Here is a 57,671-nt window from a genome sequence, read left to right as displayed (position 1 = left end):
CCAGGGGCATAATGGTATTTCAGTGTTCACCGGTGTTGGTGAACGGACCCGTGAAGGTAATGATATGTACTTTGAAATGAAAGGTTCAGGAGTTCTTGCAAAGACTGCTATGGTTTATGGTCAGATGAATGAACCACCTGGTGCCCGAATGCGAGTTGCATTAACCGGTTTAACAATTGCGGAGTATTTCCGTGATCGTGAAGGTCAAGATGTGCTATTATTTATTGATAACATCTTCCGATTCACTCAAGCTGGTTCAGAAGTTTCTGCCTTGCTTGGCCGAATTCCATCGGCCGTTGGTTATCAGCCAACTTTAGCTACTGAAATGGGTCAATTACAGGAACGAATTACTTCCACTAAGAAGGGTGCGATCACATCGATTCAGGCCGTTTATGTGCCTGCCGATGATTATACCGACCCTGCTCCAGCAACGACATTCGCCCATTTGGATGCAACAACTAACTTGGAGCGTTCATTAACACAACAAGGGATTTATCCAGCCGTTGATCCACTTGCGTCAACATCATCTGCTTTGGATCCAGCGATTGTTGGTCAAGAACATTATGATGTTGCTACGGAAGTTCAACATGTCCTTCAAAGGTATCGTGAACTTCAAGATATTATTTCTATTTTGGGAATGGATGAATTATCCGATGAGGAGAAGACGATTGTTAATCGTGCTCGTCGAATTCAATTCTTCCTATCACAAAGTTTCTCAGTTGCTGAACAATTTACTGGTTTGCCCGGTAAATATGTGTCAGTTGAGGACACTGTCAAAGGTTTCAAGGAGATTCTTGAAGGTAAATATGACGATATTCCAGAAGATGCTTTCCGTAACTGTGGTCCTATCGAGGATGTTGTTGAGAACGCCAAAAAGATGAATCAAGAAACAAATGGCACCGATGATGAAAAGCAGAGTGCCGCAAACTAAGGAGGGATTCTAATTGGCTGATAATTCAGTTATTACCGTTAGTATCGTTACTCCCGATGGAAAAGTTTACGATCATACTGCTGACATGATAGTTGTTTCAACCCAGTCGGGGCAACTTGGAATCATGGCAAATCATGTGCCGGTTATTGCAACGCTTGCTGTTGACGAAACGCGAGTTAAGTATGATGACAACGAGGATGAAATCGCCGTTAATGGCGGGTTCATTGAATTCTCAAATAACGTTGCGACGATTGTTGCCGATAGTGCCGAGAATCAAAGCGATATTGATGTTGCAAGAGCACAAAATGCACGTCAACGTGCGGAAAAGCTAATTGCCCAAGCTAGGCAAAAACATGATCAAGCTAGTCTTGACCGTGCACAAATTGCCTTGCGTCGCGCAATTAATCGAATTAATACCGCAAAAAAAATGTAATTTTAAATTTTTAAGACTGATGCAAAGCGTATGTTTTGCATCAGTCTTTTTTTGTGTGTAGAATAAGAAAATAGTCAACCTTGTTAATTAGTATTGGATCCATGCTCAGCTTCAAGAACAATTTGTTCGGTTTGGTTTGCACATTTACGCTGGATATCGCGAAAACCTGCGAAAAACTTGGGACAAGTTCGCGTCTTTATGATATAGTTGTCAATGAATTGGGGGAAAAGATAAATGAAAATATTTGGCCTTCAGGCAATCGCAACGTTGGGTACATATTTTTTATTTATTGCAATGGCGTTTTGGAGTGTGCAAGAAATCCACATCGAGCGATATGTTCCTTTAAGGGCTTTACAAGGAAAAATGCTGATCGTGTTACTATCCATAACGATTGGTTACACCTGTAGCTCATTTTTCCTCTCAGTCATTACTAATATTCAGCAATTAATCTATTTGGTTAAATAATAAATTGGAGGCGTTCTTGTGGAAAAAATAATTGTACATGGTGGAGAACCACTTAAGGGAAGCGTACATATTGACGGGGCAAAGAATGCTGTGTTGCCGATCCAGGCTGCAACTATTCTTGCAAGTGAAGGAAAGACAACCATTTCAAATGTACCATTATTGTCAGACGTTTATACAATGAATGAAGTATTACACTTTTTGAATGTCAAAGTTGATTTCAACGAATTAAAAAATGAAATTACGTTTGACGCGTCATCAAAACTTTCAAGTGAAGCACCTTTTGAGTATGTGTCAAAAATGCGAGCTTCGATTGTTGTAATGGGACCCTTGTTGGCTCGGCTAGGGAAAGCTAAAGTTGCACTACCAGGTGGGTGTGCGATTGGTTCGCGACCAATTGATTTACATTTGAAAGGATTTGAAGCTCTCGGAGCCCAAATTGAACAGCACGATGGTTATGTTGAGGCTTCAGCACCGAATGGACTTGTAGGGGCAGATATTTATCTTGATTTCCCAAGTGTTGGCGCTACTCAAAATATCATGATGGCGGCAACCCTAGCGAAAGGTCGAACTGTTATTCAAAATGCAGCTCGTGAACCTGAAATTGTTGATCTTGCGAATGTTTTGAATAAGATGGGTGCCAATGTCATTGGCGCAGGAACAGAGCAGATCCGGATTCAAGGTGTTGAAATGCTCCACGGAACTGATCACGCTGTTGTTCAGGATCGGATCGAAGCGGGCACATTTATGATTGCTGCGGCGGTTACCAATGGTGATGTTTTAATTGAAGATGCGATTGCAGAGCATAATAAACCATTGATTTTAAAAATGCGTGAAATGGGTGTGACGGTTGTCGAAAGTGATGCGGGCATTCGGGTAATTGGGACCGATCACTTAAAGCCAGCTAATGTTAAAACAATGCCTCATCCAGGTTTTCCAACCGACATGCAGCCACAAATGACGATTCTTCAGTTAGCTGCTAATGGTAGTAGTTCCATGACTGAGACGGTTTTTGAAAACCGATTCATGCATATGGAAGAATTACGTCGTATGAATGCTAAATACACAATTTCAGGGCGAACGGTTGTTATGGATGGACCGACAGACTTTAATGGTGCTGAAGTTGCTGCGACTGATTTACGGGCTGCAGCTGCACTTGTGATTGCCGGTCTAGTTGCGAAGGGGTATACTCAGGTCCGAAATTTGCAGTATTTAGATCGGGGTTATCATGACTTTCACAAAAAACTAGCTAGTCTGGGAGCCCAAATTAAACGAGTTGATGTTGATGAGGATGACTCGATTGTATTGAATCAATCACTTAAAAATCATTAATAAGTTTACGTTGAGGCTGGGACAAAGATTCATTTTGTTACAGCCTCTTCTTTTCGATAATTATAAATATCTGACAATTGGATTTGTCCAATTATCTTATGGTAGCCGGTCTATGGATATTAAGAATTATTAAATTATGTATGCTGTTATATGAGACGAAGTTGTTCAGGATCCCTTATTTCGACAAGGATTATCGCTTGTTAGAAACATCAATTTTATGTGGTATAATAAATTTTTGAGATTAAAGTTTTTTCAGGAGGAAGTTCACAGATGGCAAAAGACATTGGAATCGATTTAGGAACTGCCAACGTATTAATTTACGTTGCTGGAAAGGGAATAGTATTAAATGAACCATCAGTTGTCGCTGTTGATACTCGAACAGGTAAAGTATTGGCTGTTGGTTCAGAAGCTTACCGGATGGTGGGTCGAACGCCAAGTAACATTCGTGCAATTCGACCATTAAAGGATGGTGTTATTTCAGACTTCGATATTACCGAAGAAATGTTAACTTATTTTATTAATAAGCTAGATGTTAAAGGGTTCATGTCCAAGCCAAAGATCATGATCTGTGCACCGACTAATGTAACTGAAATTGAAAGAAATGCAATTATCCAAGCTGCTGAGAAGGCTGGTGGCGGCCAAGTTTACTTGGAAGAAGAACCCAAAGTTGCCGCTGTTGGTGCTGGAATGGATATTTTTCAACCACGCGGTAATATGGTGATCGATATGGGTGGTGGTACCAGTGATATTGCAGTTATTTCATTAGGCGATATCGTTGCCAGCAAGTCAATTCGAATTGCCGGGGATAAGATGAACACTGAGATTGTCAATTACATTAAACAAAAGCATGGTTTGATCATAGGTGAACATACTGCTGAAAAAATTAAGATTGAGATTGGGACTGCCAAAGCTGACAAAGATGATGTTAAACAAATGGAAGTCCGTGGTCGGGATGCCGTTTCTGGGATGCCACGTGCGATCACAATTGATAGTAATGGGATTGCTGAAGCTATCAGTGATACGGTTCAATTGATCATTGACGGTGCCAAGGAGGTCTTAGAAGTTATTCCGCCTGAACTTGCTTCTGACATCGTTGATCGTGGTATTATGCTGACTGGTGGCGGTGCACTATTAAAAAATATTGATCAAGTGATTGCAGATGCATTAACGGTACCAGTAATTATTTCAGAGAGCCCCTTGGATAATGTTGCTAAAGGTGCTGGTATTTTATTGGAACACTATATCAAAAATCCCAAGCTAAAGAGTCGCGAAAAATAGTCTGATTTATAGGTGAAACATTGAAAAAAATTCTAATTAGTATTGTTCATGGCTATCAACGCTTTATTTCGCCTTTATTTCCGTCTAGATGCCGTTATTATCCAACTTGTAGTAGTTATATGGTAACGGCACTTAAAAAGCATGGCGCCATTAAGGGTTCGATTATGGGGATTGCTCGCATATTGAGGTGCCATCCATTTGTAAAGGGTGGCTATGATCCAGTTCCAGATCATTTTACGATTTTTAGAAATAAGGCTGCTCGTGATGAGTACCGTAAATCAATGCACCTGAAGAGTTTGGACAAGAAGGGTAGAATGAATGAGTAAGGCTAATAAGAGTATTAATGTTGAAATAAAGGATAATACCGATGCAAATGGTGAGGCAATTTCCGAGCTGTTTATTGGTAAGAAGCTGATTGGGACAATTAAACAAGTTGAGACCAATAAGTTTCAAGCAACCAATACCCACCAAGAAGAATTTCATGTCAAGACTTTTGATGAAGGAGTTACACTGTTAATTAAAGATTTCCACCTTCATCATTAATCACAGACTCATCATGAGGAGGTTTATTTTTGGATACCAGTCGAAAGAACACAAAGGATAGTGATTCTCGAATTGACTGGGGAATCATTTTCTGCGTTCTGATGCTTGCATTAATTGGGTTGGCTTCAATTTACGTTGCGGCCAGTCATGATTCAAGTGCCACAAGCGTCCTTAAACAAGTGGTTTCTCAGTTGGTTTGGTATGTCATCGGAATTATTGCGGTGGTCATTATCATGCAATTTGACTCAGAACAATTATGGAAAGTTGCACCAATCGTCTACTGGGCTGGCATATTATTACTGGCAAGTGTCTTGGTATTATACAGTCGAGTTTATTTTTTGAATACTGGTGCAAAAAGTTGGTTTTCACTATTTGGTTTAACATTTCAGCCGTCCGAGGTTATGAAACCGGCGTACATTTTAATGATGGCAAGAGTGATTGTTCAGCATAACGACGATCATCCGATTCGCAGCGCCCAAAGTGATTGGCTGTTATTAGGTAAGATGTTGCTTTGGACAATTCCAATTGCCGTTTTACTTAAATTGCAAAATGATTTTGGAACGATGCTGGTTTTCTTTGCCATTTTAGGTGGCATGATTATTGTTTCCGGGATTACTTGGAAGATCATTTTGCCATCGGTCACAATTATTTTCGGAGTTGCAGGAACGGCTTTAGCATTAGTTATCCCGGAATCTGGTAGACGGATTTTGGAAAAAGTCGGTTTCCAAGCTTATCAATTTGCCCGAGTTGATACTTGGCTTCATCCGGCATCTGATACTAGTAACCAAGGTTATCAACTTTGGCAAAGTATGAAGGCAATTGGGTCTGGTGGTATTTTTGGAACTGGATTTAATCAGTCTCACGTGTATGTGCCTGTTCGAGAATCTGATATGATTTTTTCAGTCATTGGAGAAAATTTTGGCTTTTTTGGAAGTTGTATTTTGATTCTCTTGTATTTCTTATTGATTTATCAAATGATAAAGGTTACATTTGATACTAGGAATGTGTTTTACGCTTATATCTCGTCCGGAGTTATTATGATGATCTTATTTCACGTCTTTGAAAATGTCGGGATGAGTATTGGATTGTTACCATTAACCGGAATCCCACTTCCATTTGTCAGTGCCGGAGGTTCAGCACTGATTGGAAATATGATTGGAATTGGGCTGATTATGTCAATGCAGTACCATAATAAGAGTTATATGTTCGGAGAAGATAAAGAATTCTCATAAAAGGGTGGATTATAATGGACAAAAAGTATTATTGGACAGATGAAGATAATGGTGTTGTAACAGTTGGATTAACTGAGGACGGTCGAAATGAATTAGGAAATATTACGTTTGTTTCGATCCCTAAAGTTGGGACACAATTATCAACAACTGATTCATTACTTAATGTTGAAGCAGATAAGGCCGTTTCAGATATTCCAAGTCCAGTCGCTGGTAAGATTATTGACGTGAACAAAAAGGCTGAGGATGATCCTTCAGTTTTAAACGGGGCCGATAAAACAACATCATGGATTGCTAAAATTCAAAAGTAGTTTTTGAACTAACTAAAAAAGATCATGGGGCAAGCGAGTTGTTGTCCATGATCTTTTTTAATTTGGAGCTATTTTCAGAGATTAACAGCGAGTTGAATGAAATGTGGATACTTAATGTTCCGGAGTAAACAGTTTCAATTAATCAATGTGCGCTATATACTTGGTTTGTAAGTAATTGCAATCTAATAAATATGGGGGGCGTTATTTTGAAAGAAAAAAGTGTATTTCATGTTAACGGCTACGCTGGTTTAATTGGTGTTTTAATCATTATTATTGGTGGTGCCTACTTGCTATGGCAAGGGAGTCAAGAAAATGCGATGGGAATGATTATCCTCGGTGCAGTCATCGTGATTTTAGATCTATTGTTTGCCAGTTCTCTGACAATTATTCAACCAAATGAGGCGAAGGTGTTAACATTTTTCGGTCGATACATCGGAACCATTCGAACCTCTGGTTTATTTATGACAGTTCCATTAACAAGCAAACAAACGATTTCATTGCGGGTTCGCAACTTTAACAGCTCGATTATCAAGGTTAATGATTCGAAAGGGAACCCTGTTGAAATTGCTGCCGTTATCGTCTATAAAGTTGTTGATTCTGCTAAAGCAATTTTTAGTGTTGAGGATTATGAACAATTTGTCGAAATTCAAAGTGAATCGGCGATTCGGCATATTGCCAGTCAATATCCTTATGATAGTTTTGATGAGGCGACAGATATTTTAACGCTGCGAGGAAATTCAACTGAGGTTTCAGAGGCATTAAAAAAGGAGTTGCAGGAACGGCTTGATGTTGCTGGCTTGGACATTATGGAAACAAGATTGACTCACTTGGCATATGCTACTGAAATTGCTAGTGCTATGTTACAAAGACAGCAAGCAACCGCAATTTTATCCGCACGACAGATCATTGTTCAAGGTGCTGTTGAAATTTCCGAAGAAGCTGTTAAAAAACTTCAAAAGGAGATCAGCATTGAAATTCCGGATCAGCAAAAGATTCAGATGATCAATAACGTTCTAGTCTCCATTATTACAGAACGTGGGACACAAAACGTGATCAATACCGACAAGATAGAGTCGTGACGAACGATTGCTGGATCAGCATACCCACTGTGCATTTAAGCTGATAATTGGTTGGTCTCACTAACTCATTTTTAACAATACCTTAGGGAACTCAAATGAAATGGTTTTGAATTAACGATTCTGATTGTTAATTCAAAACCATTTTTTATTGACATTTTTATTTGTTACATATATAGTTACTTACATAAGTAATTAACCAATGGAGGAAATTATGACAAACGAAATTGTTAAAACAACCAATTTGCACAAAATTTATGACAAAAACGGGGCTAAACCTTATGAAGCCTTAAAAGGGATCAGTTTTACAGTTAAGCAAGGAGAATTTGTCGGCATTATGGGTGCCTCAGGCTCTGGTAAGACAACTCTGTTAAACATTATGGCAACACTTGACCAGCCAACTAGTGGCACGGTCCAGATTAGCGGTGAAGATGTCACCCATTTAACATCTAATCAAATGGCGGATTTTCGATCTCGTCATTTAGGCTTTATTTTTCAAGATTTTAATTTACTTGAAACCCTGACGACCAGTGAAAACATTGCACTGCCATTATCTTTGCAAAACGTTAAGACTTCTCAAATTCAACCAGCTGTTGATAAAGTTGCCAAACAGCTTGGGATAGACGAATTATTGTCTAAATATCCGAATCAGCTTTCGGGTGGTCAAAAGCAACGGGTTGCTGCTGCGCGGGCTCTGGTTTCAAATCCATCAATTATTTTTGGCGATGAACCGACCGGGGCCCTTGATTCCAAGAATGCTCGTGAATTACTGGATACGATGACTTCGATTAACAAAAAAGGGGTGTCGATTTTATTAGTTACTCATGATCCGTTTTCTGCCAGTTTTTGCCAAAGAATCATGTTCATTAAAGATGGCAAAATTGGTGACGAACTTTCGGCTCAGGGCAAAAGTCGAAATGAATTTTACCAAGAAATTTTAAATAAATTGGGCACATTTGAGCAATAAGAAAGGAGAGATAAAATGAAGTTTAAAATTTCACTTGCTGGTCTTAAGGCGCGTTGGAAAGATTATTTGGTTCTATTTTCCGGTATGCTAATGACCACGGCAATTTTTTACATGTTTGAAGCTGTCTCAACAAATAATGCGTTTACCACTGCGAGTCGAGTTGGTCAAAATGCAAAATTTGTGTTCATCTTTGGATCTGTGCTGTTGTCACTCATCACAATTGTCTATATTTTTTATGCCAACAATTTTTTGATGAGTATGCGGAAACATGATTATGGCTTATTTATGATGTTAGGTGCTAAGCCTTCGGTGATTAGCCGTTTAATTATGACAGAAACACTAATAATTGGGGTCGGTTCAACCGTCATTGGGATTATTTTAGGCTGGGGATTGACAAAGGGAATCAGCGGTTTGCTTGTCAGCCAGTTGGATATTACACTAACGCATTTTCACGCCCTTTATGTTCCTGCCATTCGGGCAACCTTTATCCTTTTCATCATTCTGTTTTTGATTGCCGGTTCGTTGAATGCAATTACTTTTTTCCGGACGTCGGCACTTCAATTGCTAAAATCGCAACAGCAAAGTGATTGGAAGCCCGCTAAAAAGTCAATTTTGGCGATCGAAGCACTTCTTGGGGTGGCATTATTAGCCGGTGGTTACTACGCGATGTATGATATTGAAGAGCTAAAAATTATGTCAATTCCAATTGGGCTGGTGACAATTGTACTGGGAACCTATTTTGTATTCAACTCATTTTTTATTATGTTACTAACAATACTTCAACGGTCATCAATTGGTAAAAAAGGACTTAACAGTTTTACAATTGCGCAGTTGAAATTTCGAATTAAGGATTATACCAAAATCCTTTCGGTAGTATCATTATTGTTTGCACTTGCATTGGGTGCAATCACGGTGGGGATTGGATTCCAACAAATGGCTCCTAAATTAGCGGCTGGGAATAGCCCATATGCGTTAGCTTTGACAAATCCAACTCATAAAATGAGGTCAATGATCAACAATTTGGATCACGCAACCCAAACCACTTATCAACAAAAGGTTGTCGGGAAAACCGTTTATTACCGGCAACAGCAACTTAAAGCACAGCCGTTAAAATATGCCTATTTTAAAAGCAATGACGTTGCAAAAGCTGCGGTTAAGTCAATTGGCCTTAATGAACTGAGAGACCCACAATCTGAAGAATATCTAAGCGCTCAAAGATTGCAGGCACCTCAGTTTCAGTCTTTTCAGTTAAAAGCCGTTTCTGATGACAACTTTAATCATATACAGGCACAGCCTAAACAATTGCTGGTTGTTGCTGTAACGGATATGAATTCGCAGAGTAAACAATTAACGAAAATTTTTAATCTCGAGAGTCAAAGAACCAGCTCTAAATATATTGAGATGTTACCTGGTTCGTTCAGCATCTATCAACAGGTTAAGGGAATCTTTGCCAGTGTTCAATTTATGGGGATTTTTCTTGGAATTGCATTCTTGGCGATGCTGGCGAGTTGCCTGATGTTTAAGATTCTGAGTGGCACGACAACTGATAAGCGGCGTTTTGAAATGTTGAATAAAATTGGGACTAAAAAATCAGCTTTGAGGCACTCGATTATGATTCAAGTCTTTGGCCTATTTGGACTTCCGGCAATTCTTGGCTTGATTGATGTTGCTTTCGGTCTCCAAATGTTTGAACAATCAAATATGTTATATGGTTCTTATCAAATATTTAGTTGGTCTGCAATTGCCTTTGTTGTGTTATATTTAATTTATTATGGTTTAACAGTCCTGATTTATTCAAGAATTGTTGTGCCACGGACGAAAGTCGAAAAGTAAAAAAATAAAGTGGTGGGATGGTGTCGAATGCAATTTGAATTTAATAGTGCTGAGCCGATTTACCGCCAAGTCGCTGAACAAATTGAGGACGCAATTGCTTCTGGCGGGTTTGAGGAAGGCCAACAAATCCCTTCAACAACTGAGGTTTCCAAGGAGTTTCATATCAACCCGGCAACCGTTTTGAAGGGAATGAATATTGCGGTATCTAAACAATTAATCGAGAAGCGTCGTGGATTGGGAATGTTTGTGACTAGTGGTGCTCAAGGCAGAATTTTAGCCGCTAAGCGAGACAGCTTTTATGAAGAATTTGTGGTTAACTTAGTTAAGGAAGCACGGAACTTAAATATTTCAGAAGATGACTTATTAGCGTTAGTAAAGCGAGGTTACGATCAATGAGTGTGTTGGAAGTCAATCATGTATCAAAGTCATTTGGTTCAAATACGATTCTTCAAGATATTAATTTAGCATTTGAGGAAAATAAAATATATGGACTACTAGGAAGAAATGGTGCTGGCAAAAGTACATTACTGAATATTATGACTAATCGAATCTTTCCAGACGCTGGTGATGTAAAACTTGATTCGGAAAACATCAACGATAACGATACAAAATTAGGCCTAATGTATTTAATGAGCGAGGTTAATTTATATTCAAATGGTACGACACTAAAACAGATTATTAGTGATACCGAATTAATGTACGGTGATTTTGATCATTCGTTTGCAGCCCGCCTGATTGATGAATTCGGGATTGATATTAATCAGAAATTTGGTAAATTATCGACTGGTTATAATTCAATTTTTAAGCTCATTTTAGCGCTCTGCGTCCCAGTTAAATTTGTGTTACTTGACGAACCTGTCTTAGGCTTGGATGCCAATCATCGTGAGCTCTTTTATTCTGAGCTTATTCAGTCATATTCTGACAATCCACGAACGTTTATTATTTCAACACATTTGATTGAGGAAGTAGCTAATATTATTAGTGACGTCATTGTTCTTGACCAAGGCAGGATCATGTTGGATCAACCCGTTGAAGATGTGCTTGCGAAGACTCACTCCGTTGTCGGCCCGGCCAAAGATGTTGAACGATACACCAAGGGATTGAATGTCATTGGTCATGATACAATGGGAACCATTAAAGCTAATTATGTTTATGGTGATTTAGATGATCGACCTTTACCAGATACCGTTCAACTATCTAATTTCGACTTACAGAAGTTATTCATTTTCCTGACAAATAAGTATGAAGGGAGCATGCATAGTGAAAACTAATCAAGTGACGAAGTACTTATTTAAGAAGCAAATCGTGTTACTGGGAGAATTATATTTGTTCGCTTTTGCAATAATATTTCTCCTGCCATTGCTTTTGTCGGTTATTTCTGGAACATTAAGTGACTATTCATTTGTTGGCCTGTTAAAGGGCGCTCATATTGCAGCGTTATTCGGTATTTTTATGATCGCAATTTCAACGCTATCCTATGAGAATTTTAAGTTTCTTATTCAAAATGGTATTTCTAGGAAAACTTTTTTCGAAGCACAATTAACGGTATACGGCATTCTTATTTTAATTGGAAATACGATTAACTTGTTTTATGATTATCTAATCGTAGTGCCGCTCACACACGCAAGTACTTTTAACACGTTCATGTCACTTTATGCAGATTTTTTTGATAATCCGTTTGTTAGTGTGACGTTTAACTTTATCTTTAGCGCGTTACTATTAGTTTTTGGCGCGTTGGCAGGAATGACTGTCGGGAGTTTTATGACACTCTTTTCGAAGCTGACCCAAAGAATTATTTTAATTGCGACGCCTGTCGTTGGTGTTGTCACGATGGCTTATGTTGCCAATGCAACCAACAACGCTCATTATCAAATGAGTTGGGTCGTCAACTTTGCTAAATTTATTATTGGCGAAAATGGCAATGATGTCCTCAATCCATTTCCAATGATGGGATTTCTACTGGTTCTTAGTGCCATCATGATTGTCATTATTCGGTATTTATTTGCCAAAAAGCAGTTGAAAAAAGCGTAATACAACAGATTATCTTTACAAGGAGTGTGTCCCCAATATTATTAGTGGGATGCACTTTTTTGTTGTTAAAAGTTGCTTTTTATTCGGTGTAAATGAATGTTTTCTAAGAGCACCATTAAAACATGCTGTATTTATTCCGTAGGATACGTTTACATGGTATAATGAGGTTTCTGAAATCTATACGAATAGGATGAGAAATCATGGAAAATAACAAAAAGCTCCACGTCGGCCTAATCTTCGGTGGTAATTCTTCCGAACATGATGTTTCCAAACGTTCTGCACATAATATTTATGATGCAATGGATAAGAGCAAATATGACGTTAGCTTGTTTTTGGTTACCAAAGGTGGGTACTTCCTGGGTCATGATGCTTCTTCTCGAGTTTTTGATGGTGAGCCCGAAGACGAAGTAGCTAAACAGGAACTATCCAAATTGGACAAGCGTAATCCGTTGGCGCCAATTTTGAATTTAGGTGAAGTTTCTGACATTGACGTTTTCTTTCCGATCATTCATGGTAATTTAGGAGAAGATGGGACAATCCAAGGGTTATTACGGTTGTTGCAAAAGCCTTACGTTGGTTCCGGCGTTTTGGGTTCCGCAATGTCCTTTGATAAAGACATTACTAAGAAGATTTTGAAGATTGCCGGTGTTCCAACAACCCGATACAAATTATTAACACCACTTACAGCGGAAAGATATACGTATGAGCGTTTGAGTAAAGAACTAGGAAGTATTTTATTTGTTAAACCTGCTAATCAAGGTTCATCCGTTGGAATCCATAAGGTAGAGAGTCAAGAGGCGTATTCTGAAGCAATCCGGGATGCATTCCGATATGATAGTAAAGTATTAGTTGAGGAAGCCATCGAGGGACCTGAGGAACTCGAAATTTCAATTTTGGGTAATCATCATCCAATCGCTTCTAAAGTTGGGGCCATTAAAGTACCTGCCAGTGATGCCTTTTACACGTATGATAATAAATTTGTGGATGCCAGCAAGGTTGAATTTGATGTGCCGGTTTCAATTCCAGTGGCGTTGGCCCAGCAACTCACCAAGATGGGCTTAGATTCTTATCGTGCACTTGGACTTAAAGGAATGGCACGAATTGACTTTTTAGTATCACAAGATGGTAAGCCTTATGTCAGTGAAGTTAATACACTTCCCGGGTTTACTAACATCAGTTTGTACCCGCAGTTATTTGCTGCTTCAGGGATTTCATACTCAGAGTTGATTGATCGGTTAATTCAACTTGCAAACGAGGAGTTTGAACGGCAGTCAAAGATTCTTTATGATTTCAAACCATTGCCACCAAAGGATCAAGATGTTGACAATAAGTAGCCGATAATCATTGCTGTGATCTGATGTTTTTCGATTGTTGGCCTTTCATTGAAACACAGTTTGAGATGGGGGTTATACACGGAAAATGATGCTGAGTGGGACAAAGGGCGGTTTAACTTCCAAAGTGCAATTAAATATTGGGAGAATTCGGTTGCACGGCGGGAAATGGCCTTTGAGGTCACGCTTTTGCATGGTAATAATCATGATTACACAAAACGGGGCTGGACAAAATCATTTTTGTCTCAGCTCCGTTTTTGATTACCAAAAAAGTGAGCTAAACGATTGATTGTTTTGGAGGAAACGATGGATAAAGTAACGTCACAACGATTTATTTACGTATTAGTGGTGATAATTTGCATAACAGCTGGGTTACAGAAAGCTATTTCGTTCACTTCACGGTCTGAACCAGTAGTTTTTTGTTTCACTATTTTTGCGATCTTATTTATGGGGTTGTTGTATTTTGGCCTTTTTCAAACGACTCGGCGTTCTCTTAGTGGGATGATCAAATCGAAGCTGGCTTTTTTATTGACTTATATCTTATACCTTGGTTTGGGATTACCGTTTGGCTTATTGGGATTTAGCAGCATCATTGAAGATTCATTGCCTTTGTCTGGCTCCCAGTTTACATGGCTTACAATTAATCGACGGCCACTAGTATTTATTCTGGGTGGATTAGAATTAATTGGAATTGGAGTTGCGATTTATTTGCGGGGTTATTTAAAAGCCTTGTTTACCCAAAATAGTGATCATCCAATAAAAGTCTTAAAGTTGACCTTTCGCAAGGGATCAGCGAAAGATTTGTTAAAATGGTCATTATTTGGTTTGCTATTAATGATCGTGGTAACGGGAATGATCATTGCGGTTGCTTGGCTAAATTCAATGATTAACAACCACATCGTGTTTTTTGTTTCGGCAGGAATCCTTACTTTTAGCTTGGCTTTAATTGAAATTTTGTTTATTTGCCGATTATTAGAAATTAGAGTGATCAATTTCAAACCCTCTTTTACATTGTTTGTGTTGGCGTTTATTTCGCTTGTCTTGATGTGTTTCTTTAATGGTCAAGTTTCTAGCTACCAAGCAACCAAACCGATGAATCAAACCATTATTATTCATCGTGGTGTGATTAACCATAACAGTCAAGCCAATACTATTAGCGCGTTAAAGAAAAATAGTCGCTATCATTTCCCATATGTAGAAATGGATATTCAAGAAACCATGGATCATCACTTTATTTGTGCCCACGATGATGCCGTTAAAATTCCCGGCAAGGGGCTTAGGGATATTAATGACCTAAGATTGGCAACAATCGAGAAATATCATCACGTCGAGGTGTTTGGCAATTATTTGCGCGTTGCCAATCGTTTACGACAGCCGTTAATTATTGAACTAAAAGTGACCAACAATTCTGATCCCAAGATGGGGGATCAATTTATTAATCAGTTTAGGTCAGAATTGATTAAACAGCATCATCAGGTTCATTCCATTGGATACAGATATCTTCAACAAATTAAACGGCGGGAGCCTCAAATTCGAGTTGGGTTGGTAACCATGCTGAATTTTAGTGATCTCAATCGGTACCAAGTAAATTTTTATACATTACAACATATTACTTTAAATGCGCGGGTAATAAACGCGATTCATAAAACCAATCGGCCTATATATGCATGGACAGACGATCACCAACTTTCCATGAAGCGGATGTGGTTAATGGGGGTAAATGGTCAAGTAACTGATCAAGCTGTCAAATTAAAGCAACTTTCACTTAAACCACAGCGGGATGAATGGGTGCTGATTTTAAACTTATTAGTGGATTATCTGTAAACTTCCGTAGTTAGTATACAGGAGGTGTCAACAATGACCAACAGATGTTCATGGGCCGAGAAAAGTCCCGAGCTACTCATTTATCACGATACAATTTGGGGCAAGCCAGTCAAAAGTGCTGCCGGTCTATTCCGCGGATTGAGCTTGGAAATTATGCAAGCGGGTTTGACGTTTCAAACGATACTTAAATATGAGGAAGGATTAAATGAAGTCCTTCACCATTTCTCGATTAACTACCTGGCACAGCTAAGTCCAGATGACGTTGACTTGATTTGTGAAAATTCAAAGGTCATTCGGAATCATCAAAAAATTGCTGCAATTGTTCACAATGCTAAGATGCTACAAGAAAATCCAAGCCAATTGGTTGAGATGACTTGGGATCCTGTTCATTTCACCCAACTTGACCATTATTTAGTAACACCGCTTCATCCTGACGACTATCGGTATTTTATTCAACCGTACGTGAAAGCATTTAAACAGCTTGGATTACAGCGGATTGGTCCCGTTACGACTTATAGTTTTCTGCAAGCTATTGGGGTAGTAAATGATCATTTGTTAGCTTGTCAGTTTAGAAATTGATAAGATGAGCATTAATGAGATTTTGAAAATAATTCTTGCAGATTTTCTTTAATTATCATATGATAATAAAGCTGTATAGTTAACGAATTAGGGAAAGGAATAAGGTATTAGACATGACTACGATGATTAATGGGTCAGCGATCCGAAAAGCGCGTAAGGCGAAAAAAATGTCACAAGCTGAACTAGCCGCTGATATCTGTACCCAAGCAACCATCAGCTCAATTGAAAACCAAAATTCTTACAAAAATCTAGATATTCTTTGCAAGGTCTGCCATCGCTTGGATCTCAAAATTACGGATGTGACTCATAATTCTCGTTATGGTGACCGATTATTTTCATATATTGAAGATGATATGCGTCGCCACTGTTATCTGCAGGCGAATGAGAGAATTGGTCGGGTTTCCTTTGAAAAATTAGAAACACAACTATCAAAAGGGAAGTACTATTGTTATCAGGGATATGCCAGCTTGTATATTGATGATGATATCGAAGAAGCCGTTTATAATTTTAACTTAATGTTATCTCAATATTCGCAGTCGGAATTAGCTTTTTATCGGGCATGGTCTAATTTAGGTTTGGGATTAGCTTATCAAAAGAGTGGTAAGGAGGATCGAACGGAGCGATTTATTGAGGAAAGTATTAAAATTTTAAATCAAATTAAAAATGATGATAAAGTTGACTTTTTTGCAATTGTTGATTTATACATTGATATTATTGCGGTCCAAGTTGAGCTTGAACATTATGAGCGGGCGTTGGATCTTTGTAAGAATATATTAAATCGTTTAACTAAATCAAATTCAATTTATAAAATTGACATCTTGGAAGAATTAGAATCCAAGTGTTTGTACGCACAGGGTCAAATTGTGCAAGGGACAATGAAACAGTTTGCTGCAATGTTTGTTGCCGAGTTACGTGGAAACACCGCCTTGTCAGATAAAATTCTTAAACAAAATCAGGCTCACATTGTTGAGCTGGTAAAAAAAGAACTTGCAAAAAATCTTGGTGATTCAGTGATGGTCAAGTGAAAGCGTGATTATGGGCTATTATTGTTCTGTTTCGTTGGATGATGGCATTAATAACATTACTAATAACTGTTTTTGGAATTTATCTTGAAAAAAATGGTTCATGACGTCTTGTCATGAACCATTTTTTAGTTGCGTTATTTTTATTAATCAACACGTTTGCTTGGATTAACAGCTGGTTTGTTATTCAAGTCAGTTCTGACAACCAAGACGTCACAAATTGCGGTTCGGGTAACGTACTCAGTCACTGATCCAATCAGCAATCGCTCCACAGCATTCAAGCCCGTTGCGCCAATCATAATTAAATCAATGTTAAGATTTTGAGGAATATCACGTGCAATGACCGTTTTCGGTGCACCGTATTCGATCGAGTAGTCCACATCGGTGAGACCTGACTGTTTAGCTTCATCAACGTACTTATCAAGCGTCTGTTTAGCAGTATCAGTGACTTGTTCCACCATTGACGTGTCAAAGCTGGAAATGTTTTGGAATGCTCTAGTATCAACAACGTGAACTAAGTGAAGTGATGCATTATTACGCAGTGCAACTGCTACACCTTTTTTAAAAGCTAATTCTGCCTCATACGAGCCGTCCACTGGGACTAGAATTTGTTTGTATTGTTGTAACATTGTGCCCACCCCTTTATTCATCTATTAACTTAATTGTACGTTATTTTCACTTAAATACAAAGAAATAAATTCACTTATCGATTCTGCCGACTTATAATTCCCATGATAATAATTTCTATAAGTGTTCCGGTAACCGTTGTACATAGCAGAACAATTAATATTAAGATATCGTTTTGGAGAAATAAAGCAATCAATCCAAGAATAGCCAAAATGATAAAAGTGAATCCACCAAATTTGGTTGTTTTTTCAAGTTGCGGATTATCCCGCACGGGGATGTTGAATAATTGCTTGTTGAGATGGGAAAGCAGGTAATAGCCAATAAATAGGGCAATTAGAATTGCAATCCCAACCAGAATAGTAATGATCATAGTGTTTGTCACTCCAATGCTTGATTAGTGTCTTGATGACTGTCTGAGTTTAAAGTATTGAACCTTGAAGGCTGATTCGAATTTACCATTATCTTTAGGATAGTAATATTCAGCGTCTTTAATCTTGTCCGGCAGGTATTGTTGTTTTACCCAATCGTTTGGAAAGTCGTGAGGATACTGGTACGTAACCCCCCGGCCAAGTTTTTTAGCTCCCTTATAGTGAGCATCTTTGAGGTGGAGGGGAATTTCCCCATAATTGCCGGCCCGAACGTCCTTCAACGCATTATCAATAGCTGTCATCGCTGAATTGGATTTAGGACTCAAACAGAGTTCGATAATGACGTTGGCTAACGGAATTCTTGCTTCAGGAAGTCCAAGTTGTTTGGCAGCATTGACTGCCTGCACTGTTCGTTCACAAGCGCTGGGGTTGGCTAAGCCAATATCCTCATAAGCAATCACCAGTAGTCGCCTGATAAGTGAAATTAAGTCGCCCGACTCAATTAATCTTCCGGCATAGTGTAAGGCGGCGTCTACGTCTGACCCTCGGATTGATTTTTGAAAGGCGGAAATGACATCATAATGGGCATCACCGTTTTTGTCAGCACTTAGCGCTTTTTTCTGGAGACATTCTTCAATGATGGTCTGAGTGATGTGAATGTCTCCGCTCTTTTTATCTGGCTCGGTTGACTTCACTGCCAGTTCTAATCCATTTAGTGAACTCCGTAAGTCTCCGTTGGTTGCGCGGGCAAGGAAGTCAAGAGCAGTGGCCGATAATTGAACAGGGTAGTTGCCAAGCCCGTTAGCCTTGTCTTTTAAGGCTCGTTTAACTGCCAGTTTGATATCGTCAGGGGTCAGTGGGTGGACTTCGAAAATCTGGGCTCGACTACGAATGGCCGGATTAATGTTAATATAGGGATTTTCGGTAGTTGCTCCGATCAAAATGATTGAGCCACTTTCAAGCAGTGGGAGAAGGAAATCCTGCTTGGTTTTATCTAGTCTATGAATTTCATCAAGTAATAACACGACTGTCCCGCTCATTTTGGCTTCCTCAGCCACAATTTGGAGGTCCTTTTTAGTATCGGTAGCAGCATTCAAAACTCGAAAAGCATATTTAGTTGAACCGGCAATCGCACTTGCAATGCTGGTTTTTCCGGTACCAGGGGGGCCGTAAAGGATCATGGATGATAACATTTTTGCTTTCACCATGCGACTAATAATTTTTCCAGGGCCGACCAAGTCTTGTTGGCCAACAATGTCTTCAATTTTTGTTGGTCTCATCCGATAAGCCAAAGGTTGTTGCATCAGGAAGCTCCTTTCTAAACTTTTATAGAATTGATCAGGTTTGATTCGCGTAAAATAAATTATAACATCTGTCAATCATGATTGAGTGCTATTGTGAATAATGATTGAAAATTAATCCAACCAAATTAATGATTAGAATAAAAAAAGTGTTCCACATTTCTGTGGAACACCTTTGCCAATAAATTAACCAAGTTTGTTGTAGTATTCAACAATAAGTGATTCATCAATATCAGCGTCAAGTTCCTCACGTTGTGGAAGACGAACCAATGATCCTTCAAGCTTATCAGCGTCGAAATTAACATATTGTGGACGACCCACAACAGCTTCAACGGCATCCTTAATTATTTGAAGATCCTTGGACTTCTCACGAACAGAAACAACTTGACCAACTTCAACTTCGTATGATGGAATGTCAACGCGTTTGCCATCAACTGTGATGTGACCATGGTTTACCAATTGGCGAGCCTGACGACGAGTTGTTGCCAAACCTAAGCGGTAAACGATGTTGTCCAAACGACGTTCAAGTAAAATCATAAAGTTAACACCATGTTTACCTTCACGAATTTTACCAGCACGGACAAACAAATTAGAAAATTGACGCTCAGTTAACCCATAGGTATAACGAAGCTTTTGCTTTTCCTTTAATTGCAAACCATATTCAGAAAGTTTTTGACGACGGCCTTGGCCATGATCGCCAGGAGCATATGGACGACGTGAAAGTTCCTTTCCAGTACCTGAAAGTGAAACTCCCAAACGACGAGAAACTCTCCAACTTGGACCTGTATATCTAGACATAAGTAAATCCTCCAATATTTTTTTGGAGTAAAATAACCCATTGCAGACTTAGTATTCGTGCATGTTGCTTTGCTCGTTCGCTCAAGCAGCCGATTGAGTTACTTGCAGAACCAAATGAATGGCAACAACATGTTGACGAGCTTACCGCCTACCGCTGCATTATTTTACACAAAGGACATTGTATAAGTTTTTTGACATTAAGTCAACTTAAGGCCACATGTTTTAAGAAGACGCTTCCGAACTCACTGAGCATACGTTCATCGTCTTCAGAAAATCGGTTAAGAACGGGCGAGTCGATGTCTAAAACACCAATCGGAATTTCTTGCTTGTAGAGAGGAATAACAATTTCTGATTTTGAATTTGCATCACAAGCAATGTGTCCGGCAAATTGATGGACGTCAGGAACTCGGAGTGGGTGACGATCAGTAAACGCCGTACCACAGACCCCATCACCATTTTTAATATGCATACAGGCAACGTTTCCCTGGAATGGGCCGAGAATAAGTTCATTATGATTTTTAACGTATCGATAAAAGCCCACCCAGTTGATTTGCTCAAGTGATTGATTTAGTAAAGCAGAGGCATTGGCCATATTTGAAACAATGTCGGTTTCATTTTCGAGCAATGCATCCAATTGCTGATTTAGCAAATTTGTCATTTTTTGCATAATGTTTTCCTCACTTTAAAAATTATCTGGTGAAACCTAGCTACTATGATATAATTCAAATTAGAGTACTTTTCACTAATTATTAATACATAATAAATGCTTTTGCATCATTTTACTATAATAACGTACAATTAAAATCTTTATTATTGAAGGATGGGATCAAATGCTTGCTTTGCTGATAGGAATTATCGTGGTAGTTGGGGCCTGCTACCTAGGATTTGTGTTTTATCAAAGAAGAACGATTAAAATGGCAACTGATGTGTATGAAAACAAACGGGATTTAAATAAGATTCCGCTTGATGATGAATTTACATTGGCTAAGAAATTAAACTTGACGGGTGAATCGCAGAAAAAATATGATGAATTATTAAAAAAATACCAACATTATACAGATCAATTATTGCCAGGCATTGAGCAAAAAATTGCAACTGTCAAGCAGGATGGTAAGGGGATTAACTTTATTAAAACTAAGAATGACTGGCAAAGTGCTAACCAGGCCATTCAAGATGCCGATAGCACAATTAAGGGAATTCAGGCTGCTCTGGCTCAGCTTTATGATTTAAACAAACAGCATCATTTGGCTGTTGATGAACTTGAAAAAAAGTATAAGCGTTTAAGAGAGGACATGCTTAACCAAAATGAATCTTTTGGTCCGAGTATCGATGCTCTTGAGAAGCTGTTGGCTGATATCGAAGGGACATTCGATGAATTTACCGAGCTTACCAAGAGTGGGGATCCTAATAGTGCTGAGGAAGTATTGACCGACTTAAACCGGTCAACATCTGAATTGGAGTCGGATATGGCAAGTATCCCAAAGCTTTATCACGTGCTTTCAAAAGAGTTTATTGATCAGCTGGACGAAATCAAGACTGGTTATCAGGAGATGATGGCGAAACATTACAATTTTCCAAATGATTCATTTATGGAAACAATCGAGACGTTACGTGAAGAAATCAAAAATAATGTGGATAAACTTGCAGCCTTAAATGTTGAAAGTGTTCAGAAAACCAATGATCAAATTGCTGGTGCGATTGATCACTTATATGATGCATTAGAAGATGAATTAAAAGCGCGGCCGGATGTTGAAGCAAACACAAAGATGGTTGATGAATATATTGATCATGTTCGTCGGCAGAATAGTGATTTGGCACTTCGACTTGAAAACCTGAATAAGGGTTATGTGTTAAATCACAAGGAAATTGAAAATAATCATCAATATGATCAGCAAATCTCAACAATTGAGAAACAATTCGATAATCAAACCCAGGAGATCAAGACAGGCAAGGCTGTTTATTCGGTTATTGACGATGAGCAGCAGGCAATGGTTAAAAACTTGGGACAAATTGAGACGTTACAAAAACAACTATTCCAGACTATTATTCAATTGCCACAAAAAGAGCAGGAAGCACGCCAATCATTGGCTAAATTTGACCTCGAAATGCGTAATAAAAAGCGTCGAATTGATAACCACAATTTGCCAGGGCTTCCAGACGATTACCAGGATGATTTTGCCTCTGTTGTTCGCGAAATCAATCATCTGAATGATGCGATGAGTAAACCACAGATTGATATTGATGATATTTCTAAGCAAGTGATTATTATTCAATCTGATATGGATACATTGAACGATCGCACGGAGAAACTCATTGATAATGCGGCTTTGGCTGAAGAAACGATGCAATATGCCAATCGATTTATTAATTTAGATCCTGAAATTGCCGAAGCAAGTGAAAAGGCACGGATTTACTTTGATCATCAATACGATTATCAAAAGAGCTTGGACACAATTTCGATTGCGTTGGAAAAGCAATCATCTGGTGTGATTGATAAAATAAGGGAAGATTACTTTAATGCTAAAAAAGTGACGCGGCCCAGGCAAGATGATCAAAAATCATCAACTAAGTAGCCCCCATGGCTGATAAATAAGAGAGTTAATCATAGGCAATCATTAATTGCTTTAGGTTGACTCTTTTTGTTTTGTGAAAGTGTCACCGTAGTTGTCACCCGTTGATTTTGGGTGTATTATCGTGTGAGTTATATTTATTCGAATTAGACACTATTTTTTAGAGAAGAAGGTTTCAAATGATTTATTTTGATAACAGTGCCACGACGCAAGCACTACCAGAAATAGTTGATACGTACGATAAAGTTAGTCAACGAATTTGGGGAAATCCCTCAAGTTTGCATAATTTTGGCGAGCAAGCATTTAGTTTGTTGGAACAATCTCGAAAACAAATTGCTGACTTGGTTCACGTTCATCCTGATGAAATATACTTTACAAGTGGCGGAACGGAAGGCGACAATTGGGTGACCAAAGGAACAGCAATTCAAAAGCGGGAATTTGGAAAGCACCTGATTACAACAGCAGTTGAACATCCGGCCATTCACAATTCAATGGAACAGCTTCGACAGCTGGGTTACGATATTACTTATTTGCCAGTTGACCAAGAAGGCCGAATTTCAGTTAATGATTTAAAGGCAGCTATTCGGCCAGACACAACGTTGGTATCAATTATGGCAGTTAACAATGAAATTGGAACGATTCAGCCAATTAAAGAAGCGGCTGAATTACTAAAAAGTTATCCTAAAATTCATTTTCATATTGATGCGGTTCAGGGAATTGGTAAGGGAATTGAGAATCAAATTTTCAATGATCGCGTTGATTTTATTACTTTTTCCGGTCACAAATTTCATGCACCACGCGGGATTGGTTTTCTATATGGCCGCCGAGGTCGACAAATTGCACCGTTGATGAGTGGTGGCGGGCAAGAGAAAAATCAACGCTCTGGAACTGAAAACTTACCGGCAATTGCTGCAATGGCAAAAGCATTACGTTTGTTACTTGCTAAAGAGCCACAGGCAAACCAAACCGAGCGGGCAATTAAAACCTTAATAACCGATCATATTAGCAAATTTGATAAGGTTACTATTTTCTCAAAAAATAGCGATGGTTTTGCCCCACATATTTTATGTTTTGCAATTAAAGGGGTTCGTGGCGAAACGATTGTTCATGCATTTGAAAAATATCAGATTTATATTTCAACAACCAGTGCCTGCTCATCCAAGGATCATGTTGTTTCCAGTACGTTGAGTGCAATGCATGTACCGGACTCAATTTCAACCAGTGCCGTTCGAATTTCTCTGGGTGATCAAAATACACTTGATGAAGCCAAACAATTCGTAAAAGTTTTTGACCAGTTGTATGAAGAATTTGACAAATTAAGTTAGGAGAAAATATGCATTATTCAGAAATTATGGTTCGTTACGGCGAACTATCAACTAAGGGAAAGAATCGAAAAGATTTCATCAAACAACTCGGTAAAAATGTTCGTGCTGTTTTGCACCCATTCCCAAATCTTGAGGTAAAAGCCCAGAGGGATCGACTTCATGTTTCATTAAATGATGAAGATGATGAAGCCGTTATTAATGCTTTGAAGGGCGTTTTTGGTATTGAAAATTTCTATCCTTCTATTCAAGTTGATAAGAATATGGATGCCATCAAACAAACTGCACTGCAAATGGTGCGTGAGCAATATCGGGAAGGCGCAACTTTCAAGATTAATACACGTCGACAAGATAAACATTTCGATTACAATACTAATCAGATCAACAACATTCTAGGCGACTATGTTTTGACGAATGTTGATGGAATTTCAGTTGATGTGAAGCATCCAGATATTGCCATTCGAGTCGAAGTTCGGATGAACGGCGCTTTTCTGTCTTCTGAAAAGATTCAGGGTGCTGGTGGCCTTCCCGTTGGGACCGGCGGCCGGGCAACAATGATGCTTTCTGGTGGCATTGATTCCCCAGTTGCAACTTATCAAGCAATGAAACGTGGCGTAAAAATTGATATGATTCATTTTTACAGCCCGCCTTATACCAGCGAACAAGCTTTAAATAAGGCAAAACAATTGACGTCAGTTTTGGCAAAATATTCAGGTAATATTCAGTTCATTCAGGTTCCATTTACTGAAGTTCAGGAAACGATTAAAGAAAAAGTTCCTGAAGGTTATTTGATGACCATTCAACGGCGAATGATGTTAAGAATTGCAGCTGCCATCACGAAAAATCGACATTGTACGGGTGTCTTCACTGGTGAAGCATTGGGACAAGTAGCCTCGCAAACACTTGAAAGCATGATGGCAATTAATGATGTGACGACGATGCCTGTTTTACGACCATTAGTATCGATGGATAAGACCGAAATTATCAAAATCGCCAAAAATATTGGAACATATGATTTATCGATTCTGCCCTTTGAAGATTGTTGTACAATTTTTACACCGCCAGCTCCTAAAACTCACCCGAATTTAGAAAAATCGCGGAAATTTGAGGGCTATATTGATGTTGATGGATTAATGCAACGGGCGATGGATGGCATTAAAATTACCGATATTAAACCCGGCGATGAATTTATGAATCAAAATGAAGATGTTTTTGCCGAGTTGCTTTAAACTTTTTCAGAATACTTGCGCAATTCGGTCGAATGGGCTACATTGTGTATAAGCTTATTCAACCACCAAGGGAGTGTTTTTGATGCAAGTCACTATCAATGGTAAAGAGGAAAAATTATTTGGTAACCCGCCGGAAGTAGGCGAACAATTACCAAAGTTTAAACTGGAAAGTGCCGAATCTGAAAAGGTTAAAACGGCTGATATTGTTGGTCGAATTACACTTATTTCGACGGTCCCGGATATTGATACACCGGTTTGTTCAGTCGAGACAAGACGGTTTAATCAAGAAGCTGATAAATATCCGGATGCCCGTTTTTTGACAATTTCCAATAATACGATTGAACAGCAAAAAGATTGGTGTGCTGCTCAAGGAGTCGAAAACTTACAACTATTATCTGACGAGAGCTTGTCATTTGGGTATGCAATGAAACTGTATATGCCAAATTTTGGCGCATTAGCTCGGACAATTTTTATTGTTGATCAGACCGGTAAGATTGTTTATCGTCAAATTGTTCCTGAGATCACTGATGAACCTGACTATCAAGACGCATTATCGGCTTTAGAAAAATTGGCAAAGCGTATTGACGATTAGCCGATTGTTGGGTAAGATTAAAATTAAATTAATGCATTGAGCAAGAGAGTATCCGCCAGTGAGGTTTCAGAAAGAAAATCAATGATGAGAGATTTTTACCGACTGTTGTGAGAAAGTAACTTGTGAGCTACTCGTTCAAATTTTGAGAACGGGTCGGGTATATCTAACCGTTACCATGATAATAAGTGGGGCTTTTGGCCCAATTTAGGTGGTACCGCGAACACTTCGTCCTAATTTTACAGGATGAGGTGTTTTTTTGTTACATAAGAGAAAGGGGCGACGTTATGTCAGACACAAAATCAAAAACTGAAATGTCGACAAAGTATGATCCAACTGCCGTAGAAAATGGCAGGTATAATGAATGGCTTGATGAAGGGGTATTTAAACCTAGTGGTGATAAGAAGGCAAAACCATTTTCAATTGTTTTACCACCGCCAAATGTTACCGGAAAACTTCATTTAGGCCATGCCTGGGATACGACTTTGCAGGATATGATTATCCGAAAGAAGCGGATGCAGGGCTTTGATACGTTATGGCTTCCAGGAATGGATCATGCAGGAATTGCAACTCAAGCCAAGGTTGAAGCCAAGCTTCGTAAACAAGGAATTTCTCGTTATGATTTAGGACGTGAAAAGTTCGTTCAGAAGGTTTGGGAATGGAAAGACACTTTTGCGGCAACCATTAAAGAACAGTGGGCAAAGTTAGGCCTCTCCCTTGATTATGAACGTGAGCGGTTTACCTTGGATAAAGGATTGTCTAAAGCAGTTAGAAAAGTATTCGTTGATCTTTACAATAAAGGATTGATTTACCGTGGCGAATATATTATTAATTGGGATCCAGAAGCCCGAACTGCGTTGTCCGATATCGAAGTTATTCACAAAGATGATAAAGGTGCCTTTTACCACGTTAAATATCCGTTTACTGACGGAACCAAGTTTAACGGTAAGGATTATATTGAAATTGCAACTACTCGTCCTGAAACGATGATGGGTGATACGGCCGTTGCTGTTAACCCAAGTGATGATCGTTATAAGTCAATCGTCGGTAAGAAAGTTCTCGTTCCTCTAATCAATCGAGAAGTCCCAATAATTGCGGATCAGTATGTTGATCCGGATTTTGGAACCGGGATGGTTAAAATTACCCCTGCTCATGATCCAAATGACTTTAAGGTTGGAAATCGTCATGATCTTCAGCGAATTAACACGATGAATCAAGATGCTACAATGAATGAGAATGCTGGCAAGTATGAAGGAATGGATCGGTTCGATGCCCGCGAGGCAATGGTCAAAGATTTACAAGATCAGGGATTGATGTTGAAAATTGACCCAATTGTCCATTCAGTTGGGCATTCTGAACGAACTGGGGTTCAAGTAGAAGCTCGTTTGTCAACACAATGGTTTGTTAAGATGAAGCCATTAGCCGAACAAGCCATTAAAAATCAAGAGACTAACGATAAAGTTCATTTCTTCCCTGATCGTTTTGAAGGTACCTTTGAACATTGGATGGAGAATGTCCACGACTGGGTTATTTCACGACAGCTTTGGTGGGGGCATCAGATTCCTGCGTGGTATAACAAAAAAACCGGTGAAACTTATGTTGGGATGGAAGCACCCAAGGATTCAGAAAATTGGACCCAAGATCCTGATGTTTTGGACACTTGGTTTTCGTCTGCACTCTGGCCGTTTTCAACGATGGGTTGGCCAGAAGATACAGATGATATGAAACGTTATTTCCCAACGGATACATTAGTTACCGGGTATGATATCATCTTTTTCTGGGTTTCCCGGATGATTTTCCAAAGCTTGGAGTTTACTCAACGTCGCCCATTTAAGGATGTTTTGCTTCATGGTTTGATCCGTGACTCTCAGGGTCGTAAGATGTCCAAATCATTGGGCAATGGGATTGATCCAATGGATGTTATTGATAAATACGGTGCAGATGCACTTCGCTGGTTCTTAGCTTATGGTGGGACACCAGGTCAGGATTTGAAATTTACCTATGATAAAATGGATTCTGCTTGGAACTTTATCAATAAAATTTGGAATGCCAGTCGTTACGTTATCATGAATTTGGATGGCATTGATAAGCCAACGCTTCCTGAAAAATCCGAGTGGCAATTATCTGATCGATGGATTTTAAGCCGATTGAATGCAACGATTAGCCATGTGACCGAACTATTTGATAAGTACAATTTTGGTGAGGCTGGCCGAGCATTATATGACTTCATTTGGTTTGATTTCTGTGACTGGTACATCGAAATGAGTAAGGAAGCTTTGAACGGTAACGATGAAAAGCTCAAGAAGAATACCCAGAATATCTTGGCATATGTTCTTGACCAAACGTTGCGGTTATTGCAACCAATTATGCCGTTTGTAACTGAATATATTTGGCAAAAGATGCCTCATGAAGGCAAGTCACTAGTTACTGCAGAATATCCAATTACTCATGATGACTTTACGGATCTTAAATCAGAAAACGAGATGCAGTCTCTGATTGATCTGATTAAAGCGGTTCGAAACATTCGTTCTGAAGCAAATGCACCTTTATCATCACCAATTGATATGCTGGTTCAGACAGATAATCCAACACTAAAATCGGTTTTTGAAGATAATCGAGACTACATTGATCGTTTTTGCCATACGAAAGAATTAACAATCAGTGAAAAGGTTGATGTTCCTAAGCTTTCAATGTCCGCCGTTATCACTGACGCAACAATCTATGTACCGCTAGCTGAGTTGGTTGATCTTAACGAAGAAAAGGCCCGGGTTCAAAAGGATGTTGACAAGTTTGAATCTGAGGTTGCACGTTCTGACAAAAAACTGGCTAACCAAAAGTTTGTTGCCAATGCTCCTTACACAGTTGTTAACGAAGAACGTACGAAACAAGCAGATTATCAATCAAAATTGGATGCAGCCAAAGATCGCCTGCAACAGATTGCAAATGAACTTTAATTGTAACTTGAATTAGGTATTCTGGAACAATTAGTCATGCAACAAGGAAGAGGCCGGGACAAAAGTTATTTTGCCTAGGCCTCTTTTCTTGGTTACGGTTTACGTGATTATTTAAGGAGAAAAAGTTGAACGATGATTAACTCATATGATGAAGCTTTATCATTTATCCATGGTCGGACAAAATTTAAAAAGATTCCCACACTGAAACGGATGCGTCGATTTCTGGATGATCTTGGTGCACCTGATAAGCAGATTAATGCGATTCATATTGCAGGAACTAATGGAAAAGGTTCGACGTTAGCCTTTTTAAGAAATATTCTGCAGGCTGATGGTCATACCGTTGGCAGCTTTACGTCACCATTTTTAATCAAATTTAATGAACGGATCAGCGTGAACGGTGTTCCAATTTCTGATGCGGAGATTCTCAGGCTTGCTCAGTTTGTTTATCCTGAAGTTGAAAAACTTGATAAAGAATTACCAGAAGGTGGGCCAACTGAATTTGAAATTATTACTGCCATGATGTTCAAATATTTTTCGGAAGGACATGCGGATATTGTTTTGATTGAGGTGGGTCTCGGTGGTTTGCTTGATTCGACAAACGTTGTTTTGCCAAAGCTCTCAGTAATTGTGACCATCGGCTGGGATCACATGCACATTTTGGGAGACACTTTGCCTAAAATTGCGTATCAAAAAGCCGGCATTATTAAATCAGGGGTTCCGGTCATCGTTGGAAACATTCCTCCTGAGCCACTTAACGTTATTAAACACGTTGCCCATGAGAAACAAAGTCCAATTCAAATGTTCAATATTGACTTTAGAGTAGTCGAAAGGGGCGTTCAAAATTGGATTCAGCAGTTTGATTTTGAGGCGGGGACGTTTCATTTTAATAATCTGCAAACCAGTTTGCTTGGCGATTATCAAACACATAACGCTGGGTTGGCAATTCAAGCTTATCTAACTTATTGTAGTCAGACCCATTCGGTAGTCAATCGTCAAAGTGTGATTGATGGTATTAAAGAAACGCGATGGGCTGGTCGCTTCGAAAAGATAAGCAGCCGGCCGACGATTGTGATTGACGGTGCCCATAATATTTCTGCGATAGACCAAATTGTCCCGTTGATTCAAACGAACTTTACAACCGGACACGTCTTTATCTTAATGGGGATTCTTGCAGACAAGCAGGCAGACAAAATGGTAGAGAAAATGGGGACAATTTCAAACGCGTCGATTATTTTAACGAGCTTTAAAGGTCCGGGTAACCGTCACGCGGCAAATCCGGATCAAGTTAAGGATCACGTTATCAAAGACGGTGAAACTGTAACAACCATTAAAAATTGGCGTGATGCGATTAAATCAACTTTAAGTAAAATGCACGATGATGATATGCTTTTGATAACGGGATCACTATATTTTATTTCCGACGTTCGCAAGTATTTAGAGACAAACCGGCCGTAATTTAATAATCTATTAAATCATTGCTTGATTATTGGGAATTGATTTATTTTTTAACTCGTTATGATATACTTGTTTCGTTAAACAATAATCAATTAATAACTAACAAATCGAATTAAATGTGCCTGTCAAAAACATGAGAGACAACGAAGGGATGGATAACGTGTTCGGATTTGGGGAAAAAAACATAGGAATTGATCTTGGGACCGCAAATACAATTGTTTATGTTGAAGGTAAGGGAATTGTCCTTCGTGAACCTTCAGTGGTTGCCAAGAGCACAAAAAACGGTGAGATTATTGCCGTGGGTGAAGAAGCTCGTGCCATGATTGGCCGAACCCCTAGCAGTATAAATGCTGTTAGACCAATGAAGGACGGAGTAATTGCTGATTATGATACTACAGTTGCGATGATGAAATATTTTATTCAAAAAGCCTTGGGACATTCATCTGGTAAACCATATGTTATGGTTTGTGTTCCGACTGGAATTACTGCTGTTGAGAAGCGTGCAGTGATTGATGCAACGCGTGTAGCGGGTGCCCGTGATGCTTATGTCATTGAAGAACCATTTGCAGCCGCAATTGGTGCCGGATTACCTGTTATGGATCCAACGGGCAGCATGGTTGTCGATATCGGTGGTGGTACGACAGATGTTGCAACAATTTCATTGGGTGGGATTGTTTCCAGTCGTTCAGTTAGAATGGCAGGAGATAAGTTGAACGAAGCAATTGCCCAGTATGTTCGCCAGAAGTACAATTTATTAATTGGTGAACGAACCGCTGAGCAGCTTAAAATCGATATTGGATCAGCCTCTCCAGATGCTGCCAAGAAGATTGAAAGTGTTCCAGTCCGTGGTCGTGACTTAGTAACCGGTCTACCAACAACCGTTCAAGTAAGCGGCACTGATGTTAACAATGCAATCAATGAAGCAGTTGCCGAAATCATTGCGACAATTAAAGAAACGCTGGAAGAAACATCACCGGAAATTGCTGCAGATGTAATTGATCATGGAATTGTTTTAACCGGTGGCGGTGCGCTTTTACGAAACCTAACAGATGTGATTGCTGATGCTACCCAGGTTCCGGTTTCAATTGCATCAGACCCACTAGACTGCGTTGCTATTGGAACCGGCGAATCGCTAAAGAGCATCAATGTCATGAAGAAAAAGCAATAAACACTTAAGCCTTTGATTATTAAGGCTTGTTTGTTATGAATAACGAATGGAGGCAATTATGCAAAAATTTTTCTCCAGTCGAAAACTTGTAATTGTCATTGTGTGCCTGATCATTAGCTTTGGAATGATGACCCTGTCGGTTGCTATTCGGAACAAGCAGAATACACCGCCAATTATTCAACAATTTGGTAATGATATTGTCGGTTTCGCTGACCGAATTGTTGCCACACCGATGAACGGTATTGATCACGGATTTGTTTCTGTTAAGAATTTACTTAACACCTATCAAGAAAACCAACAGCTCAAATCAAAAGTTGATCAACTCACACAAACACAAGTTAAAGATCAAGTTTTGGAACGAGAGAACAAGCAGTTAAAACGTCAATTGAACGTTGGTAACACTTTAACAGGGTATCAAAAAATAAATGCAGCGGTTATCACGAGAACGCCTTCATCTTGGGCAAGCCAAGTGATTATTAATAAAGGCCAGGCAGCAGGTGTTAAAAAGGATATGCCAGTGATTGCCGGACCGGGATTAATTGGGACGATTGCTGAAGTTAATAAAACAAATAGCAAGGTTGTTTTAGTCTCCAATACTGCCGAAAATTCCAATCGATTTGCCATTCAAATTGTTGGAAAAGATGGCAAAGTGGTAAATGGGATTATTACGTCTTATGATTCACAATCCAATCGAATTGTGATGGGGAACATTACGTCTAAGGCAAAATTGTCAAAGGGTAACCGGGTCACCACAAGTGGCTTGGGAGGTGTAATTCCAAAGGGTATTTATGTTGGAACTGTTTCTAAAGTTGCTCAGGACGATTATGGCTTGGCCAAAAAAGTTTATATTAAACCAGCCGCAAACTTAAATGACATCGAGGTTGTCTCGATTGCCGTTAAGGATTAATAGGAGGGATAATAGTTGAAACGAAGAGTTCCGATCGCTGCTATTTTTATCATCGGTTTGTTTATTGCTTTTTTTCTGGACGGTTCAATCAGCCAAATGTTTTCAGGAACTTTATTTAAGTATCCTAATGCATTGGTGCCGAATTTAACATTGCTATGGCTAATTTTAGCCGTCTTCTTTGGCAATACCCAAAAGTTGCATCTTGAATTATGGGCTGCAGTGATTGGTTTCATATTCGATATGTACTATACCGGGTTGCTTGGTGTGTATGTGTTTATCTTTCCACTGGTTGTTTATCTTTGTTACACAGTGTACCAAATGCTGCCACCAAACTTTTTGAGTGGCTTTTTGGTATACTTTTTAGGAATCACAGTTTTAGTTAGTCTGGGATTTGTTGCAAACGCGTTTATCGGCGAGGCTGACGCTTCTATCTCAGAATTTATGGTAAATACGCTGGCACCGACATTAGCTCTCAATCTTGTCTTTATGGCATTATCTTATTTTCCGATTGGGGCATTATACAGGTCTCATAAACGATAAGAGGGGGCGAATGAAACAATGCAAGATCCGGCGGTATTAAAGGGAACCAAAGATGGGTACGAAATTATATTAGATGATAATGCTAAGGTCGATGACATTTTTGTCTCGTTGCATCATCTACTTGATAACTTAAGAACTCAGACGGCCTCTGCAAATCCACAAACAATTGCGTTTGACATTTATACCGGTATGCGATTATGGTCGGCAGATGACCGATCGGAAATTGAAAAGATATTTGCCAATTATGATTATTTTTCTGTCCATAAGATTACTTCCGATGTCATTACAAAGGAAGAATCCAATCGAATTCTGGAACAAGAAAGTGTCCATATTGTTGATCGAATTATTCGAAATGGTCAGGAAGTTCATGTTCAAGGCGATGTATTATTTCTCGGAAAAGTTCATGAGGGCGGTAAGCTTCTGGTGAGTGGTAACGTTTATGTGCTCGGTGATGTTCGAGGGGTTATTCAGGCTGGAACACCAGATTTTGAAGATAAAATGATTATTGGGGATGTACATAACGCTCAGCAAGTTCGAATTGGTGAACAGTTTGAGATATTGGATGATACAAACCGAAAAATTGATAATAGTACGGTTATTTATGTGAATGATTTACACGTACTTGATTATGGTAAAGTTGAAGCTTTAAAACAGATAAATCCAAAGTTCTTTAATCAGATAGGAGGAGTCATGAATGGGTAAGTCGTACGTAATAACTTCAGGAAAAGGTGGCGTTGGTAAAACTACTTCCTCGGCTAATATTGGAACCGCTTTGGCAATGCTTGGCAAAAAAGTGTGCCTTCTGGATCTTGATATTGGGTTACGAAATTTAGATGTTGTTCTTGGCTTAGATAACCGAATTATGTACGACATTGTTGACGTTGCAACTGGTCGAGCCAAGCTTGCGCAAGCACTTGTGAAGGATAAACGCTTCGACGATTTACTCTACCTCTTGCCAGCTGCTCAGAATGCTGACAAGTCAGCCTTAAATCAAGATCAAGTGGTCGAGATTGTTGATGAACTAAAGCCCGATTTTGACTATATCCTAATTGACTGTCCCGCTGGAATTGAACAGGGATTTATGAATGCGATTGCTGGTGCCGATAGTGCTATTATTGTGACAACTCCGGAAATTTCCGCCGTTCGTGATGCTGATCGGGTAGTCGGCTTGTTGGAACAGCATCCACTTCAAGAGTCTCCACACCTCATTATTAATCGAATCCGCCAGCATATGATGAAAGATGGTTCAGTAATGGATGTGGATGAAATCACGCATCATTTGGGCGTGGAATTATTGGGAATCATTATTGATGATGATGCGGTAATTTCGACTTCAAATCATGGTGAGCCAATTGTTTTACAGCCTGATAATCCGGCTGGCCAAGGATATCGAGATATTGCTCGGCGTCTGGAAGGGGAATCTGTTCCGCTAATGGAACTTAAGGATGAGACTCAGCCATCGTTTTGGAAGAAAATTGGCAACTGGTTCAAAAAGGGATAAAAAGTTCTTGACGAAAGTGGCATTTCCGATTATTATGAATTCAACATTAATTGAAGAAGTTAAAGACATTGATCAGAAGGGTAACACGCATTAAATTACAGAGAGCTTGAGATTGCTGGAAATCAAGTGTTTAGGCGTATTGCTTCACATCTGTAAGTCATTTTTCTGAAACAAGTAGGAAAAAGCGGTGAGCACGTTATTGCTGAAGTTTAGTATCTAAACTCCTTGAGGTTTTTTGCATGAGCAAAGAACAAAGCTGAGGTGGAACCGCGATCAATAATCGTCCTCTTAAGTCAATAACGACTTAAGGGGATTTTTTATTTGGAACTAAACTTCGTGAGGCAATAAGTGTGAACTTGTTGCAAATTGAGGTGGAATCGCGAAAACTATCGTCCTCTCGAGTTATTAAACTCGAGAGGATTTTTTTATGGAGGGATGTCAACATGATTCAATATATTGAACAAATTTTACCAGCGTTATTATCCGGAACAAAAATGACTTTATCAATCTTCTTTTGGACCCTAATTGTTTCAATTCCGCTAGGTGCTTTAGTGGGAATGGGATTAATCAGCAAATTTAAACCGCTTGTCTGGTTACTTAATCTATATGTTTGGCTAATGCGTGGTACGCCATTGCTGTTGCAATTAATATTCGTTTTTTACGGGTTGCCGATTCTAGGAATTATTTTCGAACGTTACGATGCCGCAATCTTCGCATTCATTCTGAATTACACTGCTTATTTTGGTGAAATTTTTCGTGGCGGCTTTCAATCAGTACCGCGTGGACAATTTGAAAGCGCCCGCGTGCTACGATTGAGTTATGGGCAAACAATTCGCAAAATTATTATTCCACAGGTTTTTAAAATTGTATTACCTTCTATTGGAAATGAAGTCATTAATTTAGTTAAAGATTCTTCGTTGGTTTATGTGATTGGCTTGGGAGACCTACTACGAGCAGGAAATGTTGCAACTGCTCGGGATGTTACTTTAATCCCACTAATCTTGGTTGGTATTATCTATTTAGCTTTGACTGCTGTATGTACTATTGTGTTGAAGATCATTGAAAAGCGTTCCAACGTTTGGCAATAGGAGGGGAATTACAATGTTAGAGATAAAAAATCTTACTAAGAAATTTGGTACCAAAACAGTCATTGATGACCTTTCTATGACTGTTAAGGATAATGAGATTATGGCAATCGTAGGACCATCAGGCGCTGGAAAAACAACCCTTTTGCGGTGTATTACCGGTTTGGAACATGTCAATTCAGGCGAATTTTTCTGGAATGGCACGAAATTTGATCCGGCAGAAACCGACCAGAAAAATACGATTATCGGAGTTGTATTTCAAGATTATCAACTGTTTCCAAATTTAACTGTCATGGGAAACATTACCTTAGCGCCAACATTGGTTAAGAAGGAACCTTTGTCAAAAGTGACAACTGATGCAAGAGAGCTGCTCAAGCGCTTAGGATTGGAAGGTAAGGAAAGCCTTTACCCATACCAGCTTTCCGGCGGTCAGAAACAACGGGTAGCAATTGTTCGAGCATTGGCAATGAGCCCCAAAATTCTATGTTATGATGAGCCAACTTCAGCACTTGATCCTGCATTACGTGACGAGGTTGCTGAAATTATTCTTAGTTTAAAAAAACAAGAAATGACCCAAATTGTTGTGACTCATGATATGGACTTTGCCCAAAATGTTGCTGACGAAATTAAACGGGTTGAGCAAATCGATTAGGAAGAGGGGTTAATTATGTTTAAAATAATCAAAAAAAGCCCATTAATCATTGCTTTACTTGTGTTTGTGCTAATCCTTTCGGGATGTCGATATGAAAATCGAAAAAAATTGGATACCAATCCAGACACTTGGTCCGTTGTTCAAAAGCAGAAAAAAATTGTGATTGGTCTTGATGACAGTTTCGTACCAATGGGTTTTCGAACTAAAAGTGGTAAGATTGTTGGCTATGATGTTGATTTGGCAAAAGCTGTTTTTAAGCAATATGGGATTAAAGTTGACTTTCAGCCTATTGATTGGTCAATGAATGTGACAGAGTTAAGAAACGGGACAATTGATCTCATTTGGAATGGTTTTTCAATTAATCCACAGCGATCAAAGAAAGTAATGTTTAGCAAACCGTATCTTGTTAATCGGCAGGTTCTAGTGACTAAAAAGAAAAGTGACATTCATAATTTCGGGGATATGCAGGGAAAGGTTGCTGGTGTTCAGTCAGGATCAGCAGGCGCTATGGATATTGACCAAAAGCCTAAATTATTAAAAGATAAAATAAAAAATCATTCACCAATTTTATATGACTCTTTTACCGATGCATTTATTGATCTTAATGCTAATCGGATTCAAGGATTATTGATTGATAGTATTTATGCGGGGTACTATATTGGTCATCAGAAAAATCGGAACAGTTATGTGACAATTCCCAGTGAATTTCCAAAAGAGTACTATGGAGTTGGGATTCGTAAAGGAGATACGGTACTTAAACAAAAAATTGACGCTGGACTTGATCGGTTAGCTAAAAGTGGTCAATTGGCCAAAATCAATAAAAAGTGGTTTGGGACGAATGCTAATAGTCCTTTGATAAAAAACTAGTTTTCATTAGTTTTGTGATTTAGGCTAATAATGACTTGCCTTTTACAACTAAGGATGGATCCGATTAGAAGACTGATTTTATTCAGTTTTTAACCGGATCTTTTCTTTTATGCTGGTGCCGATACCATAATTGGTATGTGTAATTATAACCATGCTTTTATTTTTGTATTTTTTGTTATTATTTACATTTAATATTGAGATTTATGTCGATTTATTCTAGTATGAAAATTGTGACTAATTGAGGAGGTACTGCATTGGAATATCAAGTTGCTAATGGCGTCAAGTTAAGAACCATTCATACGACAAAATTTAAGAATACAAAAATTTTGATTAATTTTACTTTTCCGGCACATTCTCAAAATTATGGAAAATTAGCAATGTTGGCGGAGCTATTACAAAATTGTTCGGCTAAGTATCACAGTGAGTTATTAGTTTCAAGACAATTATCAAGAATGTATGGCGCAAGTTACGGTGTTACAGTTTTGCGATATGGTAATCAGCATACTCTCCAGATTAAGATTTCCTTTCCAAATGATAAATATCTTCCCTCTAAGGAACGATTAATGACCGAGATCTTGGAATTCTTGGAAGAGATGATCGAAAAGCCTTATATTTCAGGCGTAGGTTTTAATCAAGCATATTTTGAAATTCATCAGAATAATCTTGTTAATTATCTAAATTCCATTGCAGATAACAAGGAGTACTATGCCGTTCTAAAATTACAGAAGTTGTATTATCCAAATGATCCTGATCACGGGAACTTTCTTCTTGGTAGTGGCCGTGAGATTAGTGAGCTTGATTCAAAATCACTTTATAGTTTTTATCAACAAGTTATGAAAACATCAGCTATAACTATTCTAGTTGCTGGTGAAATTGATGATCAAGAGGTTTTACAAGGCGTTGAACATTTCCGGTATTTTGTTGATCGACCGGTTACTAAATATGAATTGCGAGTGATGCCCCAGCCAGTGGAGAGCCTCCAAAGTGCAAATGAAAAGATTGATGGTTCGCAATCAATCCTAAATGTTGGTTATGAACTACCAGTTTACTTTGGGGATGAGCAATATTTTCCAGCAGTTATCTTTAACCAATTATTTGGAAGCTCAACCAGGTCTTTGCTATTTACAAATGTCCGCGAAAAGGCAAGTCTAGCTTATGATATTCATAGCAGTTATAATTCCTTGGCAGGGATTGTGACAGTTCAAGCAGGGATCGACTATCAAAATGAACAGCAAGTACTAGAATTAATTCCTGCTCAAATCACTAAATTGCTGCATGGTGATTATTCTGATCAACTAATGGATGGTGTTAAGCAATCAATGATTAACCAGCATCGTTCGGAAGCAGATCATCTTTCCGCGGTTATTGAAAAACGCTATATTCAACAAATTATGAATATTGACTATCCCGACACTGTTTGGGAAGAACGAATTAATTCAGTAACGAAAGACGATATTAAGAAGATTGCTGCGAAAGTTAAATTGAGAGCGATCTTTGCACTAAACAGTCAGGGGGCTAACAATGAAAATAATTCATTATCATGATTATGACGAGCAATTGTTGGTTCAAAAACTCCCAAATGGACTAACTGTTTATTTGCAGCCTAAATCAGGGTTTAACAAAACGACAGCAATTCTAGGCGTGAACTATGGGTCAACGGACCAATCCTTCATCCTAAATGGGAAAAAAGTTGTTCAACCTGCTGGAATTGCCCATTTTCTTGAACACAAGATGTTTGATAAGAAGGACTATGATGTCTTTGAGCTTTTTAACAAAACTGGTGCGCAATCCAATGCCTTCACCAGCTTTACCAGAACAAACTATTTGTTCTCGACCACGGAATCATTCAAAGATAATTTGAATATCCTTCTTGATTTCGTTCAAATTCCTTATTTTACCAAGGAAAAAGTTAACCGAGAAAAGGGAATCATTGATCAAGAAATTAACATGTATAAAAACGATCCCAATAATCAGGCTTATTTTCAAACAATTCGGCAATTATACCCGGATTCTGCATTATCAAATGATATTGCTGGATCATCTAAAAGCGTTGATAGCATTACACTAGATGATGTTGAGCTGGCCTATCAAACATTTTATCATCCAAGTAATATGTCACTCTTCATCACCGGGAAACTGGATCCTGATGAAACCTTGAGTTGGATTATTGACAATCAGGCTCGAAAAATATTTTCTCAAACGCCTCGGATAGAACGGATTAACAACTATTCAGCCACTCTCTTCGAAGCTGTTCACACCGACCTCATGAATGTCTCTAGAACAAAAGTATCCGTTGGCTTGCGTGGAAATGACCAGGTTCCGACTGGTCGAGATAGTTTGAAGTACGAAATTGGTTTATCAATTATGTTCGATTTATTCTTCAGTGAAAACGCAATTGAGTATGATAGACTATATCATAGTGGTGTGATTGATGATTCGTTTTCATGGGAGTTTGAAAATGAACGTGGCTTTCATTTTGCGATGTTGAGTGGTGATACCAGTCAACCATCTATATTCGTTCAGGAAATCAAAAAGATTATCAAAACAATTCCCGCTAAAGTAAGTGAGTTGCAAGATGAATTCCAACTTCAAAAAAATGAATTATTTGGTAATTACATTTCAATGATGGATTCTGAGGAGGCAATTTCGAGTCAATTTGATGGATTCCTAGGTGAACCCCTAACCATTTATGATGAGGTTACGATTCTTAAACAATTAACGTTGAAAGATGTTCAAATGATTTCAGAACGCTTTCTTAATCATTTATCGATTCAAGTAGAAGTTATTAAGAATCACCAATGACTTATGAATTATTTAAAAATGGCCTGAATTTGTCATATGATATACTTGAGTTGGTAAAAATTAATATCTATGTAATGGAGAATGAGTATGAGCGACGAAAAAGATAAGTTAACAATTGGAAAAAAATTGCATGATGCTCGAGTGGCTAAAGGATACACACTTGACGATTTACAAAAAAATACAAAGATTCAAAAACGTTATCTAATTGCAATTGAAGATAATGATTTTGATGCATTACCGGGTGAGTTCTATGTTCGCGCATTTGTTAAACAATATGCTGACTCAGTCGGTCTCGATGGTAGTGAACTGTTAAGTCAATTTGACACCAAATTACCCGATACTGAGGATCCTGAATATGTTGATCGAGTTAATAGTGATAATCCCGAAACACGATCCGCCCAACGAAAAGTTGATCAACGAAATGAGAAGATTCGCCGATATATTCCAATTGTATCGGTTTCTGTTGTGGTACTCGTTATTTTGATTGCCATCTGGGTTGCAGCAGCTCACAGCACTCGTAATACGGACAAAACTCAAATTGAAACAAGTAAGGTTTCTGTTTCAAGTAATAAAAAGTCGTCTGCAGAGACGAGTTCCAGCTCTGCAAAGAAGGCCAAGAAAACTAAAAAGCCAACCAAAAAGATCGCCTTTACCAAATTAACGGATTCTGGCAGTAATGTGACTTACCGAGTCAGTGGGGCACCTAAAAAGATAGCAATTAAAATTGCAACAAAGGGTAGTGGCAGTGCCTGGTCATCAGTAAGTGCAAATGGAACAACCTTATGGCAGGCTGCTTTAGCCGGTGGAAAATCGCACACAGTTAGTCTTCCAAGTAGCGTGACCACCGCAACGGTTAACACTGGCAATGCACCACAGACGGTGATTTATGTTGCTGGTAAAAAATTAAAGCTGACTGATCCAACAGATGGCAGTTCCAATCAGGTTCGAGTAATCACTCTACAATTTGGTAAAGCAAGTGCAACTTCCAGCGCTACTAATAGTTCCACTACTACAGGGACATCAACCACAACTGGCACGACCAGCTCCAACACAACTGGGACAACGGGAACTCAGGGGAGCACTGGGACTACCGGAACCACCTCAAATTCATCTAATACAACTGGTGCGACTGGTAACACAGACACGACTGGTGGAACAACAAATAACTCATATTAGAGAATGATGGTTGGAGGCTAATCATGAATTTACCTAATAAATTGACAGTGTTTCGAATTATTTTAATTCCATTTTTTATTTTAATCTTGGCAGTCCCGATTTTCTCTGGAAATGTGACAATCGCTGGTACAGTCATCCAGAATGCAAGGTGGATTGCTACTATTATTTTTGTTGTTGCTTCGTTAACTGACTTTTTAGATGGTCAGATTGCCCGTCGTAATAATTTAGTGACCAACTTTGGCAAGTTTGCCGACCCGTTAGCGGATAAGATGCTAGTGATGACTGCTTTTATTTTCTTGACAGCGTTCAATAAAGTTCCCGCATGGGTGATTGCAATTATTGTTTGTCGGGAACTTGCGGTGACAGGGCTTAGATTAATAATAGTTGAAAATGATGGTCAGGTGATGGCGGCGGCGTGGCCAGGTAAAATTAAAACGTCAACCCAGATGCTGGCAATTATTCTGTTGTTTTTGAATAACGTACTCTTTTCAGCAATTCACATACCACTTGATCAAATTCTTTTGTACATTTGCCTATTTTTCACAATTTACTCAGGAATCGATTATTTTGTTCAAAACCGATCAGTCTTTTCAGATTCCTTTTAGAAGTTTTCAAATTTCATTTTGGATATATTTAGTAGGCAAAGACTCAAAAGTAATTTCTTCAAAAATTAATGTTTTTAACTGTTGCAATAACTTTACAATCTATTATTTTTGGATGCACAATTAAGGCTGGGACAAAGAAAATTTGTTGCCAGTCTTAATTTGGCTCAAAGCAAGCAACCAGTCAAAACGGGTTAGTGTCTTTAATCGATTTTTAGGTAATTATTTTTCAATAATTACTAGTAGCATTTAATTAACGATAGTTACAAGTAATCCAGATGCTTAATTTTAAATTAAGTGGCATCTTTTAAATGAAAAGAGCCTTAATCTTCGTAGTTATATAGTATGAAGGGAGTCATGATACAAATGTCATTAGAAAAAGAGTTAGTGAGTCAATTACTTAAAAAGCACATTACAATTACTGCCGCTGAAAGCATTACTGCTGGTAAATTTCAAAGCACTTTAGGTAATGTACCAGGTGTTTCAGAAGTGTTCGAGGGTGGCTTTGTTACTTATTCAAACCATGTCAAGGAGCAGTTATTAAATATTCCCAATGAAGTCATTGATGAAAATGGTGTGGTGAGCGAACCAACTGCTATTTGGATGGCAAATCAATCACGGAGCATTATGAACAAAGACTTAGCGGTTTCATTCACTGGCGCAGCCGGTCCAGACTCGTTAGAAGGCAATCCGGTTGGGACAACTTGGATTGGCATTGCTTTTGGAACCCATCAAACTTATGCTAAAAAGTTTCAGTTTAAGGGTCAACGTAATGATATTCGCGAAGCTGCGGTGGTTGCTGGACTAAAAATGGCAATTGAAGCAATTCAATAATCAAATTAATCGAACTTTTGTTCGCTTTTTTATTGATTTTTCTAATGATCATTAGTATAGTTAACTGGTAAACTTTTCTGTTTTAGAAAATGGGAGGAATTCAATGGCTGACCAAAGGAAAGCAGCTTTAGATAAAGCTTTAAAAAATATTGAAAAAGAATTTGGTAAGGGTTCCATCATGAGAATGGGTGATAAAGCCGATACAGAGATTTCAACAATCCCAACTGGTTCGTTGGCACTTGATGAAGCTCTTGGCGTTGGTGGTTATCCCCGTGGTCGGATTGTGGAGATCTACGGACCAGAAAGTTCTGGAAAAACAACTGTTGCACTTCATGCAGTGGCCGAGGTTCAAAAGCGTGGTGGAACCGCCGCATACATTGACGCAGAGAATGCCTTGGATCCTGTTTATGCAACCCATTTAGGGGTCAACATTGATGATCTGCTTTTATCACAACCTGATACTGGTGAACAGGGATTACAAATTACTGATGCCTTGGTTACAAGTGGTGCTGTGGATATTGTTGTCATTGACTCAGTTGCAGCATTGGTTCCACGTGCTGAAATTGAAGGCGAGATGGGCGATGCTCACGTTGGACTGCAGGCTAGACTAATGTCGCAAGCGTTGAGAAAATTGTCCGGAACCATTAGTAAGACAAAAACAATTGCAATTTTTATTAACCAGATTCGTGAAAAAGTCGGTGTTATGTTTGGTAATCCAGAAACGACACCTGGTGGACGTGCATTGAAATTTTATGCAACGATTCGCCTCGAAATCCGTCGTGCAGAACAAATTAAAGATGGCACAAATATCATTGGAAACCGGACACGGATTAAGGTCGTTAAGAACAAGGTAGCGCCACCCTTTAAAAAGGCTGAAGTTGATATTATGTATGGCAAGGGAATTTCTCAATCAGGTGAATTGGTTGACATGGCTGTTGATAAGGATATCGTTGACAAATCTGGATCGTGGTATTCGTATGGTGATGAGCGAATTGGTCAAGGTCGTGAAAATGCTAAGTCATATCTTGAAGAGCATCAGGATATGTATGATGAAATTCTTAGGAAGGTTCGTGATGCTTATGGCATTCCAGATGAGACTGATAATAAAGCCAATAGTAAATCATCCAGCAAACCTTCTGACAAAAAGACACCTCAAAAGCCAGATAAGAAGCCAGAACCGGCTGACAATATCGATTTAAATATTGGTAAGTAACTGACTGTTGTGAAATTTCATTAAGCGTGAATTTGAATTATCCTGGGACTGAGATTGAGTATCATACTCACATCTTAGTCCTTTTTGAATGGAACAAAACTTAGCGAAGATTTTTAATGGGTGAGAGCGGAGCGGGACAAAAGGCGCTTAACTTCCAGAGATAACAGGATTATCCGAATGTACTCTGAACGGAATAATTGAATATTAGATGACGCGGCCGAAAGTTGACTTTTGTCACACATTTTGCTCTGTAATAATCGTGTTTGTTTATATTAACAGACACTGGTCAAAACGATTATTTTCCCAACCTCAGGAAGCAAATTAAACACATCATATAACAAATCAATTATTAATATTTATTTGTATTACCCAATTATTGTTTCCGACGCGATAAGATGATTGACACTGCGGTGCATAAACATTAAAATGAGAGTTGTGTCAATAATCAAATAACATCTTATAATTGATTTAGAAACAATCATTTTATGATGATTTGGAGGTGAAGCCATGAGTATGGCTGGAGTAATCCTCGCAATCATCGCTATTATTGTTGTCGGTTTTGTTGGTATTATTAGTTTTGTTATCGGAAAGTCTGCACAAAAAAAGATTCAGGAAAGAGAACTTCATACAGCAACTGGTTCGGCAAATGGTATTTTGGCTGAAGCTAAGAAAAAAGCCGAGACAGTCGTGAAAGAAGCAACTTTATCCGCTCAAGAAAAGAATCATCGCTATCGTTCAAAGATTGAAAAGGAATTAAAAGAGCGACGTGCGGAAATTCAAAAACAAGAGGATCGATTGTTGCAGCGAGAAGAAGCTCTCGATCGTAAAGATAGTGCTTTCGAACATCGTGAGAGTACCCTCAATCGTAAAGAGCAAAAGATTAATCGTGAACAACAGAATTTAATTACACAACAAGAAGAAGCAAACTCACTTATTGCAAAGCGTCAGGCTGAAGTTGAAAAAGTTGCTGCGTTTACTCAAGACGAGGCACGTGACTTAATTTTAAAAGAGACTAGCGATCAGTTGGCGGAGGAGAAAGCAAGGATGGTAAAAGAAAGTTACTATCAGGCTCAAACCGAAGCTGATGAAAACGCAAAGAATTTAATTGTTGAAGCAATTCAGCAAAGTTCTGCTGATATTGTGTCTGAAACGACTGTATCAGTTGTCAGTCTTCCGAATGAGGATATGAAGGGTCGAATAATTGGCCGTGAAGGTCGTAACATTCGAACTTTTGAAACATTGACTGGTATTGATCTAATTATTGATGACACGCCGCAGGCAGTTGTATTAAGCGGTTTTGATCCGATTCGGCGAGAGGTTGCCAAGATGACGCTTGAAAAGCTTATCAAGGATGGTAGAATTCATCCGGCACGAATTGAAGAAATGGTTGATAAGAGTCGGAAGGAACTTGACGAACGAATTCAAGAAATTGGTGAAGAGACACTATTTGATTTGGGAATTCATTCAATGAGTCCTCAAATGATCAAGTTAGTGGGCCAATTGAACTTTAAGATTTATCATGGTCAGAACTTATTAGGCCATTCAATTGAAGTTGCAAAATTGGCTGGTGCTTTTGCTGCAGAATTAAGTGAGGATGTTACTTTAGCTAAACGCGCAGGATTATTACACGATATCGGAAAAGCTGTTAACAACGGTGTCCAAGGTTCACATGTTCAAGTTGGCGTTGATTTGGCCAAAAAGTATCATGAAAGCCCCGTAGTTATTGATGCAATTCAAGGTTATCAAGAAGGTCACAAACCAGAAACTATTATTTCTGAGCTTGTATCTGTTGCTGAAAAGATTGCAGTGTCGCGTCCAGGCGCGCATAGTGATTCCCTTGAAAGCTTTGTTCATCGTTTGGATAGTCTGGAAAAGATTACCGATGGCTTTGACGAGGTTCAAAAGAGTTATGCAATTCAAGCTGGTCGAGAAATCAGAGTGATTGCCAAACCCGAAGAGATTACGGACACTCAGGCAATTGTTCTTGCCCGCAGGATTAAACAAAAGATTGAAACTGAGATGAAGTATCCGGGTCATATTAAAGTAACTGTGATTCGAGAGATTCGTTCAGTCGAATACGCAAGGTGAAAGATCAGTTATTCTGATCTTTTTTCTTTTATAAATGTTAAAATTAGCAAAAGAAAACTAGAGGATATCGAGGGAATTTTAATGCGAGTGCTTTTTATTGGTGACGTTGTGGGTAACAAGGGTGTCTCAATGATCAAGAATTATTTGCCGAAGATTAAGCAAAGCGTCAGACCACAAGTGACAGTTGTCAATGGTGAAAATGCAACGGCGATGGGACGAGGAATCAGTCTGAGCATTTATAAGGAATTAATGAGCGACGGTGTCGATGTGGTCACCTTAGGGAATCATGCGTGGAGTAATAATGAAATCTTGGATTTTATTGATGATGCCAAACGATTAATCCGACCATATAATTTTCCACGGCGAACAACACCAGGTAAGGGATATACCATGATTAACGTTAACGGTCAGCAATTGGCTGTTTTGAATTTCCAAGGCCGGGTTTTTATGGATAATTTGGATGATCCATTTGCCTTGGCAGATGAACTGGTTGACAAACTCAGTCAACAAACAAAATGTATTTTTATGGATTTTCATGCAGAAGCGACAAGTGAAAAATTAGCAATGGCGAAGTATCTTGATGGCCGAATTTCTGCAGTGGTTGGGACACATACTCACGTTCAAACCAATGATGCGAGAATTTTACCAGGAAAGACGGCCTTTTTAACGGATGCGGGGATGACTGGTCCGGCTGATGGGATGCTAGGAATGCGTCCAGAAAACGTGATTGGCAGATTTTTGAATCAGCGTCCTGCAAGATTTGAAGTGCTTGAGGATGGCCGGGGCATTATTTCTGGATGCTTTGTTGATATTGATGATAAATCGGGTCATGCAACTCATATTGAACCAGTGATGTATACCGATGACCGAATGAGTTAAGTTTATTTTATAGATCGAGATTTATGCAAGAAAGTTTGTCTGAATAATTTGCACATATATTTTTTAAATAAGGGGACCTATTTTTGTCAAAAAAAGAATTAACACCAATGATGGTACAGTATCAGAAAATCAAAGATCAGTACCCTGATGCATTCTTATTTTACAGACTTGGTGATTTTTATGAAATGTTTAATGATGATGCGATTAAAGGGTCACAGTTGCTTGAATTGACGCTTACTAATCGCAGCCGGAATGCAGACAACCCTGTTCCAATGTGTGGCGTTCCTCATAAAGCGGTTCAAAATTACATTGATATCTTGGTTGACCAAGGGTACAAAGTTGCAATCTGCGAACAAATGGAAGATCCTCGATTAGCTAAGGGAATGGTTAAACGTGCGGTAATTCAGTTAGTGACACCAGGGACCCAAATTGATATTGGTACTGAAAATGCGAAAACAAATAATTATTTAACGGCGGCTCAGTATGACCCTAAATCTCAAGGATTTGCATTTGCGTATGCAGATTTGTCAACTGGTGAACTAAAGGTAGCCAAGCTGACGAGTCAGGCTGAGCTAATTAATGAATTAGTCTCATTGCAGACAAAGGAAACGGTGGTTGATAAGGATCTACCTCAACAAATTGAAGAGACCATCAAAAAACTGGGAATTTTGATTTCTCATCAACCTGAATTGCCTGTTCAAGCATCAACCAGTTACCTCTCACAGGATGTTTCTAATTCAGCCTTAAAGCAGATAGTGAAGTTGTTACTGGATTATATCCAGACAACCCAAAAGCGAAGTCTCCAACATTTAAAGCGAGCTGTTGTCTATGAACCGTCTGACTATTTGGAATTAGACCATAATTCGCAGTATAATTTGGAACTCACAAAAAATATTCGCACTGGTAAAAAGGCGGGGACGTTATTGTGGTTATTGGACCAAACAAAAACAGCTATGGGGGGGCGGAAATTAAAGCAGTGGATTGAACGACCGCTTGTCAATCGAAGAAAGATAAATGAGCGTCATGATGCTGTCGCTATTTTATTAGATCATTATTTTGAGCGAAATCAGCTTCAAGATGAGCTGATTAAGGTTTATGATCTAGAGCGGTTAGCTGGTCGGGTTGCTTTTGGCAGTGTTAATGGGCGCGACTTGATTCAACTGAAAACTTCATTACAACAAGTCCCTAAAATTAAATATATTTTGGATCAAATCGCTGATCATAGTTTTGATGACATATTAAAAAACGTTGTGCCACTTGATGATATTGTCGATAAAATTGATTCGGCAATTGTTGAGGAACCGCCAATCTCGGTAACCGATGGCGGTGTTATTAAAGATGGTTATAATGATCAACTGGATAAATACCGGGATGCAACTAATAATGGTCAAAAATGGCTGGCACAACTTGAAGCTAAGGAACGCCAGGTAACGGGAATTAATAACCTAAAAGTTGGTTTCAATCACGTTTTTGGCTATTACATCGAAGTTACCAAAGTTAATTTAAGCAAGATTCCGGCCAACCGTTACCAAAGAAAGCAAACATTGGCTAATTCTGAGCGATTCTCAACACCTGAATTAAAAGAAAAAGAAGCTTTAATTTTAGAGGCCCAGGAACAAAGTAAAACACTTGAATACAAACTATTTGTTGCCGTCAGAGATGAGATAAAGAAGTCCATCAAACGAATTCAGGATTTAGCCGATGCAATCGCGTCGATTGATGTTTTGCAAAGCTTTGCCGCGGTGAGTGAGGAGTATCGGTTCATTCGTCCAAGTTTGACAACCAAACATGAGGTTACAGTCAAGGATGGCCGTCATCCAGTTGTGGAAAAAGTTTTGGGCCATCAGCAATATGTTCCCAATGATGTTAGTTTAGGGGAAGATACCAGTGTGTTGTTAATTACCGGACCCAACATGTCAGGAAAGAGCACATACATGCGTCAAATGGCATTAACCGTTATTATGAATCAAATGGGTTGTTTTGTTCCAGCAAAAAAAGCGGAATTACCCGTTTTTGATAAAATATTTACTAGAATTGGTGCGGCCGATGATTTGATTTCTGGGCAAAGCACATTCATGGTTGAAATGAAAGAGGCTAACGACGCCATTGAAAATGCAACTCCAAATAGCTTGATTCTGTTTGATGAAATTGGTCGCGGAACTGCAACATATGACGGGATGGCATTGGCCCAAGCAATTATTGAGTATGTTCACAATAATATTGGTGCTAAAACACTGTTTTCAACTCATTATCATGAATTAACCGTTTTGGATGAGTCATTAAAACAGTTGCGAAATGTCCATGTTGGTGCTACTGAATCAAACGGGGAACTTGTTTTTCTTCACAAGATTCAGCCGGGACCAGCAGATAAATCGTACGGTATTCATGTTGCTAAATTAGCGGGTTTACCCAACCCTTTGCTACACCGGGCAAACGCAATTCTCAGTCGATTAGAGGAGCAGGCTGATGAGAAGCAGGAGCGTAAGAATTATCAGCAAACCGCCAAGACAATGGCAGCCAAGGCCGAGACACCGCAAAGGGAATCAGAAGAGCAAATTTCACTTTTTCCACTGGAACAGATTGATGATACACAGGCCGATGTTGTTTCTCAGTTAAAAAATTTGGATTTAATGTCTAAAACCCCAATGCAAATTATGAATCAAGTTTATAAGTGGCAGCAAAAGATGAACAAAGAATAAGGTGGTTGATTTGAAAAAGATTCGTGAATTACCAACAATTTTAGCCAATCAAATCGCGGCTGGTGAAGTGGTCGAACGTCCCGCCTCAGTTGTCAAAGAGTTGGTAGAGAATGCAATCGATGCCGATAGTACAGAAATTGATGTGACTATTGAAAATTCCGGCCTTAAGTTGATTAAAGTGGTTGATGATGGTAACGGAATTGACAAGTCTCAGGTGCAGACGGCGTTTTTACGCCATGCGACCAGCAAAATTTCTGAACAACGGGATCTGTTTCGAGTTCGAACATTGGGCTTTCGTGGTGAAGCTTTGCCAAGTATTAGTTCTGTGGCAGACGTTACCATGAAGACTTCAACCGGTTCAGTAGGCACTGAAGTCACTTACAAAGGGGGCAAACTGGTTTCCCAACAGGCATCCGAATCTCGTAAAGGGACCACGGTTGCCGTTAGTTCATTATTTTATAACACACCGGCAAGATTAAAGTATTTAAGTTCACCAAATACCGAATTATCTAAAATATCCGATATCGTGAATCGATTGGCTTTGAGTCATCCTGAAGTGGCCTTTTCATTGATTAGTAATGGCCGTGAACTTTTGCGGACCTCTGGAAGGGGTGATCTTCTCCAAGTCCTTGGCTCAATTTACGGAGTTAAAACGATTGCTAAAATGCAGCCAATCAAGGGAGATGACCTTGATATTAAAATTGGTGGTTATGTCAGTTTGCCTGAACTAACCCGGTCCAGTCGAAATTACATTTCACTTATTTTGAACGGCCGGTTCATTCGTAACTTTCCGTTAACTAAAGCCGTAATCAACGGCTACGGTTCAAAGTTGATGATTGGTCGTTTTCCGATTGCAGTTATTACCATCAATGCTGATCCTGCTTTGATTGATGTTAACGTTCACCCAACGAAACAAGAAGTGCGGATAAGTGATGAGCCTAAAATTGGCAGTTTAATTTCAACGGCGATTCAGCAAATGCTATCGGATAAGAACCTAATTCCCGATGCTACTCGTGACTTCAAGAAACCGTTTGATGCCACTCCAAGACAATTTAACGTCCCAATAGCCGACCAAAGTCGACCGGCAGATCAAGCACCACTATTTACTGCCAAACCTCAGCCCGTCTCAGTTGCTGATCAGCCTGAAGTTGATCCAATTGTTGTCCGGACAAAGGAAGACTTAAAAAGTGATCAAGTGGCAAAATTTGATTCCTTACTTGAAGCTGAGCCAACGTCAGTACCAATCTTTGATAACAGCAGCCACTCAAGCTTTAGTGATGCTGCTTCAATCACAAAATCTCAGCCAAAACAGTCTGAATTGGTCGCGGAATCCGGATTCCCCCAATTAGAATACATTGGCCAAATTCATGGCACTTATTTAGTTGCTCAGACGGCCGAAAACATGTATTTGGTTGATCAACATGCGGCACAGGAACGGATTAATTATGAACATTATCGTAAAGCAATTGGTGAAGTATCCGAAGATCAGCAAAAATTATTAGTCCCAATTGTGTTAGATTATTCAACCGCTGATTTTCTTCTAATTAGTGACCATTTTGATCTGTTGAAAAAGTTGGGAATTCATCTTGAGCCGTTTGGTCAAAACAGCTTTATTGTTCGCGAGCACCCAATGTGGTTCAAAGCAGGACAGGAAGAAGATACAATTCGGGAAATGATCGATTGGATTTTGTCGGATCATAAAATTTCGGTTGCAGCTTTTCGAGAAAAGACGGCCATCATGATGAGTTGTAAAAGGGCTATCAAAGCTAATCACCATTTAGATCAACGGCAAGCACAGGCCCTTCTTCAACGATTACCGAGTTGCGAAAATCCATACAATTGTCCGCATGGTCGACCAACATTAGTTAAGTTTAGTAATGAGGATATTGAAAAAATGTTTAAGCGAATTCAGGATTCTCATCGCACCGATGAAGAAATATTTTAAAATTGGTTTCGAACGGATTGCGAGTTATGATACAATTTATTGGCAAACATATGTTTAGTTAAGAGGAGTAGCCAATGTTTGAATTCTTAGAAGGAAATGTAGTCGATGTCACTCCCACACACATTGTGTTACTGGTCGGTGGTGTTGGTTATCTAGTCTATACGGCCGATCCGTATCGGTTTACGGTTGATCCTGAAAAAAAGGTTCGGGTTTATATTTATCAATCAGTTAGTGATACGGCAATTTTACTTTATGGCTTTTATGATCAGGAAGATAAACAAATTTTTGAAAAATTAATTGCTGTTTCCGGAATTGGGCCGAAAAGCGCCTTGGCTATTTTGGCCGGCAACGACCGAGATGGCTTGGTAGCAGCAGTTAACAATAAGGATGTTAAATTTCTGACTAAATTTCCAGGAGTCGGTAAAAAAACGGCGCAACAAATTATCCTGGACTTGCAAGGAAAATTTGAAGGTATCTTACCCAATACGGTGGATTCAATAAGTCATACCAATCAAAATTCAAATTCTCAAGAACTATCTGATGCACTTTCAGCACTTGCTGCATTAGGATATAGTACTAAACAGATTGATGGGATTAAAGCTGAGCTATCTCAAAAGGATGGTTTATCAACCGATCAATATTTGAGCTTAGGCCTAAAGCTATTAATGCATTGAGGAGGTAAGAAAATTGACCAATTCAAAAGACGATCGACTGATTTCTCCAGAAACCGAGGATTCACAGGAATCGAATATTGAAAAAACACTTCGGCCTCAGATGCTTAATGAATATATTGGTCAGGATGATGTTAAAAATGAATTGAATGTTTATATCAAGGCCGCTAAGCAGCGAGAAGAATCATTGGACCATGTTTTGCTATATGGCCCACCTGGACTTGGAAAAACGACATTAGCAATGGTGATTGCGAATGAAATGGGCGTTCACATTCGAACAACCAGTGGACCGGCAATTGATAAACCGGGTGATTTGTTGTCATTATTAAATGAGCTTCAGCCTGGAGATGTTTTGTTTATTGATGAAATTCATCGGTTGCCAAAAGTTGTCGAAGAAATGCTGTATTCGGCAATGGAAGATTTTTATGTGGATATTGTTGTTGGTCAGGGTTCAGGAGCTCACCCAATTCACTTTCCGTTACCGCCATTTACTTTAATTGGGGCAACAACCCAGGCGGGGATGCTATCTGCACCATTACGGGATCGGTTTGGGATTGTCGAACATATGAATTATTATCACGTTGCCGATCTGGAAAGCATTGTAAAACGAACGGCTGACATCTTCCAAATTCCAATATTAAAATCCGGTGCCCATGAGATTGCATTACGCTCCCGAGGAACACCACGAGTTGCCAATCGCCTATTAAAACGAATTCGTGATTTTGCACAAGTTGCTAAAAAAGAAAATATTGATCTGAATATTGTCAGGTATGCCCTTCAAAAGTTAAAGGTAGATGACCTTGGGCTGGACGATACTGACACTAAGCTACTTCAAACGATGATTCGTTATTACGATGGTGGTCCTGTAGGATTAAACACGTTGGCTGCTAATATTGGAGAAGAAACGGATACAATTGCTGAAATGTATGAACCGTATTTATTACAGATTGGATTAATTAAGCGAACAGCTAGGGGTCGGATGGTGACTCACAAGGGCTATAAGCATTTAAACTATCCAGTCCCTAAGCCGGACGAAAGGAATTAGAATTTTGAAAACTAACTATACACTTGAGGACTTTGATTATGACCTGCCACATGAATTGATTGCCCAGACACCGATTAAAGATCGTGATGAATCACGCTTATTAGTTCTTGACCGAAAATCTGGTGATATGCAGGATCGTCGATTTTACAACATTATTGATTACTTAAATCCCGGAGATGCATTGGTTATGAACGATTCAAAGGTCATGCCTGCTCGAATCTATGGCGTCAAAGCGGATACTGGCGCAAATTTAGAAGTCCTTCTCCTACACAATATCGAAGGCGATCGCTGGGAGACATTGATGAAGCCTGCCAAACGGGCCAAGGTGGGAACGGTTATTGACTTTGGTGAAGGTCAGTTAAAAGCGGTTGTTACCAAAGAATTAGACCATGGTGGCCGAGAAATTGAGTTTAAATATAAGGGAATTTTTATTGAAATTCTTGAACGTTTAGGAGAAACACCACTGCCACCTTACATTAAGGAAAAATTGGATGATCCAGATCGTTATCAAACGGTTTATGCTAAAGAGATGGGTTCAGCCGCTGCGCCCACTGCCGGTCTGCACTGGACCAAAGAGTTACTTCAAAAAGTGGCCGATAAAGGTGTTCATCTTGTTTATTTAACTTTGCATGTTGGTTTAGGAACTTTTCGCCCAGTTGATGAAGAGAATATTGAAGATCATAAAATGCATAGTGAATTTTATCGACTTTCCCAGGATGCTGCTCAAACATTGAATCAGGTCCGGGATAGTGGTGGCAAGATTGTTGCGACCGGGACGACCTCAATTCGAACACTGGAAACCGTTGGGACAAAGTTTGATGGTGCTATTCACGCTGATTCGGGATGGACGGATATTTTTATCAAGCCCGGTTATGACTGGAAAATTGTTGACTCATTTATTACCAATTTCCATTTACCGAAGTCAACTTTGGTGATGTTGGTTGCTTCGTTTACAGGTCGAGAAAATATCTTGAACGCTTATCAACATGCCATTGAAGAGAAGTATCGGTTCTTTAGTTTTGGGGATGCTATGTACATCCACTAGGAGGATTTTTATGCAACCAGCGATCACATATCGCTTGATCAAAAAAGAAAAACACACGGGTGCCCGGTTGGGGGAGATTACGACACCTCACGGAACTTTTAGAACACCAATTTTTATGCCCGTTGGAACTCAAGCAACCGTTAAGACATTGGCCCCCGAAGAATTGGACAAAATGGGTGCCACGATTGTTTTGGCGAATACCTATCATCTTTGGCTACGTCCTGGAGAAGATATTGTCCAGCAAGCAGGTGGATTACACAAGTTTATGAATTGGAACAAGGGAATTCTAACTGATTCTGGTGGTTTTCAAGTGTTTTCGCTAGCTAAAAATAGGGATATTACTGAAAAGGGCGTCACCTTTAAAAACGAAATTAACGGAGCTAAAATGTTTCTATCTCCAGAAAAGGCAATTCAAATTGAGAATGCACTTGGTCCTGATATTATGATGAGTCTGGATGAATGCCCACCATTCTTTGAATCCTATGATTATGTTAAAAAATCAGTTGAGCGAACCAGTCGGTGGGCGGAACGTGGACTCAAAGCCCATCAAAATCCAGATTGGCAGGGATTATTTGGAATTGTTCAAGGTGCTGGATTTGAAGATCTTCGTAAACAGTCGGCGAACGATTTAGTCAGTCTTGACTTTCCCGGTTATTCAATTGGTGGGTTATCAGTAGGCGAATCGAAGTCAGAAATGAATCGAATTCTGGAAGCAACGACACCATTACTTCCGGAAAACAAACCAAGATACTTAATGGGTGTTGGTGTAACGGATTCATTAATTGATGGTGTGATTCGTGGCGTTGATATGTTCGACTGCGTCCTACCAACTCGAATTGCCAGAAATGGGACAGTGATGACTTCTCACGGTCGATTGGTTGTTAAAAACGCAGCATATGCGCGTGATTTTCGACCGCTTGATGATCACTGTAATTGTTATGCCTGCCGAAATTATTCCAGAGCTTATATCAGACATCTGGTTAAATCAAATGAAACATTTGGTCTAAGACTGTGCAGTTACCATAACCTGTATTATTTAATTCATCTGATGAAACGGGTTCAGCAAGCCATTTTGGATGATAATTTATTAGACCTTAGAGCGGAAGTATTTGAACAATATGGTTACAATCAACCCAATGCTAAAAACTTTTAACTATGGACGATTAGTCAGTTATTTGGTACAGTATGTATATTAGAAAGAGTGGGTGAAAAATATTGAATGGTTCGTATACCTCGATTTTAATGATCGTTGTTTTGTTTGCTTTAATGTATTTTCTGATGATTCGTCCTCAGAGAAAACAACAGCAAAAGCGTCGTGATCAATTATCTAAGATTAAGCCAGGTGATCAGGTCGTGACAATTGGCCGGTTACATGGTGTGGTCGATGAAATTAACGAAGCAGAAAAGACGGTTACCCTTGATTGTGATGGGATTTATCTGGTATTTGATTTGAGTGCCATTGCGCAAGTTAAACAACCGGCCATTACCGCTACGGCGACTGCTAACGCAAATGATCAAACTGATGCTAGTGATACTGCAACTCATCAGAATACAGCTGACAGTCAGTCCAGTGATGCTGCTAAAAGTGATGCTGCTGATTCAAAGCCTGATACTGATGATGACAGTAAACCTGAAGCAAAATAATTGAGTGCAACAACGATCTGGTTGGAAACAGAACAATTTGTTTTGTCCCAACCATTTTTTTACCGCCAACAAGAACGTACGTTTGTAAACGGAATGTGAGAGTTGATAACCATGGATGCAATTAAAAGAAAAATTATTCATGTTGATATGGATGCTTTTTATGCTTCGATTGAAGAACGTAAGGATCCGTCGTTAAAAACTAAACCGCTGATTGTCGCTAAGGATCCGCGTCGAACTGGTGGCCGAGGAGTTGTGGCGACTGCAAACTATCACGCTCGTCGGTTTGGTGTTCATTCAGCAATGAGTTCGCAAAAAGCTCTGGAATTATGCCCACAGGCAGTTTTTCGCTTCTCGGGGTTTGATCTTTATCGCGCAGTATCGAAACAAATTCACGATATTTTTCGCGAGTATACGGACGTGATTGAGTCAGTCGCACTGGATGAAGCGTATTTGGATATTACTCATAATAAGCTAAAAATTTTTGATTCAATTCAAGTGGCTAGGATGATTCAATCAGAAATTTGGGATCAAACACATTTAACTTGTTCGGTCGGTGTGTCTTATAACAAGTTTTTAGCTAAAGAGGCATCCGACTATGCAAAGCCGGTTGGATTAACAATTATTGATCAGCGAGATGCTATCGAATTTTTAAAAAAATTGCCAATTGAACGTTTCCGTGGTGTTGGTAAAAAGACTGCACCAAAAATGCAGGCTCTTCAGATTTCTAACGGTGCCGACTTGTTACAGTGGTCGCAGATGGATCTTATTAAACACTTTGGTAAATTTGGCTATGTCTTATACGAGCGTGCCAGAGGAATTGATCCACGCCCAGTAGAATACCTGCGGGAACGAAAGTCGATTGGAAAGGAACGGACATTTGGACCGGCAATCGATAATCAAACGGCAATTGACAGCCAACTACAACGAATTGCCGAGATGGTTGCGCAAACAATGGACGAGAAAAAGAAGCATGGTAAAACACTTGTTCTAAAGATTCGCTATAAAGACTTTTCAACGTTTACCAAACGGGTAACCTCAGATAATTTTTTAACCAATAATGCGGCAGATTATTTTGCAATGGCCAGTGACTTATTAGCTCAGATGCCTGATATATCTGTAGGAGTTAGATTGCTTGGGATTACAATCACCAATTTGGCTGATTTAACTTATGAAAATATTATTCTCGATTTGTTTCATTAGTTTAAATGAGAGTAACCATGATGGTTTATATTATATTTAATCTAATGTATACTTAAGTGTTCAACAAAAAAGTAATGGAGTAATTAAAAATGTCAATTCAAGATCAAATTTTAAATGCAATTAAAAAATATCAAACCATTATCATCCATCGGCATAAGCGACCGGATCCGGATGCTATCGGTTCACAGATGGGATTAGCTCAAATTATTCAAGCATCATTTCCAAGCAAAACTGTTTTGTGTGCCGGCAAACAGTATCACGGTTTTGACTGGTTGGGAAAAACAGATGAAATTTCAGATGACCAGTACAAAGAAGCATTAGTTATCGTAGTAGATACCGCTAATCAGCCCCGAGTTGATGATGATCGTTATTCGAAGGGCAAGATGCTTATCAAAATTGACCACCATCCAAACGATGATGCATTTGGAGATTTAATGTGGGTTGTCCCAGAAGCTTCGAGCACGTCAGAATTAATTTATGATTTCTTTGATGCCAATCAAAAAGAGCTGACGTTACCGGCTGAAGGAGCCCGGCTTTTATATGCTGGAATTGTTGGTGATACCGGCCGGTTTATGTATCCGTCAACGTCGCCGCACACGTTAGCTGTTGCTTCCAAATTAACAACTTATGATTTTTCGGCAAGCGAGGTTAATAAAATCGAAGATGAAATCGATATCCCATTAGCTCGACTTTCGGCATATGTTTATGAAAAC

The 57,671-nt window shown here is 39.1% G+C and carries 55 protein-coding genes and 2 other annotated features (2 of these 57 cut by a window edge); of the genes, 50 read left to right on the top strand and 5 right to left on the bottom strand.

The window, feature by feature from the left end; translation table 11 throughout:
* The 19 genes from atpD to FC85_RS01825 form a co-directional block, all read left to right on the top strand.
* Positions 1 to 931, top strand: partial view of a F0F1 ATP synthase subunit beta gene (atpD, locus tag FC85_RS01920; RefSeq protein WP_057863883.1) — the 3' portion only. Its footprint begins 512 nt before the window's first position; 931 of the gene's 1,443 nt are visible here — the last part of the coding sequence; its start codon lies beyond the left edge, outside the window; it ends in the stop codon at positions 929 to 931.
* A 13-nt stretch (positions 932 to 944) separates the two neighbouring features.
* On the top strand, positions 945 to 1,364 hold the full coding sequence (locus tag FC85_RS01915) for a F0F1 ATP synthase subunit epsilon (protein ID WP_057863882.1): 420 nt from the start codon (positions 945 to 947) through the stop codon (positions 1,362 to 1,364).
* 234 nt (positions 1,365 to 1,598) lie between these two features.
* Entirely contained in the window at positions 1,599 to 1,829 is a 231-nt protein-coding gene (locus tag FC85_RS01910; protein ID WP_057863881.1) for a DUF1146 family protein, read from the top strand.
* A gap of 18 nt (positions 1,830 to 1,847) precedes the next feature.
* Positions 1,848 to 3,158, top strand: coding sequence for a UDP-N-acetylglucosamine 1-carboxyvinyltransferase (gene murA, locus FC85_RS01905; RefSeq protein WP_057863880.1), 1,311 nt, complete (start codon positions 1,848 to 1,850; stop codon positions 3,156 to 3,158).
* A 270-nt stretch (positions 3,159 to 3,428) separates the two neighbouring features.
* Entirely contained in the window at positions 3,429 to 4,436 is a 1,008-nt protein-coding gene (mreB, locus tag FC85_RS01900; protein WP_057863879.1) for a rod shape-determining protein, read from the top strand.
* A gap of 20 nt (positions 4,437 to 4,456) precedes the next feature.
* On the top strand, positions 4,457 to 4,762 hold the full coding sequence (gene yidD, locus FC85_RS01895) for a membrane protein insertion efficiency factor YidD (protein ID WP_083484857.1): 306 nt from the start codon (positions 4,457 to 4,459) through the stop codon (positions 4,760 to 4,762).
* A complete protein-coding gene (locus FC85_RS01890) occupies positions 4,755 to 4,979 on the top strand; it encodes a DUF2969 domain-containing protein (protein WP_057863877.1) in 225 nt (74 codons plus the stop codon). Before yidD ends, FC85_RS01890 begins: the two co-directional genes overlap by 8 nt.
* 29 nt (positions 4,980 to 5,008) lie before the next feature.
* On the top strand, positions 5,009 to 6,211 hold the full coding sequence (locus FC85_RS01885) for an FtsW/RodA/SpoVE family cell cycle protein (RefSeq protein WP_057863876.1): 1,203 nt from the start codon (positions 5,009 to 5,011) through the stop codon (positions 6,209 to 6,211).
* A 14-nt stretch (positions 6,212 to 6,225) separates the two neighbouring features.
* Positions 6,226 to 6,519 (top strand): glycine cleavage system H family protein, encoded by a 294-nt coding sequence (locus tag FC85_RS01880; protein WP_057863875.1) that lies wholly within the window; start codon positions 6,226 to 6,228, stop codon positions 6,517 to 6,519.
* 206 nt (positions 6,520 to 6,725) lie between these two features.
* The gene (locus FC85_RS01875) at positions 6,726 to 7,598 is read left to right on the top strand and encodes an SPFH domain-containing protein (RefSeq protein ID WP_057863874.1); all 873 of its coding nucleotides are present in this window, start codon (positions 6,726 to 6,728) and stop codon (positions 7,596 to 7,598) included.
* A 211-nt stretch (positions 7,599 to 7,809) separates the two neighbouring features.
* Positions 7,810 to 8,562: an ABC transporter ATP-binding protein gene (locus FC85_RS01870; protein ID WP_057863873.1), complete on the top strand. Its 753-nt coding sequence runs from the start codon at positions 7,810 to 7,812 to the stop codon at positions 8,560 to 8,562.
* A gap of 15 nt (positions 8,563 to 8,577) precedes the next feature.
* Positions 8,578 to 10,395 (top strand): FtsX-like permease family protein, encoded by a 1,818-nt coding sequence (locus tag FC85_RS01865; protein ID WP_057863872.1) that lies wholly within the window; start codon positions 8,578 to 8,580, stop codon positions 10,393 to 10,395.
* 27 nt (positions 10,396 to 10,422) lie between these two features.
* Complete coding sequence (locus FC85_RS01860; protein WP_057863871.1) at positions 10,423 to 10,791, top strand: GntR family transcriptional regulator; 369 nt, start codon at positions 10,423 to 10,425, stop codon at positions 10,789 to 10,791.
* On the top strand, positions 10,788 to 11,666 hold the full coding sequence (locus FC85_RS01855) for an ATP-binding cassette domain-containing protein (RefSeq protein ID WP_057863870.1): 879 nt from the start codon (positions 10,788 to 10,790) through the stop codon (positions 11,664 to 11,666). Before FC85_RS01860 ends, FC85_RS01855 begins: the two co-directional genes overlap by 4 nt.
* Complete coding sequence (locus FC85_RS01850) at positions 11,656 to 12,426, top strand: hypothetical protein (RefSeq protein ID WP_057863869.1); 771 nt, start codon at positions 11,656 to 11,658, stop codon at positions 12,424 to 12,426. Before FC85_RS01855 ends, FC85_RS01850 begins: the two co-directional genes overlap by 11 nt.
* A gap of 200 nt (positions 12,427 to 12,626) precedes the next feature.
* A complete protein-coding gene (locus tag FC85_RS01845) occupies positions 12,627 to 13,760 on the top strand; it encodes a D-alanine--D-alanine ligase family protein (protein ID WP_057863868.1) in 1,134 nt (377 codons plus the stop codon).
* 303 nt (positions 13,761 to 14,063) lie between these two features.
* Positions 14,064 to 15,581: a glycerophosphodiester phosphodiesterase family protein gene (locus tag FC85_RS01835; protein ID WP_057863866.1), complete on the top strand. Its 1,518-nt coding sequence runs from the start codon at positions 14,064 to 14,066 to the stop codon at positions 15,579 to 15,581.
* Positions 15,582 to 15,614: 33 nt separating this feature from the next.
* Complete coding sequence (locus tag FC85_RS01830; RefSeq protein ID WP_057863865.1) at positions 15,615 to 16,160, top strand: DNA-3-methyladenine glycosylase I; 546 nt, start codon at positions 15,615 to 15,617, stop codon at positions 16,158 to 16,160.
* A gap of 113 nt (positions 16,161 to 16,273) precedes the next feature.
* Positions 16,274 to 17,185 carry a helix-turn-helix transcriptional regulator gene (locus tag FC85_RS01825; RefSeq protein WP_057863864.1) on the top strand — a complete coding sequence of 304 codons (912 nt, stop codon included), beginning with the start codon at positions 16,274 to 16,276 and terminating at the stop codon, positions 17,183 to 17,185.
* A gap of 143 nt (positions 17,186 to 17,328) precedes the next feature.
* Here FC85_RS01825 and FC85_RS01820 read toward each other — a convergent pair whose 3' ends face one another.
* The 5 genes from FC85_RS01820 to FC85_RS01800 form a co-directional block, all read right to left on the bottom strand.
* Positions 17,329 to 17,811, bottom strand: a complete 483-nt coding sequence (locus FC85_RS01820; RefSeq protein WP_057863863.1) for a universal stress protein — start codon at positions 17,809 to 17,811, stop codon at positions 17,329 to 17,331.
* 74 nt (positions 17,812 to 17,885) lie between these two features.
* Positions 17,886 to 18,179: a hypothetical protein gene (locus FC85_RS01815; RefSeq protein ID WP_057863862.1), complete on the bottom strand. Its 294-nt coding sequence runs from the start codon at positions 18,177 to 18,179 to the stop codon at positions 17,886 to 17,888.
* Positions 18,180 to 18,203: 24 nt separating this feature from the next.
* Positions 18,204 to 19,481, bottom strand: coding sequence for a replication-associated recombination protein A (locus FC85_RS01810; RefSeq protein WP_057863861.1), 1,278 nt, complete (start codon positions 19,479 to 19,481; stop codon positions 18,204 to 18,206).
* 183 nt (positions 19,482 to 19,664) lie between these two features.
* Complete coding sequence (rpsD, locus tag FC85_RS01805) at positions 19,665 to 20,276, bottom strand: 30S ribosomal protein S4 (protein WP_057863860.1); 612 nt, start codon at positions 20,274 to 20,276, stop codon at positions 19,665 to 19,667.
* Between the two features lie 202 nt (positions 20,277 to 20,478).
* Positions 20,479 to 20,943 (bottom strand): GAF domain-containing protein, encoded by a 465-nt coding sequence (locus FC85_RS01800; RefSeq protein WP_057863859.1) that lies wholly within the window; start codon positions 20,941 to 20,943, stop codon positions 20,479 to 20,481.
* A 163-nt stretch (positions 20,944 to 21,106) separates the two neighbouring features.
* Between FC85_RS01800 and ezrA the strand changes: the two genes are divergently transcribed.
* The 31 genes from ezrA to FC85_RS01645 form a co-directional block, all read left to right on the top strand.
* Positions 21,107 to 22,849 carry a septation ring formation regulator EzrA gene (ezrA, locus tag FC85_RS01795; protein ID WP_057863858.1) on the top strand — a complete coding sequence of 581 codons (1,743 nt, stop codon included), beginning with the start codon at positions 21,107 to 21,109 and terminating at the stop codon, positions 22,847 to 22,849.
* Positions 22,850 to 23,025: 176 nt separating this feature from the next.
* A complete protein-coding gene (locus FC85_RS01790) occupies positions 23,026 to 24,171 on the top strand; it encodes a cysteine desulfurase family protein (protein ID WP_057863857.1) in 1,146 nt (381 codons plus the stop codon).
* An 8-nt stretch (positions 24,172 to 24,179) separates the two neighbouring features.
* A complete protein-coding gene (gene thiI, locus FC85_RS01785; protein ID WP_057863856.1) occupies positions 24,180 to 25,397 on the top strand; it encodes a tRNA uracil 4-sulfurtransferase ThiI in 1,218 nt (405 codons plus the stop codon).
* Between the two features lie 82 nt (positions 25,398 to 25,479).
* Positions 25,480 to 25,989: a thiol peroxidase gene (tpx, locus tag FC85_RS01780; RefSeq protein ID WP_057863855.1), complete on the top strand. Its 510-nt coding sequence runs from the start codon at positions 25,480 to 25,482 to the stop codon at positions 25,987 to 25,989.
* A 27-nt stretch (positions 25,990 to 26,016) separates the two neighbouring features.
* Positions 26,017 to 26,225 (top strand) — a binding site (T-box leader).
* A 48-nt stretch (positions 26,226 to 26,273) separates the two neighbouring features.
* Complete coding sequence (locus tag FC85_RS01775; RefSeq protein ID WP_057863854.1) at positions 26,274 to 28,940, top strand: valine--tRNA ligase; 2,667 nt, start codon at positions 26,274 to 26,276, stop codon at positions 28,938 to 28,940.
* A gap of 132 nt (positions 28,941 to 29,072) precedes the next feature.
* Complete coding sequence (locus FC85_RS01770; RefSeq protein ID WP_057863853.1) at positions 29,073 to 30,395, top strand: bifunctional folylpolyglutamate synthase/dihydrofolate synthase; 1,323 nt, start codon at positions 29,073 to 29,075, stop codon at positions 30,393 to 30,395.
* Between the two features lie 160 nt (positions 30,396 to 30,555).
* Positions 30,556 to 31,563: a rod shape-determining protein gene (locus FC85_RS01765; RefSeq protein WP_147008442.1), complete on the top strand. Its 1,008-nt coding sequence runs from the start codon at positions 30,556 to 30,558 to the stop codon at positions 31,561 to 31,563.
* A 58-nt stretch (positions 31,564 to 31,621) separates the two neighbouring features.
* Positions 31,622 to 32,470 carry a rod shape-determining protein MreC gene (gene mreC / locus FC85_RS01760; RefSeq protein WP_186825051.1) on the top strand — a complete coding sequence of 283 codons (849 nt, stop codon included), beginning with the start codon at positions 31,622 to 31,624 and terminating at the stop codon, positions 32,468 to 32,470.
* A gap of 15 nt (positions 32,471 to 32,485) precedes the next feature.
* Positions 32,486 to 33,010 (top strand): rod shape-determining protein MreD, encoded by a 525-nt coding sequence (gene mreD / locus FC85_RS01755; protein WP_057863850.1) that lies wholly within the window; start codon positions 32,486 to 32,488, stop codon positions 33,008 to 33,010.
* Positions 33,011 to 33,028: 18 nt separating this feature from the next.
* Entirely contained in the window at positions 33,029 to 33,712 is a 684-nt protein-coding gene (locus FC85_RS01750) for a septum site-determining protein MinC (protein WP_057863849.1), read from the top strand.
* Positions 33,705 to 34,511, top strand: coding sequence for a septum site-determining protein MinD (minD, locus tag FC85_RS01745; protein WP_057863848.1), 807 nt, complete (start codon positions 33,705 to 33,707; stop codon positions 34,509 to 34,511). Before FC85_RS01750 ends, minD begins: the two co-directional genes overlap by 8 nt.
* A 59-nt stretch (positions 34,512 to 34,570) precedes the next feature.
* Positions 34,571 to 34,802, top strand: a binding site (T-box leader).
* A gap of 152 nt (positions 34,803 to 34,954) precedes the next feature.
* Complete coding sequence (locus FC85_RS01740; protein ID WP_057863847.1) at positions 34,955 to 35,599, top strand: amino acid ABC transporter permease; 645 nt, start codon at positions 34,955 to 34,957, stop codon at positions 35,597 to 35,599.
* Positions 35,600 to 35,612: 13 nt separating this feature from the next.
* Positions 35,613 to 36,248: an amino acid ABC transporter ATP-binding protein gene (locus tag FC85_RS01735; RefSeq protein WP_057863846.1), complete on the top strand. Its 636-nt coding sequence runs from the start codon at positions 35,613 to 35,615 to the stop codon at positions 36,246 to 36,248.
* A 15-nt stretch (positions 36,249 to 36,263) separates the two neighbouring features.
* Positions 36,264 to 37,115 carry an amino acid ABC transporter substrate-binding protein gene (locus FC85_RS01730; RefSeq protein ID WP_057863845.1) on the top strand — a complete coding sequence of 284 codons (852 nt, stop codon included), beginning with the start codon at positions 36,264 to 36,266 and terminating at the stop codon, positions 37,113 to 37,115.
* A 254-nt stretch (positions 37,116 to 37,369) separates the two neighbouring features.
* The gene (gene yfmF / locus FC85_RS01725) at positions 37,370 to 38,659 is read left to right on the top strand and encodes an EF-P 5-aminopentanol modification-associated protein YfmF (protein WP_057863844.1); all 1,290 of its coding nucleotides are present in this window, start codon (positions 37,370 to 37,372) and stop codon (positions 38,657 to 38,659) included.
* Positions 38,637 to 39,917 (top strand): EF-P 5-aminopentanol modification-associated protein YfmH, encoded by a 1,281-nt coding sequence (yfmH, locus tag FC85_RS01720; RefSeq protein ID WP_057863843.1) that lies wholly within the window; start codon positions 38,637 to 38,639, stop codon positions 39,915 to 39,917. The genes yfmF and yfmH overlap by 23 nt, the downstream gene beginning before the upstream one ends.
* A gap of 87 nt (positions 39,918 to 40,004) precedes the next feature.
* A complete protein-coding gene (locus FC85_RS01715; RefSeq protein WP_057863842.1) occupies positions 40,005 to 41,093 on the top strand; it encodes a helix-turn-helix domain-containing protein in 1,089 nt (362 codons plus the stop codon).
* A gap of 23 nt (positions 41,094 to 41,116) precedes the next feature.
* Positions 41,117 to 41,698: a CDP-diacylglycerol--glycerol-3-phosphate 3-phosphatidyltransferase gene (pgsA, locus tag FC85_RS01710; protein ID WP_057863841.1), complete on the top strand. Its 582-nt coding sequence runs from the start codon at positions 41,117 to 41,119 to the stop codon at positions 41,696 to 41,698.
* 363 nt (positions 41,699 to 42,061) lie between these two features.
* On the top strand, positions 42,062 to 42,529 hold the full coding sequence (locus tag FC85_RS01705; RefSeq protein ID WP_057863840.1) for a CinA family protein: 468 nt from the start codon (positions 42,062 to 42,064) through the stop codon (positions 42,527 to 42,529).
* 103 nt (positions 42,530 to 42,632) lie between these two features.
* Positions 42,633 to 43,742, top strand: coding sequence for a recombinase RecA (gene recA, locus FC85_RS01700; protein WP_057863839.1), 1,110 nt, complete (start codon positions 42,633 to 42,635; stop codon positions 43,740 to 43,742).
* A gap of 507 nt (positions 43,743 to 44,249) precedes the next feature.
* A complete protein-coding gene (rny, locus tag FC85_RS01695; RefSeq protein WP_057863838.1) occupies positions 44,250 to 45,830 on the top strand; it encodes a ribonuclease Y in 1,581 nt (526 codons plus the stop codon).
* 81 nt (positions 45,831 to 45,911) lie between these two features.
* Positions 45,912 to 46,709 (top strand): TIGR00282 family metallophosphoesterase, encoded by a 798-nt coding sequence (locus FC85_RS01690; protein ID WP_057863837.1) that lies wholly within the window; start codon positions 45,912 to 45,914, stop codon positions 46,707 to 46,709.
* Between the two features lie 83 nt (positions 46,710 to 46,792).
* Complete coding sequence (mutS, locus tag FC85_RS01685; RefSeq protein ID WP_186825052.1) at positions 46,793 to 49,408, top strand: DNA mismatch repair protein MutS; 2,616 nt, start codon at positions 46,793 to 46,795, stop codon at positions 49,406 to 49,408.
* Between the two features lies 1 nt (position 49,409).
* Positions 49,410 to 51,353 (top strand): DNA mismatch repair endonuclease MutL, encoded by a 1,944-nt coding sequence (gene mutL, locus FC85_RS01680; RefSeq protein ID WP_057863836.1) that lies wholly within the window; start codon positions 49,410 to 49,412, stop codon positions 51,351 to 51,353.
* Positions 51,354 to 51,427: 74 nt separating this feature from the next.
* Positions 51,428 to 52,027, top strand: coding sequence for a Holliday junction branch migration protein RuvA (ruvA, locus tag FC85_RS01675; RefSeq protein ID WP_057863835.1), 600 nt, complete (start codon positions 51,428 to 51,430; stop codon positions 52,025 to 52,027).
* A gap of 13 nt (positions 52,028 to 52,040) precedes the next feature.
* Positions 52,041 to 53,069: a Holliday junction branch migration DNA helicase RuvB gene (gene ruvB, locus FC85_RS01670; protein WP_057863834.1), complete on the top strand. Its 1,029-nt coding sequence runs from the start codon at positions 52,041 to 52,043 to the stop codon at positions 53,067 to 53,069.
* 4 nt (positions 53,070 to 53,073) lie between these two features.
* A complete protein-coding gene (queA, locus tag FC85_RS01665; RefSeq protein ID WP_057863833.1) occupies positions 53,074 to 54,114 on the top strand; it encodes a tRNA preQ1(34) S-adenosylmethionine ribosyltransferase-isomerase QueA in 1,041 nt (346 codons plus the stop codon).
* Between the two features lie 10 nt (positions 54,115 to 54,124).
* Entirely contained in the window at positions 54,125 to 55,267 is a 1,143-nt protein-coding gene (gene tgt / locus FC85_RS01660) for a tRNA guanosine(34) transglycosylase Tgt (RefSeq protein ID WP_057863832.1), read from the top strand.
* A gap of 89 nt (positions 55,268 to 55,356) precedes the next feature.
* Complete coding sequence (yajC, locus tag FC85_RS01655; protein WP_057863993.1) at positions 55,357 to 55,758, top strand: preprotein translocase subunit YajC; 402 nt, start codon at positions 55,357 to 55,359, stop codon at positions 55,756 to 55,758.
* Positions 55,759 to 55,869: 111 nt separating this feature from the next.
* On the top strand, positions 55,870 to 56,958 hold the full coding sequence (gene dinB / locus FC85_RS01650; RefSeq protein ID WP_057863831.1) for a DNA polymerase IV: 1,089 nt from the start codon (positions 55,870 to 55,872) through the stop codon (positions 56,956 to 56,958).
* 89 nt (positions 56,959 to 57,047) lie between these two features.
* Positions 57,048 to 57,671: the 5' portion of a DHH family phosphoesterase gene (locus FC85_RS01645; RefSeq protein ID WP_057863830.1), read on the top strand. It continues 324 nt past the right edge of the window; the window shows 624 of its 948 coding nt (coding positions 1–624); the start codon lies at positions 57,048 to 57,050; its stop codon lies beyond the right edge, outside the window.

It is taken from the genome of Lentilactobacillus diolivorans DSM 14421, assembly GCF_001434255.1.
GTDB classification, from domain to species: Bacteria; Bacillota; Bacilli; order Lactobacillales; family Lactobacillaceae; genus Lentilactobacillus; species Lentilactobacillus diolivorans.
Note: the sequence above shows the minus strand (reverse complement) of the source record. Positions and strands in the feature narration are given on the sequence as shown.

Coding starts and splice junctions, on each gene's coding strand:
- FC85_RS01890 (WP_057863877.1), top strand. CDS start 4,755: ATGAGTAAGGCTAATAAGAGTATTAATGTTGAAATAAAGGATAATACC.
- FC85_RS01770 (WP_057863853.1), top strand. CDS start 29,073: ATGATTAACTCATATGATGAAGCTTTATCATTTATCCATGGTCGGACA.
- FC85_RS01730 (WP_057863845.1), top strand. CDS start 36,264: ATGTTTAAAATAATCAAAAAAAGCCCATTAATCATTGCTTTACTTGTG.
- FC85_RS01705 (WP_057863840.1), top strand. CDS start 42,062: ATGTCATTAGAAAAAGAGTTAGTGAGTCAATTACTTAAAAAGCACATT.
- FC85_RS01690 (WP_057863837.1), top strand. CDS start 45,912: ATGCGAGTGCTTTTTATTGGTGACGTTGTGGGTAACAAGGGTGTCTCA.
- FC85_RS01750 (WP_057863849.1), top strand. CDS start 33,029: ATGCAAGATCCGGCGGTATTAAAGGGAACCAAAGATGGGTACGAAATT.
- pgsA (WP_057863841.1), top strand. CDS start 41,117: ATGAATTTACCTAATAAATTGACAGTGTTTCGAATTATTTTAATTCCA.
- ezrA (WP_057863858.1), top strand. CDS start 21,107: ATGCTTGCTTTGCTGATAGGAATTATCGTGGTAGTTGGGGCCTGCTAC.
- minD (WP_057863848.1), top strand. CDS start 33,705: ATGGGTAAGTCGTACGTAATAACTTCAGGAAAAGGTGGCGTTGGTAAA.
- FC85_RS01735 (WP_057863846.1), top strand. CDS start 35,613: ATGTTAGAGATAAAAAATCTTACTAAGAAATTTGGTACCAAAACAGTC.
- mreB (WP_057863879.1), top strand. CDS start 3,429: ATGGCAAAAGACATTGGAATCGATTTAGGAACTGCCAACGTATTAATT.
- mreC (WP_186825051.1), top strand. CDS start 31,622: ATGCAAAAATTTTTCTCCAGTCGAAAACTTGTAATTGTCATTGTGTGC.
- recA (WP_057863839.1), top strand. CDS start 42,633: ATGGCTGACCAAAGGAAAGCAGCTTTAGATAAAGCTTTAAAAAATATT.
- FC85_RS01810 (WP_057863861.1), bottom strand. CDS start 19,481: ATGCAACAACCTTTGGCTTATCGGATGAGACCAACAAAAATTGAAGAC.
- tpx (WP_057863855.1), top strand. CDS start 25,480: ATGCAAGTCACTATCAATGGTAAAGAGGAAAAATTATTTGGTAACCCG.
- rny (WP_057863838.1), top strand. CDS start 44,250: ATGAGTATGGCTGGAGTAATCCTCGCAATCATCGCTATTATTGTTGTC.
- FC85_RS01845 (WP_057863868.1), top strand. CDS start 12,627: ATGGAAAATAACAAAAAGCTCCACGTCGGCCTAATCTTCGGTGGTAAT.
- dinB (WP_057863831.1), top strand. CDS start 55,870: ATGGATGCAATTAAAAGAAAAATTATTCATGTTGATATGGATGCTTTT.
- FC85_RS01870 (WP_057863873.1), top strand. CDS start 7,810: ATGACAAACGAAATTGTTAAAACAACCAATTTGCACAAAATTTATGAC.
- FC85_RS01715 (WP_057863842.1), top strand. CDS start 40,005: ATGAGCGACGAAAAAGATAAGTTAACAATTGGAAAAAAATTGCATGAT.
- FC85_RS01775 (WP_057863854.1), top strand. CDS start 26,274: ATGTCAGACACAAAATCAAAAACTGAAATGTCGACAAAGTATGATCCA.
- FC85_RS01825 (WP_057863864.1), top strand. CDS start 16,274: ATGACTACGATGATTAATGGGTCAGCGATCCGAAAAGCGCGTAAGGCG.
- FC85_RS01800 (WP_057863859.1), bottom strand. CDS start 20,943: ATGCAAAAAATGACAAATTTGCTAAATCAGCAATTGGATGCATTGCTC.
- FC85_RS01740 (WP_057863847.1), top strand. CDS start 34,955: ATGATTCAATATATTGAACAAATTTTACCAGCGTTATTATCCGGAACA.
- rpsD (WP_057863860.1), bottom strand. CDS start 20,276: ATGTCTAGATATACAGGTCCAAGTTGGAGAGTTTCTCGTCGTTTGGGA.
- FC85_RS01835 (WP_057863866.1), top strand. CDS start 14,064: ATGGATAAAGTAACGTCACAACGATTTATTTACGTATTAGTGGTGATA.
- thiI (WP_057863856.1), top strand. CDS start 24,180: ATGCATTATTCAGAAATTATGGTTCGTTACGGCGAACTATCAACTAAG.
- FC85_RS01910 (WP_057863881.1), top strand. CDS start 1,599: ATGAAAATATTTGGCCTTCAGGCAATCGCAACGTTGGGTACATATTTT.
- yajC (WP_057863993.1), top strand. CDS start 55,357: ATGATCGTTGTTTTGTTTGCTTTAATGTATTTTCTGATGATTCGTCCT.
- FC85_RS01865 (WP_057863872.1), top strand. CDS start 8,578: ATGAAGTTTAAAATTTCACTTGCTGGTCTTAAGGCGCGTTGGAAAGAT.
- FC85_RS01790 (WP_057863857.1), top strand. CDS start 23,026: ATGATTTATTTTGATAACAGTGCCACGACGCAAGCACTACCAGAAATA.
- FC85_RS01880 (WP_057863875.1), top strand. CDS start 6,226: ATGGACAAAAAGTATTATTGGACAGATGAAGATAATGGTGTTGTAACA.
- FC85_RS01860 (WP_057863871.1), top strand. CDS start 10,423: ATGCAATTTGAATTTAATAGTGCTGAGCCGATTTACCGCCAAGTCGCT.
- FC85_RS01855 (WP_057863870.1), top strand. CDS start 10,788: ATGAGTGTGTTGGAAGTCAATCATGTATCAAAGTCATTTGGTTCAAAT.
- yfmH (WP_057863843.1), top strand. CDS start 38,637: ATGAAAATAATTCATTATCATGATTATGACGAGCAATTGTTGGTTCAA.
- FC85_RS01830 (WP_057863865.1), top strand. CDS start 15,615: ATGACCAACAGATGTTCATGGGCCGAGAAAAGTCCCGAGCTACTCATT.
- ruvA (WP_057863835.1), top strand. CDS start 51,428: ATGTTTGAATTCTTAGAAGGAAATGTAGTCGATGTCACTCCCACACAC.
- tgt (WP_057863832.1), top strand. CDS start 54,125: ATGCAACCAGCGATCACATATCGCTTGATCAAAAAAGAAAAACACACG.
- FC85_RS01815 (WP_057863862.1), bottom strand. CDS start 18,179: ATGATCATTACTATTCTGGTTGGGATTGCAATTCTAATTGCCCTATTT.
- FC85_RS01820 (WP_057863863.1), bottom strand. CDS start 17,811: ATGTTACAACAATACAAACAAATTCTAGTCCCAGTGGACGGCTCGTAT.